The organism is Segatella intestinalis (genome assembly GCF_029348455.1).
GTDB lineage: Bacteria > Bacteroidota > Bacteroidia > Bacteroidales > Bacteroidaceae > Prevotella.
On the sequence record NZ_JARJVV010000019.1, the window covers coordinates 1 to 57,491 of the forward strand.

Sequence of the window (57,491 nt, forward strand, 5' to 3'; positions counted from 1 at the left end):
TTATCAGGTGGTTATTGCGGTGGGGTCCCACCTCTTCCCATTCCGAACAGAGAAGTTAAGCCCACTTGCGCCGATGGTACTGCAATGCAATGCGGGAGAGTAGGTAGCCGCCTCCTTTTATAAGAAACCTCAGTTATCTTTTGATAATTGAGGTTTTTTTTGTATCTTTGCATCCATACTTTGTCACATTTTGATCTTTGATTCGTTCTAATCTTTGGTTCATTCTGTATATGAGTGATGTCCGTTCTTTGGTGTATCTCTTTTGGGGTTTACACCGATCTTTGTGACATTTCAATTTTGAAATTATATATTTGTTATTCATTCTAAGTGATTATGCTTTATTTTTTGAAATCTTCATGGATTTGGCTGAAACGATGTACTCATTGTCGCGGTTTTGGTGTTCAGTCTCCTTCGGCGTATCGGTTTATCCGTTACGTCATAAATGAGCATTATCCTTATTATGCTTATGAAGAATTGAAGGAGCATATGAATATGTTGTCCAAACATCAACATAAGTTGGGGAGGCTGTTCTTTCGTTTAGCTAATTTTTGGCAGCCAGATATCTGTTACTGTGATCAACCTCAGTTTTTGAAGTATGCTCAGGCCGGATCTCATCGTATGAAGTCAGGTGCGATTTCTGAATTCTTGGAAAAAAGTGCAATTCGTTGCGTTCCGAACACGGACCGCATACTGATTTGGGTTGACCTGGAATATGCAGCTGATGTGCTTGATGAATTGTTGACCAAATGCACATCTCAAACCTTGTTGGTAGTTAATGGTATTAACAATAAGAATCGTGCTTTGTGGAAAAAACTTCAGGCTGATGTACATGTCGGTATTACTTACCATCTATATTATTGTGGCATTGTGTTTTTCGATAAGTCCGTTTACAAGCAGCATTATGAGGTGAATTTTTGATTATTGTGGGTAAATATGGATAAAATAATGTAATAATTGCATTATTCTTCTGTTTTATTAAGAAAAAATGCTCCAAATGCTTGCAGATAAAATATATTTTATTACTTTTGCACGCAAATATAAATCTAAAAAAAGACAGCTATGTATTGGACACTTGAATTAGCTTCGAAGCTTGAAGATGCACCATGGCCTGCTACAAAGGAAGAGTTGATAGATTATGCAACTCGTTCGGGTGCGCCTCTGGAGGTTCTGGAGAATTTGCAGGAGATAGAAGATGAGGGTGATGTCTATGAAAGCATTGAGGACATTTGGCCCGATTATCCTTCAAAGGATGACTTCTTATGGAATGACGACGAATATTAAAAAGTCGATGATAGGGCTGCTCATTTTGGGCAGCCTTTATCGTTTGCACTTTGTAGTATCTTGTGTTTCCCGTATATAATATATATTAAATAGGTATATAAGACATGTTGTTACTATAAAAAGGTATTCTATCTTTAGGATGGTTATTATTATTCAGTTTACCTTATAATGATATGTGATAAATCGAATATTGCCTATATACAATAAAAATCGTATTATTTCGTTATTTAATTGTGTTGAAACGTCTCATTATATTATACGTCCTGTTGCTGGGTGTTCTGTCTGTGAATGCTCAGTACGATCCTTCGTTTAGTCATTATTTCGATATGGAGCCTTCTTTTAATCCAGCTTCAGTTGGAAAACAGGCTAAATTGAACGTAACGGGCGCTTATGCCATAGACCTGGCAGGTTATGAACACAACCCACGAACAATGTATGTATCGGCTGACATGCCTTTTTATCTTTTGAAAAACTATCATGGTGTAGGTCTTCAACTGATGAACGATCAGATAGGCCTTTTCACCCATCAGCGCCTGGCAGCCCAATATGCCTTCAAGCGAAGACTTTTTGGTGGAATGTTGAGTGCAGGTATACAGGCAGGTTTTATCTCTGAAAGTTTCGATGGAAGCAAGGTGGATGTAGAGGAAGGCAACGACCCTGCTTTACCGAAGACTAATGTAAATGGAAATTCTGTTGATATTGGTGCAGGTGTTTACTATATGCATGGCGCTTGGTACGTAGGCGTTTCTGCCCAGCACCTCACTTCTCCCAAGATAGAGTTAGGTGAAACCAATGAAATAGACATCTCTCCGGTATATTATTTGACTGGAGGATACAATATTAAGTTGAGAAATCCGTTTTTATCAGTGAAGCCTTCTGCTCTTGTGAAGTATGACGGAGTAGCTTGGCGAGGAGATGTTAGTTGTCGTCTGGTGTATACTCATGAGAAGAAGATGCTCTATGGAGGCGTCTCTTATAGTCCCACCAATTCTGTGACTGGCCTCATAGGTGGCCGTTTTCATGGTGTTGTGTTAGGTTATAGCTATGAGTTCTATACTTCAGCCATCTCACCAGGTAATGGTAGCCACGAACTCTTTGTAGGTTATCAGACCGATATCAATCTTGTTAAAAAAGGAAGAAACAAGCACAAAAGCGTAAGAATATTATAAGCAAACATGAATATGAAGAAATGTATATTATCCCTCTGTTCGGCAGTAGCTCTCTTGGCATTAACTGGATGCTTTGGAGCCAAGTCAGCCTCGGTCTCCGGTAGAGGCGGTGAGGTAGTGGGCGTCGGTGGAAGGAATTTTGCAGAACCAGCACCTTATGGAATGGTAAAAATCAATCGAGGATTCCTGAAGATGGGATTAGAAACAGAAGATTCGCTGTGGGGAGAGAAAACACCTCGCAAGGAAGTTTCTGTAGATGGTTTCTGGATGGATGATACCGAAATCACAAATTCAGAGTACAAGCAGTTTGTATCCTATGTGAGGGATTCTATTCTTCGTACCCGTTTGGCAGATCCCGCCTATGGTGGCGATGAAACCTATATGATTACTGAGGACAAGCAGGGTAATCCTGTAACTCCGCGTGTCAACTGGAAGAAACAACTTCCCAAGAAACCTAACGAAGATGAGCAGCGGGCGATAGAGAGTCTTTATGCTGTCAATCCTGTTACGGGGGAGAAATTGATAGACTGGCGCCAGTTGAACTATAAATATGAGATTTATGACTATACAGCTGCGGCTTTGCGTCGCAACCGTATCAATCCACAGGAGCGAAACCTGAATACAGATATCAATATTGATCCAAACGAGGTGGTGATGATATCCAAGGATACAGCTTATGTGGATGATGAAGGAAAAATCGTCAGTGAAACCATTAACCGTCAGTTGTCGGGTCCTTGGGATTTCCTCAACACCTACATTGTTAATGTATATCCCGATACTACTTGTTGGGTCAATGATTTCAGAAACTCAGACAATGAGACTTATCTGAGAAGCTATTTCAGCAATCCAGCTTATAACGACTATCCCGTAGTAGGTGTTACCTGGGAACAGGCCAATGCCTTCTGTGCATGGCGTACAGATTATCTGCTGAAAGGCTTAGGCCCTGAGGCAAGGTTCGTTCAGCGTTACCGTCTCCCTACTGAGGCAGAATGGGAGTTTGCCGCTCGAGGCAAGGATCAGAACGAGTTTCCCTGGGACAACAAGGATGTAAAGAACGGCGATGGTTGTTTCTATGCCAACTTTAAACCCGATCGTGGTAACTACACCAAGGATGGCAATCTGATAACCAGCAAGGTGGCTATATATTCACCCAATTCCAATGGTTTGTATGATATGGCCGGTAATGTGGCAGAATGGACCAGCACAGTATTTACAGAGGCTGGAGTTGATGCAATGAATGACCTGAATCCTACTCTTGTCTACAATGCAGCCAAGGAAGATCCCTATCGTCTGAAAAAGAAGAGTGTACGCGGAGGGTCATGGAAAGATCCAGAGTCATTTATCCGTTCGGCATGGCGTTCTTGGGAATATCAGAATCAACCACGGTCATATATAGGATTCAGATGTGTGAGAAGTCTTGCTACCACATCGAGTGCTAAACAAAAAACAATAAAAACAAAGAAAAGGAGATAATAGCCATGGGCGAATATAGTAAATTCAATATCGTATACCGTCTGCAAAGATGGATGGACAGTGTGCCTGGTCAGACCTTTCTGAACTATGCTTACAGTTGGGGCGCTTCTGTCGTTATTGCTGGTGCGTTGTTTAAGTTGACCCACCTGCCTGGAGCTAATTTCATGATGTTCCTTGGTATGGGAACCGAGGTCGTGGTATTCTTTCTTTCCGCCTTCGACCGTCCTTTCGACAAGACTGCTGACGGGCGAGATATCCCTACTCATGTGACTGAGGAATATCTTGAGACAGGTAAGGTGACCTATGAAGAAGGACGTGTTGCTTCCTCTCAGGCTTCACCTGTTGGTAATGTTCAGCCTTCTGTCGTTGTCGTAGGCAATCCTCAGGCCTCTTCTTCTGCATCAACTATCAGTATGGAAGTTCCTGAGGTAAGCGATTCTCTCGAGAAGCCTGTTCAGACAGTGGCCTGTGGCAGTGATGATAGCACGCAGCAGTCTGTAGCCAATGGTGTCTGGATAGGAAGTCAGCAGAATACTACTCCCGAGATGGCCGAGGCTCAAAGCAACTATGTGGAAGAGTTGAAAAAGTTGGTAGAGACCTTGGAGAAGGTGAATGAGCAGAGCAACCGACTTACTCGTGACAGCGAGGAGATGGAGAATCTGAACCGTACTCTTACCGGTATCAGTAAGGTTTATGAAATGCAGTTGAAGGGTGCCAGTCAGCAAATTGGCACTATCGACCAGATAAATGAGCAGAGTCGCAAGATGGCTCAGCAGATAGAGCAACTCAACAAGATCTATACTCGTATGATTGAGGCGATGACTGTCAATATGAGGGCAGCCGCACCCCATGTGAGTGAAGATTAAAAAGCATAGAGATACGAACTCTCTCTACGGACGAAGAGGGAGAAAACAAGTGAAATAAGCAAATTAAAGAATGGCAATAAAGAAAAGACCTATATCGCCTCGCCAGAAGATGATCAACCTGATGTATCTCGTCTTGATGGCTATGCTGGCATTGAACATCTCGACCGAGGTGCTCAATGGATTTTCTATAGTAGAGGAGAGTCTGAACCGTACAACAGCCAACTCTTCTGCTGAGAATGCTGCCTTATATAGTAATTTTGCTGATCAGATGAAGCAGAATCCTGCCAAGGTAAAGGCATGGTTTGAGAAGGCGACACAGGTTAAGGAAATGAGCGATTCGCTCTACAACTTTGCCCAGCAGCTGAAGGAAGCCATCGTGCGTGAAGCTGATGGAAGCGATGGAGATGTATTGCATATAGAGAATAAGGATAATCTTGAGGCGGCAGGTATAGTGATGCTGGCTCCTGGTTCTGGTAAGGGTGGCAAATTATATCGTGCCATCAACAGCTATCGTGATCGTATATTGATGATGGTCACCGATGAACATCAGAAGAAAATCATCCAGAGCAATCTTTCTACCCGTGTGCCTAAGGATGCAAAGAATTTGGGCAAGAACTGGCAGGAGTACATGTTTGAGAATATGCCCGTGGCAGCAGCCGTTACTTTGTTGTCTAAGTTGCAGAGCGATGTTCGTTATGCCGAGGGTGAAGTGTTGCATACCTTGGTTTCCAATATCGACATGAAAGATATAAGAGTCAACAAGCTTGACGCCTTTGTTATTCCCGAGAAGACAACTCTTTATCCTGGCGAGCGTTTCAATGCCAACATCGTGATGGCTGCAGTCGATACAACTCAGCAGCCTGAGATCTATGTCAATGGAGTGAGAGTGAACACTGCTCATGGTCAGTATTCGTTCACAGCAGGTGGAGTTGGTGAGCACCAGTTTGGTGGCTATATCCTGATGCAGAATGCCAGAGGCGATGTGATGCGTCGAAACTTCCTGCAGAAGTATACTGTAATTCCTGCACCTAATACTGCCACAGTGGCAGCAGATATGATGAATGTATTGTATGCAGGTTTCAAAAACCCTGTCAGCATCAGTGTGCCAGGAGTTCCTGCCAATGCTGTATCTGCAACCATGACAGGTGGCTCGTTTATATCGAAGGGCAACGGACGTTTTGTGGCAGTACCATCAGCAGTGGGTAAGGACGTGACGATACATGTTACAGCCCGTGACAAGGGGCAGACGAGAACGATGCCTCCATTTGTATTCCATGTAAGGAAACTACCCGATCCAACAGCTTACTTGGCTTTGGGTACCAACCGCTTCCGTGGTGGCGCCTTGTCGAAAGCTTCCCTGATGGGCGCTTCAGGTATTCATGCGGCAATTGATGACGGATTATTGGATATTCCTTTCCGTGTATTGAGTTTTGAGACTGTTTTCTTCGACAATATGGGTAATGCAGTACCTTTGGCTTCGGCTGGAGCCAATTTCTCTGAGCGTCAGCGTGAGGAGTTCCGCAGACTGTCGAGAAACCGTCGTTTCTATATCTCTCACATCAAGGCTGTGGGGCCTGATGGAATTACCCGTAACCTCCCTGCAGCCATGGAGGTGATTGTGAGGTAGAGAAATGCAAAGAGTGAAGAATCTTATTGTTTAGAAATAAAGATATTATAATGAGAAAGATATTTTTGTTATTGATGCTTGCGGGGCTGACAATCGGTGCGAATGCCCAGCCAGAAGCTCGTAGACAGGCACAGCAGAAAGCCAAGCAGCAGTCGAATGCCAACAACATGACGACTCGTGCGCAGATAATGTTCCCTACATCGGCCACCATGGGCGACGATGTGGTATGGAGACGTGATATCTATCGTGAGCTCGACTTAAATGATGATGCCAATGCACCATTGTATTATCCTGTGGAGCCTGTCGGTGGTCAGATGAATCTCTTTACCTATATGTTCAAGCTGATGTTGAGCGGTCGTGTTCGTGCCTACCAGTATCGCTTGGATGGTCATGAGAGTTTCAACTACGAGGATCGTGTTGTGCCTAAGGCCTTCATGGATAATTATCACATCTATTATGAACGAAAGAATGGAGCTTTGACCCTCGATGACAGTGATATTCCTTCTCGTGAGGTAAAGTCTTACTATGTGAAAGAAGCCACATACTACGACCAGCATACCGCCACATTCCATACCAAGGTAATCGCCTTGTGTCCTATTATGACACGTGAAGACGATTTTGGTGATGCCGGAACCAAGTATCCTCTCTTCTGGATGAAGTATTCTGACCTTGCTCCCTATCTCTCCAAGCAGCAGATAATGACGAGCAATCTCAATAATGCTGCCATGATGAGTATAGACGATTATTTTGTCAAGAACCAGTATAAGGGCAAGATATACAAGACGACCAATATGTTGGGTAAAACCTTGGCTCAATATTGTCCTACCGATTCAGCTCTGAGCAAGGAGCAGAAGAAGATAGAGTCAGAACTGGCTGCCTTCGAGAAGAATATCTGGGGCGATCAGGCGCGCAAAGATTCTCTTGACAGTATTGCCAATGCCGACAAGAAAAATGCGAAGGGCGTGAAGGGTGTGAAGAAGAATCGCAGAAGCAGAACTTCTGGTTCTTCGTCTACAGTCAAGACCCGTCGTCAGCGCAGTTCCGGTTCGTCAGGATCCAGTACAGCCCGAGTTTCGGTTCGTCGTCAGCGTCATTAATAATAGGTTTATAATATAAGGTATGAAGAAAGTATTATCATTTATTGTGTTGGCGGTTTCGCTCTTCTTTGCTAATCCTGCTCAGGCACAGATTAAGTTAGGTGTAAAGGGTGGCTTGAATGTCAGCAATTTGAAGCTCAGTAGAGACAACTGGGATGCGGAAAACCGTGCAGGATTTTTCTTTGGTCCTATGGTTAAGGTGACAGTGCCTGTTACAGGCTTAAGTTTTGACGTTGCCGCTTTATATGATCAGAAGGAGGCTAAGGTGAAAGTTGCCGACGATGTTGTGGGCGGAACTTATAATTCAACCACAGTTACACAAAAATTCATTGATATTCCTGTGAATGTCCGTTATGGTTTTGGGCTGAGCAGTCTGGCTAATATCTTCCTTTTTGCAGGTCCGCAGTGGGGAATCAATGTAGGAAATAAGAATTTCAAATGGGATAAATCCACCAGCTATTCCTTGAAAAAGGCAAACTTCAGTGTGAATGTGGGCGCTGGTGTAACTTTGTTGAGCCATCTGCAGGCTTCAGTCAATTACAACATTGAATGCAACAAGTCCGGCAGTATGGATATGGGAGTTTCTGATGCCAATGGTAATCCTGTTGTCGTGAAGGGAAGAAACAACACTTGGCAGATAGCTCTTGGTTATTGGTTCTAAGCATAGGAGATACATATTAAAATATATAAAAGCAGATACCTGATGTTGGGTATCTGCTTTTTTATTGTTACCTTTGCAGGGTATGAAGTATGTCGATGTCATATTGCCCTTGCCGCTACCTGGCATGTTTACCTATTCTGTCCCCGAAGGGATGGAAGGGTGTGTTGTTTTTGGTAAACGGGTGCTTGTGCCATTGGGCAAGAGTAAGAAGTACATTGCCATGGTGGTAAAGGTGCATCAGGAGAAGCCGTCCTTTAAGGTCAAGCCGATAGAGCAGGTGCTGGATGCTACTCCCACACTTCTTGACCGACAGTACAGGTTATGGTCGTGGATATCCAACTATTATATGTCACCTTTGGGCGATGTATATAATGCCGCAATGCCTGCAGGCATGAAGTCTGCAGAGAAGTTCAAACCCAGGATGGAATTGTATGTGGAGCTTACGAGCAAATACCGCAACGAAGCTTCCCTGCATGTGGCTCTTAACATGTTGCAGCGTGCCCTGAAGCAATCTAAAGCCCTTACTACATTTCTCAGCCTTTCCCATTGGGACAGTTTAGAGAACGATACGCCTCGCGAAGGCATCAAGAAGGTCACCAAGGAAGAACTGATGAATGAGGCTCATTGCACTTCTGCCATCGTCAAATCGCTCATCGACCGCGACATCCTCTTTACTTACGAGGAGGAGGTGGGACGACTGAATACCTCAGGTGAGAGTCACTTCGAGCAGATCAAACCACTTTCTATAGCCCAGCAGGAAGCTTACAACCAGATTCTCCTTCAGATGATGAAGAAGAATGTGGTGCTTCTTCATGGCGTGACTTCGAGTGGCAAGACCGAGGTGTATATCCACCTCATCAAGCAGGCTCTTGACAATCACAAGCAGGTGCTTTATCTTCTGCCCGAGATAGCTCTCACGGTACAGATCATGGAACGTCTGCACAAAGTTTTTGGCGATCGTCTTGGCATTTATCATTCCAAGTATAGCGATGCCGAACGAGTGGAGATATGGCAGAAACAGATGTCGGCCCATCCCTATGATGTTATTCTTGGGGCTCGAAGTGCAGTCTTTCTCCCTTTTCAGAATCTCGGACTTGTCATCATCGACGAGGAACACGAAACATCCTTTAAGCAACAAGACCCAGCCCCCCGCTATCATGCCCGCAGTGCTGCTATTGTGTTGGCAGGTATGTATCCCGACTGCAAGGTTCTTTTGGGTACAGCCACACCCTCTATGGAGAGTTATTACAATGCGCAGGAAGGCAAGTTCGGATTGGTGGAACTCAAAACCCGATACAAGGACATACAGTTGCCCGAAATCCAGGTGGTGGATGTAAAGGATTTGCGGCATCGCAAGATGATGACTGGTGCCTACTCTCCTCAACTTTTAGCAGCCATACGCGAGGCTTTGTCGCATGGCGAGCAGGCCATTCTGTTCCAGAACCGTCGTGGTTTTGCACCGATGGTGGAATGTAAGGTGTGCGGATGGGTGCCTAAGTGCAAGAACTGCGATGTGTCGCTTACACTTCATAAGAATATCAACCTGCTCACCTGTCACTATTGCGGATATACTTATCCTGTGCCAGTGGAGTGCCCCAACTGTGGAAGTACAGAACTCATGGGGCGAGGTCTGGGTACCGAGCGCATCGAAGACCAACTGACGGATATCTTTCCAGAGGCTCGTATCGCCCGTATGGATTTGGACACCACCCGTACCCGCAATGCTTACGAGCGGCTGATAGATGATTTCTCGTCGGGTAAGACCAATCTGCTCATTGGCACCCAGATGATCTCCAAGGGACTGGATTTCGACAAGGTGAGTGTGGTGGGCATACTGAATGCCGATTCCATGCTCAATTATCCCGACTTCCGAGCCTACGAGCATGCCTTTATGATGATGGCTCAGGTGAGCGGGAGGGCCGGGAGAAAGGGCAAGCGAGGCAAGGTGATATTGCAGACCAAGTCGCCCACGTTGCCTGTCATCTCGCAGGTGGTTCATAACGATTATACAGGCTTCTACCAAGACTTGTTGGAGGAACGAAGGGCTTTCCATTATCCTCCTTTCTACCATCTTGTCTATGTCTTCCTGAAGCATAAGCACGAGCAGGTATGCCATCAGGCGAGTATGGAGTTGGGACAGACTTTGCGCTCCTGGTTTGGCGACAGGGTCCTTGGACCCGACAAGCCAGCGGTGGCAAAGGTGAAGACCATGAACATCCGTAAGATTGTTATCAAACTCGAGAATGGCATCAATCAGGCAAAGGTGAGAGAATATCTGAGATATGCCCAGGAGCAAATGTCGAAGGACCCTCGCTATGGCGCATTGCAGATTTACTATGATGTCGACCCCATGTAGACTGATATGATGGCAATGATTTTGTCTTTGTATGGAGCCAATGAACATAAAAATAAAAAAGGCTATCCCTTTCAAAAGATTGGGATAGCCTTTTGCGATTGTATGTAGTTATGTTTTTGGAATGTTGCTCTTAGAAGTTGATGTCGAGACCAACTGCGAAGACGTTGTTGTTACGGGTATAGTCAGAAGAGTAGTTCTTGCTTCTGTCTGCTGTGAGCTGTACTGTTTCGGTAGTCTTCTTGTGCTGATAGAATGTGTGGAAGTAAGCCACGTTGAGATCCATCTTCTTGTTGATGTGATAAACACCACCGATGGCAACGGAGTTGGAACTTACAACGAATGACTTGTCATCCATATACTCGTCAGACAAACCATAGTTGGTGTTCTGCCAACCTGTACTCAGAGTGATCTTCTTGTTGACGTCTACCTCTACACCGGCATTATACTCCAGAGTACCACGCTTCAACTCCTTGTTGCGGTTGTTGTAAGATGTGGCATTCTTGTCGTCGAACCAGTGGAAACCTGCGTTTACTCTTACTGCATCTACAGGGCTGTAGCCTACTCCCAAAGCCAAGTAAGCAGGAATGTCGCCAGCAATCTTCTTGCCGTCCTCATATTCACCAATGGCCTTGTCTATCTTTGAGTCAAACTGAGTCTTCAATGCGACCATGGCTCCTTGAATTTTTGGGTTGCTCAGAATAGCGTCTGCAGCAGCCTCTGGCACACCATTAGCGATGTAGGCATTGCGCAGATTGTCGGGCAGGTTGCCGATACTTGGTATCTGATTTACTGATTTGTTCTTCAGACGTATACGGGTCTTGAACTCATACTTAGCAGAGAAGTTCCAACGGCCGGTCTTGTAATCTACGCCGATGATAGGAGTGAAGCCTACGCCACTCTGGTCGCAGCTCAACTCGATATTGGCAGAACTTTCCTTAGCTGGGTTGAGTACCATATAAAGAGGCATTTGTCCTACCTGAATGTTCTCTACATAACCATAGTAATTGGTCAGGGCATAAACACCACGAACACCCAAGAAGGCACTGAAGTTGTCGCTGAACTTGTAAGCAGCACCTGCAGAGAGACCGTAGTAATACTGGCGTCCGTGCATATAGCTGTTGTAGCTGTACTTACCTTCAGTTCCGAAGCACTGGTTGCTTGAGAATATGGCTGGTACACCATAAGCACCTGCCACCTGGTCGACAGCACCTGCCAACTGGCAAGCTGCAATGGCAGTCTCGGCTACAATCTTCTCGAATGATCCCAGTCCGTCGTCGAAGGTACACTTACCGCCACCGCCAGTGAGGGCGAAGCTGGCCTGGAAAGACCATTTGCCCTTGTTGTAGGCATACTGGAAAGAAGGGATAACAGGAGCAAAAGCCGTACCCTTGAAATCACGAGGAGTGATGGGATTGTTTACATTGTTGGTAAACAAAGCATAGTCATTGTTGATAGTACGTGTCTGGAAAGCCAACTGCCAGTTGATGGCGAGATGGTGACCTTCACTCATGAATACAACTCCGGCCGGATTGTAATAAACTCCGTCAATACCGATTGAAGCCTCACGGCTCATCATTCTGTCGAATGCTACGTGCTGGTTTGTGTTTGTGAGCAAACCACCTGCCAATGTAGGTGTTGCACAGGCCATCGCAATGGCAACACAAACTAATTTTAGTTTCTTCATTTTAATAATTTTAAATAAAAACGTCCGCAAAGGTAAGAAGAATGTTCTATTTGGATACGGAAAGGTGTGCTTATTTAAAACATATTAACAGAAAAAGAAGGTTTTGTTGCACAGATTTTAAAATATGTGCAGAGTTTTACTTCTGTTCGGGATAAGAAATAGGGGGACAAAAGTTGGTAACATTACCCAACTTTTGCAAGTAACAACTCAGCACCCCTATAGCCATGTGTTTTTACTTTAATAGCATACAAATTGTTTCCTGTTTGTTATGAATTTGTTCTTAGACAACTATAAAAAGTCCGTTCAAAGCCTTTGAACGCACATTCAAAGCCTTTGAACGGACATTCAGAGCCTTTGAACGGACATTCAAAGCCTTTGAACAGACATTGCAAAGGGCGGAACAGAACTTTTTATAGGCTAAAGAGATCATTTATCTTTTTCGCTACTTTGTATCAAAAAAGATTCTGAAAAAGGTGTTACATTTAAAATATTTTATTTACCTTTGCAGACAGATACCCATTCTGCTCAAACAGAGTTTAAACATACTTTCCTTGTTGTTTATAAATCAATTGTTTCACATTAAAAAGTACGATTATGGTACGACCCTTTGATGTAGAACAGGGCAAAGAGGAAAGCGATAGCTGACTATGTCTGTACACATGTTTCAAAAGAATATAAACTAAAATAATAGAACTATGAGAAATTTTACATTTAAAGGACAGCTTTTAACTGCGGTATTTATGTTGCTTGGCTGTTTATCAATTCAAGCAGCTAATGACGACTTGATTACCAAGCAGATTACAATCAACTTGGACAAGGCTGGTACTTTACCTAACAAGATTGCAAGTAGTGAGATGTATAAAATTACGAATCTGAAGATTATTGGTGAGATAAATGGTACGGATTGGAACATGATTCGTGAGATGGCAGGAAGAGATAATCGGGGATATGGTACAGAAGGAAAGCTTTCTGTATTAGATTTGTCTGAGGCGAAGATTGTAAAAGGTGGGGATAGTTATTATCCTGGTGATAATTGTTATACTTCTAATGATGAAATAGGCGAGAAAGCATTCAAAGACTGTAGCAGATTAACGAGTTTAACCCTTCCTGTTGGTATTACCTCAATAGGCTATGACGCATTCGCATACTGTAGCGGATTAACGAGTTTAACCCTTCCTGCTGGTATTACTTCAATAGGCGAGTACGCATTCTATGGCTGTAGCGGATTAACGAGTTTAAACCTTCCTGCTGGTATTACCGAGATAGGCGAGAGCACATTCTCTGACTGTAGCGGATTAACGAGTTTAACCCTTCCTGCTGGTATTACCTCAATAGGCATTAGCGCATTCGCATACTGTAGCGGATTAACGAGTTTAACCCTTCCTGCTGGTATTACCTCAATAGACAAGTACGCATTCCTGGACTGTAGCGGATTAACGAGTTTAACCCTTCCTGATGGTATTACCTCAATAGGCAGTCGCGCATTCTATGGCTGTAGCGGATTAACGAGTTTAACCCTTCCTGCTGGTATTACCTCAATAGGCGATGACACATTCTATGGCTGTAGCGGATTAACGAGTTTAACCCTTCCTGCTGGTATTACTTCAATAGGCGAGTACGCATTCTCTGGCTGTAGCGGATTAACGAGTTTAACCCTTCCTGCTGGTATTACCTCAATAGACAAGTACGCATTCTCTGGCTGTAGCAGATTAACGAGTTTAACCCTTCCTGCTGGTATTACTTCAATAGGCGAGTTCGCATTCTCTTACTGTAGCGGATTAACGAGTATATATGTATATGCAGAGAAAGTACCAAGAATAGGTCGTTATGCATTCGAAGGTTGTGCTTCCAGGAAATGTACACTTTATGTACCTAAGGGAACTTATGATAATTACAGGCTCTCTGAATTTGGCTACTTTGAGAATATAGTAGAATTCGATGCAACAGGTATCGACAAGACTACAACCTCTACTGATGTTGAGGAGGTATCTCGCTATTCTGCAGATGGTCAGCGATTGGCTGTTCCTGTTAAGGGCTTGAACATCGTGAAGTATAGCGACGGAACTGCGAGGAAGGTTGTTGTGAAGTAAAAAATCTTAATTGATAAATCGATATGAAAAGAGTGAGGGTGCGTCAGCAGTCAATGACGCACCCTCGTTTCTTTTATGCAAAAATATTACTTGTTCAGGTGTGGATAGGAAATCCTGGTGTGGTAGATAGATTTCAGTCGTTCAATGAGTACAGACTTGGCCAAGGCTATGTCGCGGAAGGTGATAGGACACTCCCTGAAGAAACCGCCTGCTACCTGACTATCAATGAGCTTATTGGTCAGTGCGCTGATACTCTCTTCGGTATATTCTTTGAGCGAACGTGATGCCGCCTCCACAGTATCAGCCATCATCAGAATAGCTTGTTCGCGCGTGAAAGGGTTAGGACCAGGATACTGGAACATCTCCTTGTCCACCTGCTCGTCGGGGTGCTCGTTACAATAATTAATATAGAAATACTTGGTGAGTCCTGTGCCGTGGTGGGTAGAGATGAAGTCCTTGATGATGCCTGGCAGATTGAATTTCTCGGCAAGCTTCAGTCCTTCCGTAACGTGGCTGATGATGATTTGTGCGCTCTCCAGGTCGGAGAGTTGGTCGTGAGGATTGACACCAGCTTGGTTTTCGGTAAAGAATACAGGATTGGTCATCTTGCCGATGTCATGATAGAGCGCACCGGTACGTACCAGCAGACTGTTGGCATGAATACGGTTGGCAATTTCGGCAGCCAGGTTTCCCACGGTGATGGAATGCTGGAAGGTGCCAGGAGCTATCTCGCTCAGGTTTCGGAGCAGTCCCTTGTTGGTGTTGGAAAGCTCGAAGAGTGTCACGTTGGAGATGAATCCAAACATCTTCTCGATGAGGTACATCATCGGGTAGGAGAGCAGCAGGAAGATGCCGTTGATGATAAAATAGGTGTACATGCTCGGGTCGATGTTGAACACCTGGTTGTCCTGCATGAGCTGAAGTGCTAAGTAGACGATGCAACTCGAAATGGTGACGAGTATGGCTGTGATGAATATCTGCGACCGCTTGGACAGTTCGCGGAGCGAGTAGATGGCCACCAGTCCCGATGCTAACTGCACGATGATGAACTCGTACTGATACTTTACTGCTGCGGCACAGATAAGAATCATCGTAACATGGGTGATGAATGCCGTTCGGGAATCCATGAACACCCTGACGAAGATAGCAGCCATGGCAAAGGGGATAATATAGACCGAGAAGAAGTTGTGCTTCATCATCATCGACACGAGGATAGGGAAGAGGGTGATCATCGTGTAGAGCATGGTGATGCTTCGTGGCTTCTCGAAGTAGTCTTTGCGGAAGAGCGTGAGGTAGGAGGTGAACATCATGACGAGTATCAGCACGAAGAGAATCTGGCCGATGAAGGTGGTCATGATTTCGTCTTGAGTGGAGCTTCTGCGCTTCATCTCCTTATCGAAAGAGTTGAGCACACGGCAAGTGTAGTCGTTGACGATTTCTCCACGGTCGATGATTTTCTGTCCGCTCATCACCATGCCACTTGCCAAAGGAATGCTGCTCAGCAGATCGTTTTTCTCGGCATCGCTCTTCTCTTTATCGTACACGATATTGGCCTCTATATAGTTGTTGAGGTTGCACCGTGAGAGGATGGCTCGCTGGGCTGCGAGTTTCTCGTTGGCAAAGATGTGCTCGTATGCAGCTATGGTGGAGTAGAAACTGCTCACCTTGAGACTCTTGGCATTTTTACCACTCACGAATCGTATCATGCTGGTGGAGTCCTTGAAGATGTTGTTGTATTCGTTGGTGTTGATGATGCCCATCTGGTATATTTCCTGCATCTGTCTTGCCACGATGCCCACATATTCTTTGGGCAGACCGTTGATGCCCTGCTCGTAGTCGTGCAGGAATCGCTCCACCTGCTTTTTCTCGATAAGCGGGTTGAGACTGTAGTAAGGCTGGAAGTGCTTGAGCAGGGAATCCTGTTCGTGCTTGATGGCCTCGTCTGTTTTGTAGATAGGGAAGTCGAACTTGGCAATGACCGATCCATACATCCATGGCTTTCCTACATCGTAGCGATACATTCTGCCCTCGTTGCGTGGCAGGAACCACACGATGATGGCTACGGTGATACATACGAGTACGGTCTTGGTGGCGAGATTTCGCCAGTAATTCTCTTCTGTGTTGTTGAATATGCTCATTTTATACCACTATTTTTAGATTACTCTGCGAAAATACGAAAAAAAACTGCTAAAATCGCAAAAAAAAGTGTAATTTTGCAGAAAATTTAAAAAATAGCTATTTTCAGACATGACTGATAGAAAAGTAAGAGTGCGTTTTGCCCCCAGTCCTACGGGTGCATTGCACATTGGCGGTGTTCGTACTGCCTTATATAATTATTTGTTTGCTCGCCAGCATGGTGGTGAGCTTGTGTTCCGTATTGAGGATACTGACTCACATCGTTTTGTGCCAGGAGCTGAGGAGTATATCCTGGAGTCATTCAAATGGCTCGGTATCAAGTTTGACGAGGGTGTAAGCTTTGGTGGAGAGCATGGTCCTTACCGCCAGAGTGAGCGTCGCGACATCTATAAGAAATATGTGCAGCAGTTGCTTGATGCGGGTAAGGCTTATATCGCTTTCGATACTCCCGAGGAGCTTGAGGCAAAGCGTGCCGAGATACAGAACTTCCAGTATGATGCTCATACCCGTATGCAGATGCGCAACTCGCTCACTCTTTCCAAGGAGGAGGTTGACCAGCTCATTGCAGACGGCAAGCAGTATACTGTGCGCTTCAAGATTGAGCCCGGTGAGGAGATTCATGTCAACGATATGATACGAGGAGACGTGAAGGTGATGAGTGATATCTTGGACGACAAGGTGCTCTATAAGAGCGCAGACGAGTTGCCAACATATCATCTTGCCAACATCGTGGACGACCATCTGATGGAGATTTCCCACGTGATTCGTGGTGAGGAGTGGCTGCCAAGTGCTCCCTTGCACGTGTTGCTCTATAAGGCATTTGGCTGGGAAGACACTATGCCACGTTTTGCCCATCTTCCTTTGTTGCTCAAGCCAGAGGGTAAGGGTAAACTGAGCAAGCGTGATGGCGACCGTCTGGGTTTCCCTGTGTTCCCATTGGAGTGGCACGATCCCAAGACCGGTGAGGTGTCATCAGGCTATCGCGAGAGTGGTTACTTCCCCGAGGCAGTGGTCAACTTCCTGGCTCTGTTGGGATGGAATCCTGGTACAGAACAGGAAATCTTCTCGCTCGATGAGTTGGTGAAGGCTTTCGATATCTCACGTTGCTCGAAGGCTGGTGCCAAGTTTGACTTCAAAAAGGGTATTTGGTTCAACCATGAGTATATACTGATGAAGAGCGATGACGAAATAGCCAATCTCTTTGCCCCTATCGTTGCCAACAATGGTGTGGAGGAAACGATGGATCGTGTGAAGCAGGTTGTGCACATGATGAAGGACCGTGTGAACTTCGTCTATGAGTTGTGGCCTCTTTGCTCTTTCTTCTTTATTCCACCAACCGAGTACGATGCCAAGACAGCCAAGAAGCGCTGGAAGGAGTATTCGGCTCAGCAGATGACCGAGCTTGCAGAGGTGCTTGAAGGTATCGAAGATTTCTCTATCGAGGGACAGGAGCCTGTCGTGATGAAATGGGTAGAGGACAAGGGCTATAAGCTTGGCGACGTGATGAACGCATTCCGTCTCACACTCGTTGGCGAGGGCAAGGGCCCAGGCATGTTCGACATCTCAGCCTTCCTTGGCAAGGAGGAAACCCTGAAGCGCTTGCGCAAGGCCATCGAAGTGTTAGGATAAAGTGTCAATCAAACTTCCGGTATCATGATTTACAACGTAGTCATTTATTTGGTCCTCTGGGGCATAGCCATTGCGAGCCTTTTCGACCATAAGGTGCGCAAGATGTGGCGTGGCGAGCGTGAAGCATTCAGACTGCTCAAGCAGAAGGTAGACCCTACTGCTCAGTATGTGTGGTTTCATGCAGCCTCGCTCGGCGAGTTCGAGCAGGGGCGTCCCCTCATGGAACGTATTCGCAGGGATTTCCCTCAGTACAAGATATTGCTTACCTTCTATTCGCCATCGGGCTATGAGGTGCGCAAGAACTACGAGGGAGCCGACATTATCTGTTATATGCCGGTGGATACTCGATTGAATGCCATCCGTTTCCTGCGTCTGGTGCGCCCGGTGATGGCTTTCTTCATCAAGTATGAATTCTGGTCAAACTTCCTTCACATTCTGAAGCATCGCAATATTCCTACCTACAGTGTGAGCAGCATCTTCCGCGAGGACCAGGTGTTCTTCAAGTGGTATGGCAGGAGCTATGCCGGAGTATTGAAGTGCTTCACCCGTTTCTTCGTGCAGAACGAGGAAAGCAAGCGCCTGCTCGAAAGTATTGGCATAACTGCTGTCGACGTGGTGGGAGATACTCGTTTTGACCGTGTGCTCCAGATCAAGGAGGCTGCCAAGCAGTTGCCTATATGTGATGCTTTCCGCAAGGGACATGTTGCAGAGGCTTTGGCTGCTGGAGAAATCCCTGCTAAAGAGGACTATAAGGTTTTTGTGGCAGGCAGTTCCTGGCCACCTGATGAGGAGATATTCATTCCGTTCTTCAATGAGCATAAGGACTGGCGTCTGCTGATAGCTCCTCATGTCATAGGCGAGGATCATCTGCGCCAGATTCTTTCTCTGATAAAGGACAAAAAGGTGGTGCGCTACACACAGACCACTCCCGAGGAGGCAGCTCAGGCTGACGTGCTGATCATCGACTGTTTCGGATTGCTGAGCAGCATGTACCATTATGGTGATGTGGCTTATGTAGGTGGAGGCTTCGGTGTTGGTATTCACAACACTTTGGAGGCTGCAGTATGGAATATGCCGGTCATCTTTGGACCTAACAACAAGAAGTTCCAGGAAGCCCAGGGCTTGCTCAAGTCGGGTGGTGGTTTTGAGATTCAAAACTATGAGAGTTTTGAGGGCTTGATGAATTCTATGATGAATGATGAGGCTTTCCTGAAGCAGGCCGGTGACAAGGCTGGTGCTTTCGTAGCGAGTCTTTCGGGTGCTACCGATAAGGTTCTGTCTAAAGTGGAGCTTTAAACTCTTTCACAAGAGCGGTGCTTTTCACAAAGCGGGATGGTTCTTTTTCGCAAAGAATCGAGGTGCTTTTCACAAAGCAGTATTTTTGTAATTACGGTTGCAAAAGTACTGCTTTTTTCTGTAACCACCAAATTTCAGTGTGCGTGAAGGGGCTGTTTTCTGCAAATCTTAGTTTTGTAATGAAGAAAACTAAGATTTACTTCTCGTTATCTTATGACTTGATACCGTACGTTTCATACGGTATCATCTCCTAAGACATGAGGCAGCCGTGCGTTTCATATGGTCGCCTCTCTGTAAGAAAAAAGATGGTATTTGCTGACGCTGACACTGACAGTCCAATTTTCCGCAGGGTAAAAAGGGTAAGGGTAGAAGTTTATATTTATATATATATAATATTATATATATATAAATATAAAAAATAATTAACACTCTTTCACTCTCTTAGATAAGGCTCGGAAAATTGGACTGTCAGCGTCAGCGTCAGCGGTTTGTCTTTTGTTTGTATGATGGAAAGTGCTTGAAGTATGGCGGTAAGTCGTAAAAAATAAATACTTACCACCATATTTTCTTGTTTTATTCAAATAAAAGTCTTATCTTTGTGCCGTCAAAAAGTGGTGTCATACCACGCAAAAGTCATAGTTGATTATAGGAGAAAAAACGTATGAAACAGTTATTAAAATTATCAATCTTACTCTGCTTGTCGCCCCTTGCGTTCTGTGCGTGCGACAAGAATGATGGTGATGATGACAGGGGATGTGTTTACCCAAATCCATCTCAGCCATCGGAGTCTATTTACAATTATACAGGGGAAGTGGAATTTGTAGTGGATGCACCACAAATTAAAGAGAAAATAGAGCAAGACTTGACGGAAAATCCTCCTTTCGGTGGGGCTAAAAAGTATCAAATTCTTGTGAGAAAAGTTTCTTCAGCTCTTGCTGCAACGTATACATTAAATGTGGAGGACACCAAGGATGAGACTTCTTTTTTCAGCTATCGTATGAGTTTGGTGGATCGTGCTGAATGGAAAGAAAATTATAAGTTGTTTCCTGTGGGCTCTGGAATTTCTGGTAGTTGGTATAAGTGGGATATAGTGCCTATTGCCACTGGGGATGGCAAGGCAATCGCAACATACGATGTGTTTATAAAGCAAGATATTCCTGCTTCCTTGGTTGGCAGTAAAATGTATTTTTGTGAGGACCTCACGGAGAAATGTCGCCAGAAGTTCCCTCAAGACGACATCCATGCCGTGGTTCGCCGTTTGGTTCTTTCGTATGTCAAGGGAGGAGATGTTGTCAAGGATTAGTGCTTGTATAACCTCTTTTTATATTATGGCAGGGATGCTTTTTACAGCATCCCTGTCATATACAGCGGCAAATAGGTGATTCCATCTTCAATTTTTAAGTCAGCCGTATGGATGACGTAAGGGGTGGATAGATAATTTCCGTATTTGGCGATACACTTCTTGAGAGAGGTCAACGTGTATCTGTTGGTTGATTTCACTTCGATAGGTGAAATGTTGTGCTTCGTGGTGATAGTGTCCTTGGCTATGAGGAAATCAATCTCCATTCTGTCCTCTGCCTCCTTGCTGTATTTGGAGAAGAAGAATAGGTTATGCCCAGCCGAACGCAACATTTGGGCGACGATGTTCTCTATAACCATGCCACAATTGAACTCCAACTTGTCAGTGAGAAGTTTGTTGTAAAGGCTTTCTGATACGATGGCTTTCTCGTTGAAAGCATGGCTAATGAGCAGCCCTGTGTCAGACATATAACATTTGAGAGTTGTGTCGTCGGTGTTCATGCCCAAACCTATGTTTGGCTCGGTCGTATTGTAAGCCATGTTTACAATCATGGCGTCACTTAACCAAAAGAAAGCGGTTTCATAATCCCTCATTCTTGCCCCTTCGGTCAGTGCCTTCAACATAAATTTCTTCTCATGCTTTTGGAGTTGAGAAGGGATGGTATCGAAAATCTTGGTTACTTTCGATACATGGGTAGATGCATATTTCTGTATGTCATTGCGGTAGAGGGTCAGTATCTGTCGCTTCACATGGTCAACTTTGTTGAAATCTCGTGTTTCCACGAATTTTGCCACGGCTTGTGGCATACCACCGACGATAAGATATTGCCTGAAATAGTTCATTGCCTTGCGGTGCATCATTTGCCCCATCTCGTGCTTTTTCTCAAAGTTCATGCAGATAAGAGGCATGAGTGTTTCATTGCCAAGAGCCCAAAGAAACTCTTCGAAGTCCATAGGATACATGAGAATTTCATCTTCTTCGGATGGAATCATGATGTTTTCCACATTCTTCTTGATAGAGACGAGCGAACCTGTTTCGATGTAATCATACCTTCCGTCTTCTACCAAATATTTGATGGCTGTGCGTGCACGAGGGAAAAGTTGAACCTCATCAAAGATGATGATAGACTCTCGTGGATAAAGTGGGGTGTTGGTATAACTGCTTAGATACATGAAGAATGTATCCAAGTCGTCCAAATAATCTTCGAATAATGCTTTGATGTTGGAACTTACTTTGTTGAAATCCAAAAGAATGTAGCTTTTGTATTCTTTCTGGGCAAATTCTTTCACTATATAGCTCTTGCCGACACGTCGAACACCGTTGATAAGAACTGCACTTTCTCCATGCTGTTCTTCTTTCCATTTTAAGAGTTGTTCATATACTTTTCGTCTCATAATTTCACCTAACTTAGATTATTGTTCGCTCAAAAAACCACCTAACTTAGATTATTATTTGTGAAAATATACACCTAACTTAGATTAATTTTGCTGCAAATATACACCTAACTTAGATTATTACCAAATATTTCGGTGATTTTTAGGCAGAATTAACATCCACAAGGGTCTATTATCGTACTTTTCAAATAACCAAAAAGGATAGCTTCTGTGCTGAGGCTATCCTTCTATATGTTTTTTGTGATTGTCGCTTTACTTGATGATGCGATAATAATCCTCCTTGCGAGGCTTTACGGTGTGGGGGTGAGCCGAAGCATAGCCCAGAGCCAAGGCGCCGATACCCATCAGGCCTTCGGGTAGGTTCCATTCCTTCATGAGTTTCTTGCCTTCCTCGCTGGCAAACATCGCGTCCTCACGGTTTATCCAGCAAGAAGCAAGCCCGATGGAGTGGGCGGCAAGCATCATGTTGCCAAGGATGAGGCTTCCGTCTTTCACGCTGTTCACTTCGTCGCAGGGTGCCAGAACGATGACGATGGTTGGCGCGCCATAGTAGGGATCGCTCTCCACTCCCATCACCTCAGCGTTCATCCTGCGCAGTTGGGCGCATGTTTCCGTGTTCTGTACGGCAACGATAAATGGCTTCTGGGTGCCATGTCCTGTTGCGGCCCAAGTGCCAGCCTCCAATACTGTCTTCAACTCCTCGTCGGTAATTTGGTCTGCCTTGAAGCGGCGAATACTTCTTCTCTCTTTTATAGCTTTTAAAACATCATTTTCCATATTGATTTGATTTTGAAAGAACTTTCTGTTTATATATGTTTCTGTTTCTAACATTATGCAGGGCAACCGCTCAAGTCTTCTTCGTCCATATACTGACTCAGAACACGTGCGATGCGAATCAGTCCCTGCATTAAGGTCTGACGTGGACACGCGATATTGAGGCGCAGGTAACCTTGTCCTGCCTTTCTGCCATACATCGTGCCGCTGTTGACGAATACTTTACCATCGTTCATTAGTTTCTCGTAAGCTTCGTCGCTTGACAGCTCGAATGGCAGTATGTCGAGCCATACAAGGTAGGTTCCCTCCAGTCGGGTAACGCGAACCTGTGGCAACTCTGTATTGAAGAACTCTTTCACTGCCTGGTAATTTTCGTAAAGGTATTGATTGAGTTCGTCGAGCCATTCCTCTCCCTCGTTATAGGCTGCCTGGAGGGCAATCACGCCAAATGGATTGACATCGCAAACCTCGTTGATGTTGATGGATCGGTCGATGCGGCGGCGCAATGATGCATCAGGACAAATAATGTTGGCAATCTGCAGGCCGGCGATATTGAAGGACTTTGATGGAGAATTCAATACCACGCAGTTGTCGCGGCAAGCCTCGTTGATGCTGGCAAAGGGTGTGTACTGATAGCCAGGCATGATAAGCTCGCAGTGTATTTCGTCGGCGATTACCTTTACACCATGCTTTTGGCAGATGTTGCTCATGCGTTCCAGTTCCTCTTTCTTCCATACACGTCCTGCCGGATTGTGAGGGTTGCAGAGCAGGAAGGCTGTCGTCTTCTCGTCGGCGCACTTGCGTTCGAAGTCTTCGAAGTCGATTTCGTAGGTGCAGTTGCCGACACGTTTCAACTCATTTTCTATCACTTCGCAACCGCTGTTTCTGATGCAAGAGAAGAAGCAGTTGTACACTGGGGTTTGTACCAGAACTTTCTCGCCTGGCATACAGATTGCTTTCAGACAGCAAGAGATGGCTGGCACTACGCCTGATGTGTAGAGAATCCAGTCTTTCTGTATGTTCCACTGGTGGCGACGCGAGAACCAGCTGATGATGGCCTCGTAGTAAGAGTCGGGAACAAGGGTGTAACCGAAGATGCCGTGAGCCACACGCTTCTGCAGGGCTTCGATGACGCAAGGGGCAGTCTGGAAATCCATATCCGCCACCCACATGGGTATTACGCCTTCTTCTTTCACCAAGTCCCATTTGTAGGAGTTGGTGCCACGGCGGTCTATAATTTCATCAAAATTGTATTTCATAATTCAGTTTCCTTCCTTTTTACTTTGACTTGTCAATGATTTCGCATGCTTCTTTGGGCGCTTTGGCGAATTCTGTATAGGTGATGCTTCCTATTCCGTCTGCTTCTATTCTGCCCGAGATGGGGTTCTTGATATTGGTAATATCCCCTTTAATGTGTGCATCGATGTTGGAACAGTCCTCAAAGGCACGGTCGCATCCTGGGTCGAAGGTGCAATCCTCCAATGTCACATGGTCCATGTAGCAGAGTGGTTGCTCTCCACTGATATGACAACGCACCAACTTGATGTTCTTGCTGTGCCAGGCAAGGTATTCGCCGTTGAGTTCTGAGTCATAAACCGTCACATTCTCACATTCCCAGAAACTGTCCTTGGTTGTGATATGTGCGTGGTGTACCTCTACGTTGTGGCAGTATTGGAATACATATTTGGAGTCGCTTTCCAAGCCGTCTACAAAGATGTTCTTAGAGAACATGAAAGGGTAGGTGCCATCGTGCAACTTAACGTTTTTCAGTTTCAGACCGTCTACCTTCCAGAAAGTCTCGTCGGCATCATTGATGGATACGTTCTCTAACTCGAGATTCCTCATTTCGCGAAAGAACTTGGGACCGTCAATGGTACAGTCTTTCATCACCATATTGTCTGAATACCAGATGGCGGAACGGCTCTCGGGTGCGAAATAGCAGTTGGTGATAAGTGATCCGTTTACATGCCACCATGGATATTTGCCATAGAACTTGGAGTTGTGGCATTCTATATTGCTGCAACACTTGATGCCCGATTCGCCATCGATAATCGTAATATCTTCCAAACGAACGTCGTGTGCGCCAAAGAGCGGACGCTCGCCTCCGAAAGTCTTGTTTTCTATCTTTTTCATTTTTTTTCTATACCTTATTATATATATGCTATTATCTGTCAGGAAAGAAATCTTTTCCATTTCGGTTGCAAAGTTACAAAAATAATGCCAAAATGTGATTATCATTTTTACGGAAAGATGTAACTTTATTACTTATAAGAGGTGACGGTGACAGAGCCAGTTGGAAAATCCGCATGTATATGCTCTGATATTCTAGAAAATATATTTTGAAGAAATATTTTGCAAAACTCTTGGAAAATAGGAAATGAAAACGTATCTTTGCCTTATCAAAATTAAAAATACAAAAATATGCCAGAGATAAGTCATTTTTATGGGATAGTTATTTATATGTATGTGAGTGAGCATAATCCGCCACATTTCCATGTGTGGTACAATGATTACAAAGCAATTGTTACCATAGAGGAAGGTATCGTCAAAGGTTCGCTTCCCAGAAGAGCCTTGACCCTTGTGTATGAGTGGTTGGACTTGCACAAACGAGAGTTGATGGAGAATTGGGAACTCTTACGAGAGTTCAAGTCTCCTAATAAAATTAAACCTTTGGAATAACATGGATGATATTTTGACGATAAAGAGTGCAAGCTATGTCGGCGATTATAGTATAGTTGCTGAGTTTAGCAATGGTGAGACAAGATTGCTTGATTTTAGCGAACTTGTTACATCGGGTAGGGGTATGCTTAAAATGTTGGCAGATAAAGAGTATTTTCGTCATTTTACCCTTGACCCATTTACGATCGATTGGAATAATGAAATCGGTTTTGAACCAGAATATCTTTATGCGATGAGCAAGCCTCTTCCGAAATATTATGCTGATAATGTAAAGCATGATATGGTGGCGGAAGAAGTACATCGAGGCTAAAAGTGGAGTGTAAAATATAAGTAACTATAAATGCAAAGAAATATGAAGAAGTTATTAACTCTAATGATGGTAGTAATGGTCTCACTAACATCATTCGCTCAAAAAGATGTGACTAAGTTTTTGGGTATTCCTGTAGATGGAACAGTTGCGGCTATGAAGCAGAAACTCATGGCAAAAGGCTTCAGACAGTCGCCATATTATGAAAACCAACTTGAAGGGACTTTCAATGGGGCTGAAGTTTATGTGAATCTTATGGGGAACAATGGTAAAATTTGGCGTGTTTCTGTGGGGGATAAGAATCTAACAGACGAGACGAATGTGAGGATTCGTTTTAATAATCTTGTTCACCAATTTAGTAAAAACAACAAATATGTTGCAGTTAGTGATGTTGAGAGTTATATTATACCAGATGATACAAATATATCTTTTGAAATGTCTGTTCATCGGAAACGTTTTGAAGCGGATTTTTTTCAGGTACCATCTGATTCCATGACTGTTAATGCTGCATTAAATAGTTTGATGAAAACATATACTATAGAGCAATTCAATAATCCTACACCAGAGCAAAAGGAAGATATGGATAGAATAATAGGCGAAGCTACTCAAGAGGTTTTTGAAAAACATCTGGTATGGTTTATGATTAATGAAAATTATGGCAAGTATAGTGTTATGATTCACTACGAAAATGGATATAATCAAGCTAATGGTGAAGACTTGTAAGTTTAGATGATGAAAATGAAGCAACCATACCTTACATATGCAGTTGATAGCAATGGTAAGTTGGTGCATGTTGATGATGTGCCAAAAGGTAAGGCGTGTGGTTGTTTCTGCCCAAATTGCAAGGAGAGGTTATTGGCAAGACAAGGAGAAAAACGCAAACATCATTTTTCGCATCTTTCAGGAACTGAATGCGAACATGCTTATGAGTCAATGTTGCATTTGTTGGCAAAGGAAAAAGTACAAAAGGCATTTTATGAGCAGCTGTCGTTCTATATTGAGTTTGAATATACCTCATATTGTTCAAATGTGAATTGTATATTTAAAAGTGATTTTGGCAAATGTAGTCTAACCTCAAGAAGGCGTTTTGACATCAAAAAATGGTATGATTCTTGTAAACAAGAAAAGGCATATGACAATATAACCAGACGTTCTGATTTAGTGTTCTTTTCCAAGGGGCATCCTAATGTTACGCCTATTTATATTGAATTTTGTGTAACTCATGCAAGTGATGATGCAAAACTCAATAGTGGCAATCGTATTATAGAAACAATTATTGAGACAGAAGAGGATATTAATGCAATAGTAAAAGAAGGTTTGGTTGAAAAACAAGTGCCTATAGATGAATTTGCGTATCGGTTTAGGCAAATAACTGCATTTTATGGTTTTAAAAAGTATGACAATAACAACAATATGAGTTCTGATGTTCCTGTTATACGTTTTGTGCTTTATCAGTCAGGAAAGATATTTTGTACTTATAGTTCTTGTAATTGTAAGGCTCCAAAACGCACTTATCATAATTCTTTATGCGAAATAATCATGTTGAGACAAAATTTTGACACAATACCTGCTGCTTGTGATTTTGCAAAGTATATAGCTTATCAGAAGTTCGGGATAAAAAACTGTGAAATGTGTAGTAATTATGTTCCTGCATGGTCTATAAACGCACGCAATATTTGTAAACTTTATAAACATTTGCAAATCCCTAAATGGCAGTTTGATATGTATGGTGGTTTTGATAGCTCAATTGCAAAGACTTGTAAGTGTTTTTATTTCGATATTCAAGAGCAACAACGGCAATTCTCTTTTCATAAGGATACTTTTTATATAGTGCTATGATTTCAGCATTGTCTCTCTTTCTTTAAACATCAACAAAATGAAAAGGCTGAATGAAAGAGAAACCTCTAATCATTCAGCCTTTTATTTTATCTTATAATCTTTCTACGAGAGAAGAATTACAAGTTTGGATTCATCTCTTTCCACTCATCTACTGCAGGAACGATGCCCAACTCAACGATCTCGTCGCGCATCTTGCAGAGGTGCTCGTAAGACTTGTTCAAGGCAGCGATCTCCTCCGCAGTACCTGTAGGCTCTGTGAAGTGAACACCAGTCTTGTCGATAGTAGTAGGCATTGCCATCATTACGTTCTTGAAGCCGAGTTTATCATGATTTACATAGCAACCTGCAGGCAATGTGAACTTCTCACCACCCATAGCAGCCTCGATCATCTTGACAGCATTGTAGGCAGGACTCTGGAATGAAGAACGGCCACGGAGCTTGATGATGTTAGAACCACCCTGTACTGTGTGGTGCTTGATCTCCTCCCAGCGCTCAGCTGAAAGACCCATCTCTGACAATGGCTTGCCGTCTACCTTTACCTGAGAAGCAAATACAGCCATCTGCTCACCGTGACCACCATAAGTGTGTGCACCTGTTACCTTATCCTGCTGTACACCGAACTCGAGAGCCAAAGCCTGCTGCAAACGAGTAGAGTCAAGGGCTGCGAGAGATGTGAGCTGGTTTGGTTTCAAACCAGAGTGGATAAGTGCAGTGAGGGCTGTTACGTCAGCAGGGTTGAAGATAACAACAACGTGCTCTACGTCTGGGCAGAACTTCTTGATGTTGTCACCGAATTCAGCAGCGATCTTGCAGTTGCCCTTCAAAAGATCCTCACGGGTCATACCTTCCTTACGAGGAGCACCACCAGAAGAAATGATATATTTGGCACCAGTGAAAGCCTCCTCAGGATTTACTGTATAAGTTACGTTAACGCCTGGGAATGCGCACTGCTGGATTTCGTCGAAAACACCATGAACACCTGGCTCATAGATGTCATAAAGACAAATGTTGGGAGTGAGGCCGAGCATCAAAGCGCTCTGTACCATGTTAGAACCAATCATACCGCCGGCACCGACGATCAAAAGCTTGTCATTACTTAAAAATTCCATAACTACAATATATTTTAAATTGTTTATAATTTCTGTTGAAAAGTTTTGACTGAACCTTCAGCGCTCCTTCTGAGTGCTTTTTTCTTTTTCGACCGCAAAATTACTAAAAAGTAATGTAAATCGTGCAATATTTTTCGCTTAAATTTGTGATTAATTCTTAAAATGTTTATCTTTGTAATCTCTATTTAGCAATTAAGGATATGGTAGATGTGATAAAACAAAGATTAGATAGTCTGAGAGAAGTGATGAAGCGTGAAAAATTGGCGGCTTTTATCTTTCCCAGCACTGATGCGCATCAGAGTGAATATGTGGCTCCTCATTGGCAGGGCCGTGAGTGGATATCGGGCTTTAATGGTTCGGCTGGTATTGCTGTAGTTACTCTTACGAAGGCTGCGTTGTGGACGGATTCGCGCTATTTCTTAGCTGCAGAACAGCAGTTGAAAGGCACTGAATATCAACTGATGAAACAGCGGGTGGAAGGTACGCCTACTATAGCTCAGTGGTTGGGAGAGCAGTTGGCTGAGGTTGATTCTCCTGAGGTGGGACTCGATGGAATGGTTAACTCCTATCATGAGACGCAGGCGCTGGTTGCCGAACTTCGCCAGAAGGGAGGTATCACTGTACGTACCAATTTTGATCCGTTAGACATTATCTGGAAAGATCGTCCGTCTATTCCTGATTTTCCTGTTGAGATTCAACCTCTGGAATATGCAGGTGAGACTTTGCGGTCTAAGCTCTTGCGTATTCGTAAGGCTCTTCGTGTGCTGCATGCAGATGGTATGCTCGTGTCGGCTCTCGATGATATAGCCTGGACACTCAACCTTCGTGGTACGGATGTTCATTGTGTGCCGGTCTTTGTGAGTTATTTGCTGATCTCTTCCAATAAGGTTTCTCTTTTTGTGGACGAGCGAAAACTTACACCGCAGGTGACGGCTTATCTTGCCGAGAATGGTGTCTCCCTATATAAATATAATAAGGTGGAAGATGAACTGAGGACTTACTCGGAATATAATATCTTGCTTGATGGTGACGAAACAAGCTATCGGCTGTGGAAGGCTGTGAAATGTCAGGAGATTGTGTCTTCGGCTTCGCCTATTCCTGTTATGAAGGCCGTAAAGAACGAAACCGAGGTGAAGGGATTCCGGCGGGCTATGTTGCGGGATGGAATAGCAATGGTGAAGTTCCTGCGTTGGTTGAAGCCGGCGGTAGAGATGGGTGGACAAACAGAAATGTCTGTTGATCGCAAGTTGACTTCCCTCCGTTCAGAACAACCTCTTTTTCGTGATATTTCCTTCGATACCATTGCCGGTTATCAGGAACATGGTGCCATCGTTCATTATGAAGCCACACCGCAGACGGATGCTCAGCTTCGTCCTGAAGGGATGATTCTTATCGATTCTGGTGCCCAATATCAAGACGGAACCACAGATATAACCCGAACGATAGCTCTTGGACCTGTGAGCGAGAAGATGAAACGCATCTATACACTCGTTCTCAAAGCTCATATACAGATAGAACTTGTTAAGTTCCCTGATGGCGCCTCGGGTACACAGCTTGATGCAGTGGGGCGCAGATGCCTTTGGCGTGAAGGCCTTAACTATTTGCATGGAACCGGTCATGGTGTGGGTTCTTACTTGAGCGTGCATGAAGGTCCTCATCAGATACGTATGGAATGGAAGCCTACACCTTTGAGAGCAGGAATGACCATTACTGATGAACCTGGCATCTATCTGGCAGGAGAGTTTGGCGTTCGTATAGAGAACACTCTGCTTGTTACAAATTACGTGCAGACAGATTTTGGAAAATTCCTACAGATGGAGCCTCTTACTCTTTGCCCTATAGACACTGCTCCTATAGAAATGGAGTTGATGACGCCCGAAGAGAAGATGTGGCTTAATGATTATCATAGAATGGTGTTTGAAAAATTGTCACCTTGGCTCGAAGAAGATGATAAAAACTGGCTTAAGGAAGCCACAAAGCCACTAAAATGAACAATTTAGAACAAAAAAACGTGTAAAATCTTGGTAGTTTGATAAATAAAGCGTAATTTTGCACCCGCAAATTGTGGCGCTATGCCCTTTTAGCAAAGAAACAACATAAGTTTAACATAATAAATTAAAAGCAAAACAAAATGATTATTGTACCAGTTAAAGACGGTGAGAACATCGAGAGAGCTCTCAAGAAGTTTAAGAGAAAGTTCGAAAAGACAGGCATTGTTAAGGAGCTCCGTGCTCGTCAGCAGTATGACAAGCCTTCTGTTTTGAAGCGTCTCAAGATGGAACACGCCATCTACGTACAGCAGTTGCGCGCAAACGAGGAATAATAGTAAAAAAAACTCAAAAAATTTGGTAGTTCAAATTAATTTTCGTATTTTCGTTGCCGATAAAGGTAATGAGTAACGTAAAATGACTGTCAAAGAATTCCTTGATTACCTGTCGCAGGAGCTTAATAGGTCTCCGAGGACGGTAATAAGTTATGCTGAAGACCTGTATGCATTTGAGGCATACTTCTTGGATAAAGATGAAGGATTGACGTGGGAGACCATAGATACCGACATTATCCGAGACTGGATGGAAAGCATGGTAGATAAAGGAAATTCCCCCAGTTCAGTGGCTCGCCGTCTTAGTGCGGTGAAAGGCTTTTTTAAGTTTGCTCTGGCAAGGGAATTTATCTCCTCTGATCCTGCTCATGCCATTCGAAGCCCTAAACGCAGCAGGCCTCTCCCGCAGTTCTTGAAAGAGAATGAGATTAATGACTTGCTCGATAAGCAGGCTTGGGGAGATGACTTTAAGGGGCTTCGGGACCGTTTGATAATCATGATGCTCTACGAAACAGGAGTTCGCTTAGCGGAACTTGTAGACATGGATGATGAGGCGGTGAACTTGACGGGGCAATTCATAAAGGTGACAGGAAAAGGCGACAAGCAGCGCGTTATTCCCTTTGGCAACGAGTTGAAATCCATGATAGAAAACTATGTGGAAGAGCGAAACAGGACTGTAAGTCGTAAGACGGCGGCACTGTTGGTATCGGAAACAGGTTTACGCATCAAACCTGATTTGGTGCAGCGCATCGTAAAGGAAAACCTTGCAAGGTTCTGCTCGTTGAAAAAGAAAAGCCCACATGTGTTAAGGCATACGTTTGCAACAGCTATGCTAAACCATGGGGCAGATATTGAGAGTTTAAAGCAATTGCTTGGTCATTCGCGGCTCTCCACAACGGAGATTTATACGCATACGACCTTTGAGCAGTTGAAGCGAGTTTATACAGAAGCCCATCCCAGGGCATAACCTTTTAAAAAATGGAGGTCACTATGGAAATTAAGATTCAGTCGATTCATTTCGATGCTACCGAGAAGTTACAGGCGTTTATCGAAAAGAAAGTCGCCAAGTTAGAGAAAACTTATGAAGATATACAGAAAGTAGAGGTGCAATTAAAGGTCGTGAAACCAGCCACAGCAATGAATAAGGAAGTTCAGCTGGAGGTCGCAGTGCCAGGATCTAAACTCTTTGTCGAAAAAGTATGCGACACTTTTGAGGAAGGAATAGATCTGACAGTGGATGCAATGAAGGTTCAGTTGACCAAATTTAAAGAAAAAATGCGCAATCACTAAAAAAATAACGAAAAGTTTTGGTGGTTCCAAAAAATAGTCGTATCTTTGCAGCCGTTTTACAACAGCTTCCTTTTTAAGCCTTAAAATGGCTGCAAGGATTTGCCTCTTTAGCTCAGTTGGCCAGAGCACGTGATTTGTAATCTCGGGGTCGTTGGTTCGAATCCGACAAGAGGCTCAAGAAAGAAAATAAGGGTGGTTACCAGAGTGGCCAAATGGGGCAGACTGTAAATCTGCTGGCTATGCCTTCGGTGGTTCGAATCCATCACCACCCACTTTTTCTTAACTTGCGGAAATAGCTCAGTTGATAGAGCACTAGCCTTCCAAGCTGGGGGTCGCGGGTTTGAGCCCCGTTTTCCGCTCAATTTATTAACTTGCTGTAATAGCTCAGTGGTAGAGCACTTCCTTGGTAAGGAAGAGGTCCTGAGTTCAACTCTCAGTTACAGCTCTATCGTTCTAAGAAGATAGTAGAATGGTAGAGGAACAGATTATTCATTTATATAAATAAAAAGAAAAGCTATGGCTAAAGAAGAATTCGTGCGTACCAAACCGCATGTTAACATTGGTACAATTGGTCATGTTGACCATGGTAAGACTACTCTGACCGCTGCCATCTCTAAGGTATTGAACGAGAAGCTCGGTACATCTGAGGCAGTTAAGTCTTTCGATCAGATCGATAATGCTCCTGAAGAGAAAGAGCGTGGTATCACTATCAACTCAGCTCACATTGAGTATGAAACAGCAAAGCGTCATTATGCACACGTAGACTGTCCTGGTCACGCTGACTATGTAAAGAACATGGTTACTGGTGCTGCTCAGATGGATGGTGCTATCTTGGTTTGTGCTGCTACTGATGGTCCTATGCCACAGACACGTGAGCACGTACTTCTTGCACGTCAGGTAAACGTACCTCGTTTGGTTGTTTTCTTGAATAAGTGTGATATGGTTGACGATGAGGAGATGCTTGAGCTCGTTGAGATGGAGCTTCATGAGATCCTCGAGCAGTATGGTTACGAGGAGGATACTCCAATCGTACGTGGTTCTGCTCTCGGTGCTTTGAACGGCGTTGAAAAGTGGGTTAAGTCTGTAGAGACTTTGATGGACACTGTTGACGAGTGGATTCAGGAGCCTGAGCGTGAGGTTGACAAGCCTTTCTTGATGCCTGTTGAGGACGTATTCTCAATCACTGGTCGTGGTACTGTTGCTACAGGTCGTATTGAGACTGGTCGTTGCAAGGTAGGTGACGAGGTTCAGTTGCTCGGTCTTGGTGAGGATAAGAAGTCTGTAATCACTGGTGTTGAGATGTTCCGTAAGGTTCTCGCTGAGGGTGAGGCAGGTGATAACGTAGGTTTGCTCCTCCGTGGTATTGATAAGGCAGAGGTTAAGCGTGGTATGGTAGTAGTGCACCCAGGTGCTATTACTCCTCACGATCACTTCAAAGCTTCTATCTACGTATTGAAGAAGGAAGAGGGTGGCCGTCACACTCCATTCGGTAACAAATATCGTCCTCAGTTCTATCTCCGTACTATGGACTGTACAGGTGAGATCAAGCTTCCAGAGGGAGTTGAGATGGTAATGCCTGGTGATAACGTAGAGATTGAGGTAGAGTTGATCTACAAGGTTGCTTTGAACGAGGGTCTTCGTTTCGCTATCCGTGAGGGTGGTCGTACAGTAGGTTCTGGTCAGATTACAGCAATTCTCGACGACGTTAAGTAATAAAGTAAATACGTAATTTACTATATATGTCCCCGCTACTGCGGTGGCGGGGACTTTTTACGGGTTTAGCTCAGTTGGTAGAGCACTGGTCTCCAAAACCAGGTGTCGGGGGTTCGAGCCCTCCAACCCGTGCTAATTAGAAGATAATATGAATAAGATAGTAAATTATTGCAAGACATGTTATAATGAACTTGCGCATAAGACTACTTGGCCTACACGTGCCGAACTTACCCATAGTGCAATGGTTGTATTATCTGCTTCCCTTGTCATTGCATTGGTGGTGTTCGCAATGGATTCTATCTTTAAAGCGTTAATGGGAGTAGTTTATCCAGGTTAATTTTTAAGGAAATGGCAGACACAGGAAATAAGTGGTATGTGCTCAAAGCCGTTAGTGGTAAAGAAGCTAAGGTGAAAGAATACATCGAGGCTGAGATGAAGCACAATGATTTACTTGCAGCTAATGTTTCTCAGGTGTTGATTCCTGTTGAGAAGCATGCAACTGTACGTAATGGTAAGAGAGTCGTTAAAGATAAAGTGGCTCTCCCAGGTTATGTCTTTGTGGAAGCTAAACTGAAGGGTGATGTAGCTCATACGTTACGTTTTTGCCCTAATGTTTTGGGTTTCCTTGGAGGTTTGGATGATCCTACACCAGTACCTCAGTCTGACATAAATCGTATGTTGGGCACTGCCGAAGAAACTGAATTTGAGGAGAATCTTGATACTCCTTATGCAGTGGATGAGACAGTTAAGGTTACAGATGGTCCATTTAGTGGTTTCAGTGGTGTTATCGAGGAAGTAAATGCCGAGAAGCACAAGCTGAAGGTGATGGTTAAGATCTTCGGACGTAAGACTCCGTTAGAGCTTGGTTTTATGCAAGTAGAAAAGGAATAATGTATTGTTACGAGTACATTGCCTTTTATAAAGTTTCAATTTTTAAATATTAACAAAGAAATGGCTAAAGAAGTTGCTGGATTAATCAAATTACAGATTAAAGGTGGCGCTGCAAATCCTTCACCTCCAGTAGGACCTGCACTGGGTTCTAAAGGTATTAACATTATGGGATTCTGCAAGGAATTCAACGCCCGTACCCAGGATAAAGCAGGTAAAGTATTGCCAGTTGTTATCACATACTACACTGACAAGTCATTCGATTTCATCATCAAGACTCCTCCTGCTGCTGTTCAGTTGAAGGAAGCTGCTAAAATTAAGAGTGGCTCATCTCAGCCTAACCGTCAGAAGGTAGCAAGTCTTACTTGGGATCAGGTGAAGACTATCGCTGAGGACAAAATGAAGGACTTGAATTGCTTTACTGTAGAATCAGCTATGAAGCTCATTGCTGGTACTGCAAGAAGTATGGGTATAACTGTAAAAGGGGACTTCCCTGGTAAATAATTTATAACTTCAATTAGAAAAATGAGTAAACTGACAAAAAATCAAAAATCAGTAGCTGATAAGGTTGAAGCAGGGAAGGCATACACATTGAAAGAGGCTGCAGAGTTGGTTAAGGAAATTACCACAACCAAATTTGATGCATCTCTGGATATTGATGTACGCTTGGGTGTAGACCCACGTAAGGCTAACCAGATGGTTCGTGGCGTTGTTTCATTGCCAAACGGAACTGGTAAGGTTACCCGTGTGCTTGCGCTCTGTACTCCTGATCAGGAAGCTGCTGCTAAGGAAGCAGGTGCTGATTATGTTGGTCTTGACGAATACGTTGAAAAGATCAAGGGTGGATGGACAGATATTGATGTCATCATCACTATGCCTTCTTGCATGGGTAAGATTGGTCCTTTGGGTCGCGTGCTTGGTCCTCGTGGCTTGATGCCTAACCCTAAGAGTGGCACTGTAACTATGGACGTTGCTAAGGCAGTAAAGGAAGTTAAGCAAGGTAAGATTGACTTTAAGGTTGATAAGGCTGGTATTATCCACACATCAATCGGTAAGGTAGGCATGACAGCTGAGCAGATCTACGGAAATGCTAAGGAGTTTATTGCAACCGTTATCAAGTTGAAGCCTGCTGCTGCTAAAGGTACATATATCAAGAGTATCTTTATTTCAAGCACTATGAGTAAGGGTATCAAGATTGATCCTAAATCAGTTGAATAACTCTAAAAGTTTTGTAAAATGAAGAAAGAAATTAAAGATACCATTATCACCGAACTTGGACAGAAGCTTAAGGAGTATCCTCACTTCTATCTTGTAGACGTTACAGGATTGAATGCTGAGAAGACCAGCAATCTTCGTCGTAAGTGCTTCAAGAGTGAAATCAAGATGGTTGTTGTTAAGAACAACTTGCTTCACAAGGCGTTCGAGGCTTCTGACATCGATTTCTCTGAGTTGTACGGAAGTTTGAAGGGTAATACAGCTGTGTTGTTCACTAACACTGCTAATGTACCAGCTAAAATGCTGAAAGAGTATGACAAGGAAGGTATCCCAGCTTTGAAGGCTGCTTATGCAGAAGAAAGCTTCTATGTAGGTGCCGATAAACTTGGCGAACTTGCAGCACTCAAGAGCAAGAATGAGGTTATCGCAGAAATTGTGGCTTTGCTTCAGTCTCCAGCGAAGAACGTTGTATCTGCTCTTCAATCAGGAAGCAACACTATCCATGGTGTGCTTAAGACATTGGGCGAGCGTCCTGAGTAATCTCACAATGTTATTAAATTAATTAGTATAAACAAAATTTAAATTAGAATAAAAATGGCAGATATTAAAGCTATTGCAGAAGAGTTAGTAAATCTTACTGTTAAGGAAGTTAATGAGTTGGCAACAGTCCTCAAGGACGAGTATGGTATTGAGCCTGCTGCTGCAGCTGTAGCTGTAGCTGCTGGTCCTGCTGCTGGTGGTGCAGCTGCAGCTGAGGAGAAGTCTTCTTTCGACGTTGTCCTCGCTGAGGTTGGTGCTACAAAGCTCCAGGTTGTAAAGGCCGTTAAGGAGGCTTGTGGTCTCGGTTTGAAGGAGGCTAAGGATCTCGTAGACGGTGCTCCTTCTACAATCAAGGAAGGCGTTGCTAAGGACGAGGCTGAGAACTTGAAGAAGGCTATCGAGGCAGCTGGTGCTAAGGTAGAGCTCAAGTAATTTAGAGTTTACATCTCTTAATATATGGTTAGGATTCTCCCAGTAGGCGAGTCCTAACCTTTTTGTGTCTTTTATTATTTTGATAAACCATTTAATAACTTCTAATGGCTACAAAAATTGTTGATAACAGAGTAAATTTTGCCAGCGTTCATAATCCGTACCCATATCCGGATTTCCTCGATGTGCAGTTAAAGTCTTTCAAGGACTTCTTACAGTTGGATACTCCGCCTGAGGAACGCAAGAATGACGGTTTGTATAAGGTGTTCTCTGAGAACTTCCCTATCACCGATACTCGTAATAATTTCGTTCTTGAGTTCTTGGATTACTATATTGACCCTCCACGCTATTCTATTGATGAGTGCTTGGAGAGAGGTCTTACGTATAGTGTACCTTTGAAGGCTAAGATGAAACTTTACTGTACAGACCCAGATCATGAGGATTTCGGTACTTTCATCCAGGATGTATTCTTGGGTACTATTCCTTACATGACAGAGAACGGTACTTTCGTCATCAATGGTGCTGAGCGTGTTGTTGTATCGCAGTTACATCGTTCACCTGGTGTGTTCTTCGGTCAGGGCGTTCATGCCAATGGTACTGTGCTTTATTCTGCGCGTATAATCCCATTCAAGGGTAGTTGGATAGAGTTTGCTACAGATATCAACAATGTGATGTATGCTTACATCGACCGTAAGAAGAAGTTGCCTGTAACGACCTTGCTCCGTGCTATTGGTTATGAGCAGGATAAGGACATTCTTCAGATTTTCGACCTTGCTGAGGAGGTAAAGGTCAATAAGAAAAACATGAAGGCTGCCATAGGTCGTAAGTTGGCTGCTCGTGTATTGAAGAGTTGGAATGAGGACTTCGTTGATGAGGATACCGGCGAGGTGGTTTCTATCGAACGTAATGAGGTGATCATGGAGCGTGAGACAGAACTTACTGCTGAGAATATCGATGAAATCTGTGATAGTGGAGCTTCTACTGTGCTGTTGCATAAGGACGAGGAGGCTGCCAATAAGTTCACTATCATCTTCAATACTTTGGCCAAGGATCCAAGTAACTCAGAGAAGGAAGCTGTTACTTATATCTATCGCCAGTTGCGCAATGCTGATCCTGCCGATGATGCAAGTGCTCGTGAGGTGTTCCAGAACCTCTTTTTCTCTGATAAGAGATATGACTTGGGTGAGGTAGGCCGTTATCGTATTAATAAGAAATTAGGTCTCGATACAGATATGGACGTTCGTGTTTTGACAAAGGACGACATTATCGAGATTATCAAATATTTGATTCAGCTGGTTAACTCCAATGCTACGGTTGACGATATTGACCACTTGTCAAATCGTCGTGTACGCACTGTAGGTGAACAGTTGGCTAACCAGTTCTCTATTGGTTTGGCTCGTATGAGCCGTACTATCCGTGAACGTATGAACGTTCGCGACAATGAGGTGTTTACCCCTACCGATTTGATCAACGCAAAGACTATCTCAAGTGTTATCAACTCTTTCTTCGGTACCAACCCATTGTCTCAGTTTATGGACCAGACCAACCCTCTGGCAGAGGTTACACATAAGCGTCGTCTCTCAGCATTGGGTCCTGGCGGTTTGTCACGTGAGCGTGCGGGTTTTGAGGTTCGTGACGTTCACTATACTCATTATGGTCGTCTTTGTCCTATTGAGAGTCCTGAAGGTCCTAACATCGGTTTGATTTCTTCACTCTGTATGTATGCTAAGATTAATGACCTTGGATTTATCATCACTCCTTATCGTAAGGTAACAGACTGTAAGGTGGATATGGACAACAAGGATGTGGTATATCTCACTGCTGAGGATGAGGAGAATAAGATTATCGGTCAGGGAAATGCTCCTTTGACGGAAGAGGGTACATTCATCCGTGATGTTGTAAAATGTCGTCAGGATGCTGATTATCCAGTTGTAGAGCCTTCTGAGGTTGACTTTGTTGATGTGTCTCCCCAGCAGATTGCCTCTGTTTCTGCTGGTCTGATTCCTTTCTTGGAGCATGATGATGGTCACCGTGCGCTGATGGGATGTAACATGATGCGTCAGGCTGTTCCATTGCTTCACAACGATGCTCCTATAGTAGGAACAGGTTTGGAGAAGCAGGTATGTGAGGATTCTCGTACCATGGTTACTGCTGAGGGTGAGGGTGTTATCGAATATGTAGATGCTACTACTATCCGTATCCTTTACGATCGTACAGAGGAAGAGGAATTTGTAAGCTTCGAGCCAGCTTTGAAGGAGTATCGCATTCCAAAGTTCCGCCGTACCAATCAGAATATGACTATCGACCTCCGTCCTATCTGTAATAAGGGACAGCGTGTCAAGAAGGGTGATATCCTGACAGAGGGTTATGCAACCGAGAATGGAGAGTTGGCATTGGGCCGCAACCTGCTTGTAGCTTATATTCCTTGGAAGGGTTACAACTATGAGGATGCTGTCGTTATCTCAGAGCGTATGGTTCGCGAGGATGTGCTTACTTCTGTACACGTAGACGAGTATTCACTTGATGTTCGTGAGACCAAGCGTGGTATGGAGGAGTTTACCAGCGATATTCCTAACGTTAGCGAGGAAGCTACAAAGGATTTGGATGATAATGGTATCGTACGTGTTGGTGCTCGTATTGAGCCAGGTGATATCATGATTGGTAAGATTTCTCCTAAGGGTGAGAGCGATCCTTCTCCTGAAGAGAAGTTGCTCCGTGCTATCTTTGGTGACAAGGCAGGCGATGTGAAGGATTCTTCATTGAAGGCTAACCCATCACTAAGTGGTGTTGTTATTGACAAGAAACTCTTCTCTCGTGCTATTAAAACTCGAGAGTCAAAGAAGCAGGACAAGATTATTCTTGCCAAGATTGACGAGGAATACGAGGCAAAGAACGATGACTTGAAAGATATCCTTGTTGACAAGTTGCTCACATTGACCGAGGGTAAGGTTTCTCAGGGTGTGAAGGATTATACTGGTGCTGAAATCATCACCAAGGGCAGCAAGTTTACTACTGCTGCGCTGAAGAACCTGGAATATGATGGCGTTCAGTCAAACAACTGGACTGATGACGATCATACCAATGGTTTGATTCAGACTTTGATTATGAACTATATCCGCAAGTACAAGCAGCTTGATGCAGAACTGAAGCGTCGCAAGTTTGCAATTACTATTGGTGATGAACTTCCTTCTGGTATTCTTCAGATGGCTAAGGTTTACATTGCCAAGAAGCGTAAGATTCAGGTAGGTGATAAACTTGCAGGTCGTCACGGTAATAAGGGTATTGTGTCTAAGGTTGTGCGCACAGAGGATATGCCATTTATGGAAGATGGACGTCCCGTTGATATGGTGTTGAATCCATTGGGTGTGCCTTCTCGTATGAACTTGGGTCAGATCTTTGAGTGTATTCTTGGTGCTGCCGGTAAGAAGTTGGGTGTTAAGTTTGCTACTCCTATCTTCGATGGTGCTAAGCTTGATGATCTCTCAGTATGGACAGACAAGGCTGGCTTGCCACGTTTCTGCTCTACATATCTTTACGATGGTGAGACTGGTGAGCAGTTCGACCAGCCTGCTACTGTTGGTATGACTTACTTCTTGAAGTTGGGTCATATGGTAGAGGACAAGATGCACGCTCGTTCTATCGGTCCTTACTCTCTCATCACACAGCAGCCACTTGGTGGTAAAGCCCAGTTTGGTGGTCAGCGATTTGGAGAGATGGAGGTTTGGGCCATCGAGGCATTCGGCGCAAGCCACGTACTGCAGGAGATTCTGACTATCAAGTCGGATGATGTTGTAGGTCGTAGCAAGGCATATGAGGCTATCGTTAAGGGCGACCCAATGCCAACTCCTGGTATTCCTGAGTCTCTCAACGTATTGCTCCATGAGCTTCGTGGTCTTGGTCTGAGCATCAAACTTGATTAATTTTGAGAACCCCTAATTTAGATATAGAAACATGGCTTTCAAAAAAGATACAAAGGTAAAGAATAATTTTACGAAGATTACCATCGGTCTTGCCTCTCCTGAGGAGATCCTGGAAAATTCGTATGGTGAGGTTACAAAGCCCGAAACCATTAATTATCGTACATATAAGCCCGAACGTGACGGACTTTTCTGCGAGCGCATCTTTGGTCCTACCAAGGACTATGAGTGTGCTTGCGGTAAGTATAAGCGTATCCGTTACAAGGGTATCGTCTGTGACCGATGTGGTGTTGAGGTGACCGAGAAGAAGGTCCGTCGTGAACGTTCTGGTCATATTGAACTGGTTGTGCCAGTGGCTCACATCTGGTATTTCCGTTCATTGCCTAACAAAATTGGCTATCTCTTAGGTATGCCTACCAAGAAACTTGATGCTGTCATTTACTACGAGAAGTATGTTGTAGTACAGCCAGGTGCGCTGGCTGGCAGAAAGGATGCTGATGGTTTGGAATTGAATGGTTCTCATACTCTCGACCTTCTTACAGAGGATGAGTATATCGATATCATCGACAATCAGTTGAGCCCAGATAACGACCGTCTTCCTGATGAGGATCCAAACAAGTTTATTGCAAAGATGGGTGCTGAGGCTATTTATCAGTTGCTGCAGAACTTGGATCTCGACTCTCTGTCATACGAGTTACGCGACCGTGCTAGCAACGATTCAAGCCAGCAGCGTAAGACTGAGGCTTTGAAGCGTCTTCAAGTTGTAGAGGGCTTCCGTGCCAGCAAGGGTATCAACCGTCCTGAGTGGATGGTTATGAAGATCATCCCTGTAACTCCTCCTGAACTCCGTCCATTGGTACCTCTGGATGGAGGTCGTTTTGCCACTTCAGATCTCAATGACCTCTATCGCCGTGTTATAATTCGTAACAACCGTTTGAAGCGATTGGTGGAAATCAAGGCTCCAGAGGTAATCCTCCGTAATGAGAAGCGTATGCTGCAGGAGGCTGTTGACAGTTTGTTCGACAACTCTCGCAAGAGCTCTGCTGTGAAGAGCGAAAGCAACCGCCCATTGAAATCACTTTCTGACTCATTGAAGGGTAAGCAGGGTCGTTTCCGTCAGAACTTGCTGGGTAAGCGTGTTGACTATTCTGCTCGATCGGTAATCGTTGTAGGTCCTGAGTTGAAGATGGGTGAATGTGGTCTTCCTAAGTTGATGGCTGCCGAGCTTTATAAGCCATTCATTATCCGCAAGCTCATTGAACGTGGTATTGTGAAGACTGTAAAGAGCGCCAAGAAGATTGTTGATCGTCGTGAGCCAGTAATCTGGGATATTCTCGAGAATGTGATGAAGGGTCATCCTGTTATGCTTAACCGTGCTCCTACTCTTCACCGTCTTGGTATCCAGGCTTTCCAGCCTAAGATGATCGAAGGTAAGGCTATTCAGTTGCACCCATTGGCATGTACAGCCTTCAACGCTGACTTCGATGGTGACCAGATGGCTGTTCACCTTCCTTTGAGCAATGAGGCTGTTCTCGAGGCACAGATTTTGATGCTTCAGAGTCATAACATCCTGAACCCAGCCAATGGCGCTCCTATCACCGTTCCTTCACAGGATATGGTGCTCGGTCTTTATTACATCACCAAGATTCGTCCAGGAGCCAAGGGTGAGGGCTTGTCTTTCTATGGTCCTGAAGAGGCTTTGATTGCACGCAATGAGGGACGTTGCGACTTGCACGCGCCTGTAAAGGTTATTGTCAACGACCTCGTAGATGGCAAGTTGCAGAAGCGTATGGTTGAGACATCTGTAGGTCGTGTTATTGTAAACCAGATTATTCCAGAGGAAGTAGGCTTCTTCAATGATGTTATTTCAAAGAAGACTTTGCGCGGACTTATTTCTGATGTAATCAAGGCTGTCGGTATGGCACAGGCCTGCGAGTTCCTCGATGGTATCAAGAACCTCGGTTATCGTATGGCTTACGTTGCCGGTCTTTCGTTCAACCTTGGTGATATCATTATTCCACCAGAGAAGGAAGAAATCGTGGCTAAGGGTCATAAGGAGATTGAGGAAATCACCAATAACTATAATATGGGTTTCATTACCGATAAGGAGCGTTACAACCAGGTTATCGATACCTGGACTCATGTAAACACCAACCTCGGTAATGTGCTGATGAAGGAAATGACCGAGGCTGATCAGGGATTCAACGCTGTGTATATGATGCTTGACTCTGGAGCCCGTGGTTCTAAAGACCAGATTAAGCAGTTGTCTGGTATGCGTGGTTTGATGGCTAAGCCTCAGAAGGCAGGTGCTGAAGGTGCTCAAATTATTGAGAACCCAATTCTGTCTAACTTCAAGGAGGGTATGTCTGTGTTGGAGTACTTCATTTCTTCACACGGTGCCCGTAAGGGTCTTGCTGATACCGCTATGAAGACTGCCGATGCTGGTTACCTGACACGTCGTCTTGTCGATGTGTCCCATGATGTGATTATTTCTGAGGAGGACTGTGGTACCTTGCGTGGTTTGGTTTGTACAGCCTTGAAGAACGGTGACGAGGTGATTTCTACTTTGTATGAGCGTATCCTCGGTCGTGTATCTGTACATGATGTTATTCATCCTACAACTGGCGAGTTGATTGTACGTGCCGGTGAGGAGATAACAGAGGCTAAGGCCAAAGCTATCGAAGATTCTCCTATTGAGAGTGTTGAGATTCGCTCGGTACTTACCTGCGAGAGCAAGAAGGGTGTCTGCATGAAGTGTTATGGTCGTAATTTGGCTACTGCCCGCATGGTACAGTTGGGTGAGGCTGTAGGTGTCATCGCAGCTCAAGCTATTGGTGAGCCAGGTACACAGCTTACTCTTCGTACATTCCACGCCGGTGGTATTGCTTCTAACGCGGCTGCCAATGCCAAGATAGAGGCTAAGAACAAATCACGAATCGAGTTCGATGAGTTGAGCACAGTTCCATTTGTAGAAGAAGACGAGGAAGGCAATGACGTAAAGTGCGAGATGGTAGTAAGCCACTTGGCAGAAATCCGATTTGTCGATCCTAATACAAATATCGTTCTTTCAACATTGAACGTTCCTTATGGTTCTTCACTCTATCACAAGGAAGGTGAGGTCGTTGATAAGGGCACTGTTATTGCCAAGTGGGACCCATTCAATGCCGTTATCGTAAGCCAGTATGCTGGTACATTGAAGTTCAATGACGTTCAGGAGGGTGTTACCTACCGTGCTGAGACTGATGAAACCACCGGTCTTACCGAGAAGATTATCACCGACTCCAAGAATAAGACCATGGTTCCTTCTTGTGATGTTGTTGATGCTAACGGACAGGTATTGGGTACATACAACTTCCCAGTGGGTGGACACGTAGCCGTAGAAGATGGTCAGACTATCAAGACGGGTGAGACCTTGGTGAAGATTCCACGTGCCGTAGGTGGTGCTGGTGATATCACTGGTGGTCTTCCACGTGTAACTGAGTTGTTTGAGGCTCGTAACCCATCAAACCCTGCTGTTGTTTCTGAAATCGACGGTGAGATTACCATGGGTAAGGTAAAGCGTGGTAACCGTGAGATTATTGTTACATCCAAGACTGGCGACCAGAAAAAGTATCTCGTATCTCTTTCTAAGCAGATTCTGGTTCAGGAGCATGATGCCGTTCGTGCTGGTACACCTCTTTCTGATGGTGTCGTGACTCCAGGCGATATTCTTGCTATCAAGGGCCCTACTGCCGTACAGGAGTACATTGTCAACCAGGTTCAGGACGTTTATCGTCTTCAGGGTGTGGCTATTAACGACAAGCATTTTGAGATCATCGTTCGTCAGATGATGCGTAAGGTTCGTATTGATGATCCGGGTGATACTACATTCTTGGAGCAAGAATTGGTAGATAAACTCGATTTTGCCGAGGAGAATGATCGTATCTGGGGCAAGAAGGTTGTTACCGACGCTGGTGACAGTGAGAATCTCAAACCTGGCCAGATTATTACAGCTCGCAGACTGCGTGATGAGAATTCAGGTCTGAAGCGTCGTGATATGAAGTTGGTTCAGGTCCGTGACGCTGTAGCTGCAACATCTACTCAGATACTCCAGGGTATTACTCGTGCTGCTTTGGGTACTAAGAGCTTCATGAGTGCCGCTTCATTCCAGGAAACTACCAAGGTCTTGAATGAGGCTGCTATCCGTGGTAAGGTGGACTACCTTGAGGGTATGAAGGAGAATGTGATTTGTGGTCACTTGATTCCAGCTGGTACAGGCCTTCGTCAGTGGGAGAAGATTATTGTTGGCTCTAAGGAAGAATATGAGCGCATGCAGGCTAATCGCAAGAACGTGCTTGATTATTCAGACTCCGGCATGGGAGAGTAATCTTAGTATTTGATAAAATAAAAGGGATATGTCAGTAATGGCATATCCCTTTTTGTATCTATATAATTGTAGATAAAAATAGTTTTTTTCTAAAGTAGCATTGTAACCTTTGTTATCATGTCAAGGTGAATGTATCGCGTTTTCCTTGCCTGTCATATTCCGTAGTAATAGCTATTGGGTGGCAAAGTTACAATATGCATTTCTCACATGTGTCGAAGAGTGTTGTAGAATGTCGTTAACTTCATGACTCAACGAAGCGCTTTGTTGCACCTTAACGAAGCGCTTCCTTAGCACCTAATGAAGCGCTTTCTTAACACTTAATGAAGCGCTTTCTTAACACTTAATGAAGCGCTTCGTTAGACTACAATAAATACTTCGTTGGATTTTATGCTTGCGCTTCCTTTTGGAAGCATGTTTTTTTTGCAGGCACAAAGGATTTATTATGCACATATAGTTATGATTTCTGCTATTTTATAGTTGTTCTTTATATATAATATGTTTGCGCGCATGCGGACGTACATTATAATAAATGTGACAATCACGATATTTTGAAGTCGTTTATACGGGAGTGAAATTGCTGTTATTTGATGTGTATTTATTAAAAGCTGCAAAAAAGTTGCAGTTCTCAGATTTTTTATGTAAGTTTGCAACGTCAATAAAATTAATAACCTTATAAACTTAAAGAATTATGGAAGATAATAACAAGAACAATCAGAATCAGTTTCAGATGGGAATCAACCCCGAGGTAGCAGAAGGAATTTACTCAAACCTTGCGCTCATTACCCATTCCAGTTCGGACTTTATCCTCGATTTCGCCTGCGCACTCCCTGGAATGCCACAGCCGCAAATAAAGAGTCGCGTCATTATGGCACCTGAGCATGCCAAGCGTTTGTTGCAGGCTTTGCAGAGCAACATATACAATTATGAGCAGACATTTGGCAAGATCAAGATGCCTAATGAGCCAGAGCGTACAATCGCTCCATTCAATACTCCTAAGGGTGAAGCATAATTTGAAACAGAGATAATTAAAGGAGTTATGGCGTGTTCTATAGAAGTATGCAAATGAATGTGACGGTAATTAGTCCTTCGTTTCGTTTCCAAGCACACATCTGCCTTAACTCCTTTGATACCTTTAAGTTCTGAACCATTGAAAGTTTACCTCTTTTTTAGTTCAACTTCGTCTTTCTATTTGGTAAGTTGTATGTCATGAAATACTAAAAAGGCTTCTAAAAAACGCAACAAATAGTTATATAAAGTTAAATGTCGCGATTTTGAAAAGCTTCCTTTTTAATTAGTTAGGTGTTTTGCGAGAAAAGTCGTATCTTTGCACCCCGAAAACGGCCAGAAATATTTGGGACGTTATGGATTTGACAATAACAAAACAAAAATAATAAATTAAAAAGTAAAATTATGCCTACTATTTCACAATTGGTAAGAAAAGGCAGACGAGTTCTCGTAGACAAGAGCAAGTCACCAGCTTTGGATTCATGTCCTCAGCGTCGTGGTGTTTGTGTCCGTGTTTACACAACAACTCCAAAGAAGCCTAATTCGGCAATGCGTAAGGTTGCCCGTGTTCGTTTGACAAACTCTAAGGAGGTTAACTCTTACATCCCAGGAGAGGGTCACAACTTGCAGGAGCACTCAATCGTATTGGTTCGTGGTGGTCGTGTTAAGGACCTCCCTGGTGTACGTTATCACATCGTTCGTGGTACTCTTGATACCGCAGGTGTAGCAAACCGCACACAGCGTCGTTCTAAGTACGGAGCTAAGCGTCCAAAGGCAAAGAAGTAATCTTTGTAAAGCCGTAAACCAAAGACTCACGACCGGAGAAGGTCGAGAGTTGAGGAAACAAAAACAAAATTTTTATTTCAAACGTTTTGCTGGAGAAGTAACAGGTTGAGTAAATACTCGGGTGCGAGTGTTGAAGAGACAATGAACAGCCCCATGCAGAATTTAATTTTTTTCTTTTAAAAAATGAGAAAAGCAAAACCAAAGAAGAGAGTGATCCTTCCAGATCCAGTCTTCAATGACCAAAAGGTCTCTAAATTCGTGAATCATTTGATGTATGACGGTAAGAAGAATACATCTTATGAGATTTTCTACAATGCACTTGATACCGTTAAGGCTAAGATGTCTAACGAGGAGAAGTCTGCCCTTGAGATTTGGAAGCAGGCCCTCGATAACATCACTCCACAGGTTGAGGTTAAGAGCCGTCGTATCGGTGGTGCTACCTTCCAGGTTCCTACAGAAATTCGTCCTGATCGCAAGGAGAGCATCTCTATGAAGAACCTTATTGCTTTCGCTCGTAAGCGTGGTGGTAAGACAATGGCAGACAAGTTGGCTGCTGAGATTATGGATGCTTACAACAATCAGGGTGGCGCATACAAGCGTAAGGAAGATATGCACCGCATGGCTGAGGCTAACCGTGCATTTGCTCACTTTAGATTCTAATTTAATAAATAGGTAAAAAGAAAATGGCAAATCGCGATTTACATTTGACACGTAATATCGGTATTATGGCTCACATCGATGCCGGTAAAACAACAACATCAGAGCGTATCTTGTTCTACACTGGTAAAACTCACAAGATTGGTGAGGTGCACGATGGTGCAGCTACCATGGACTGGATGGCTCAGGAGCAGGAACGTGGTATTACTATTACCTCTGCTGCTACAACTTGTAACTGGAACTATCTTGGCAAGTCATACAAGATTAACTTGATCGATACTCCGGGACACGTTGACTTTACCGCTGAGGTAGAGCGTTCTCTCCGCGTACTTGATGGTGCTGTTGCTACATATTCTGCAGCTGATGGTGTTCAGCCACAGTCTGAGACTGTATGGCGCCAGGCTGATAAGTATAATGTACCTCGTATTGGTTATGTAAACAAGATGGACCGTTCTGGTGCAAACTTCTTCGAGACAGTACAGCAGATGAAGGATATCTTGGGTGCTAATCCAATTGCTATTCAGATTCCTATTGGTGCAGAGGAAAACTTCAAGGGTGTAGTAGACCTCATCAAGATGAAGGCTATCCTTTGGCACGATGAAACTATGGGTGCTGAGTATGACGTAGAGGAAATTCCTGCTGACTTGGCTGACGAAGCTGCTGAGTGGCGTGATAAGTTGCTCGAGGGTGCTGCCAACTTTGATGACGAAGTAATGGAGCTTTATCTCGATGGTCAGGATATTCCTGAGGAGAAGATTCTCGCAGCTATCCGTAAGGGCTGCTGTGCTATGGAGTGCTGCCCAATGTTGCTTGGTTCTTCATACAAGAATAAGGGTGTTCAGCCTTTGCTCGACTATGTATGTGCATTCCTGCCTTCACCAATGGATACTCCTAATATCGTTGGTACCAACCCTGATACTGAGGAGGAAGAGGATCGTAAGCCTTCTGAGGATGAGCCAACATCAGCTCTTGCATTTAAGATCGCTACTGATCCATTCATGGGCCGCTTGGTATTCTTCCGTGTTTACTCAGGTAAGGTTGTTGCTGGTTCTTATGTTTACAACCCACGTTCTGGCAAGCGCGAGCGTATCAGCCGTCTGTTCCAGATGAACTCTAAGCAGGAGATTCCAATGGAGTCTATCGATGCTGGTGATATCGGTGCAGGTGTAGGTTTCAAGGATATCCGTACAGGTGATACACTCTGTGATGAGGATCACCCAATTGTATTGGAGTCTATGACATTCCCTGATACTGTGATTTCTATCGCAGTTGAGCCTAAGAGCCAGGCTGATATCGCTAAGATGGATAACGGTCTCGCTAAGTTGGCTGAAGAGGACCCAACCTTTACCGTACGTACTGACGAGCAGAGTGGTCAGACAATCATCTCTGGTATGGGTGAGCTCCACTTGGATATCATCATCGACCGTCTGAAGCGTGAGTTCAAGGTTGAGTGTAACCAGGGTAAGCCACAGGTTAACTATAAGGAGGCTATCACTAAGTTCGCTCAGAGCCGTGAGACTTACAAGAAGCAGTCTGGTGGTCGCGGTAAGTTCGCTTGTATTGATGTAACAATTGGTCCTAAGGACGAGGATTACAAGGAGGGCGACTTGCAGTTTATTAACGAGGTGAAGGGTGGTAACATTCCTAAGGAATTCATTCCATCAGTACAGAAGGGTTTTGCTGATTGTTTGTCTAATGGTGTTCTCGGTGGCTTCCCAATGACTGGTCTGAAGGTAACTTTGACCGATGGTAGTTTCCACCCAGTAGACTCTGATCAGTTGTCATTCGAGCTCGTTGCTCACCAGGCATTCAAGGTTCTCTGTCCTAAGGCTGGTCCTGTCCTGATGGAGCCTATCATGAAGGTTGAGGTTGTTACTCCAGAGGAGAACATGGGTGATGTTATCGGCGACTTGAACAAGCGTCGTGGTCTCGTTCAGGGTATGGAGGAAGGCCGCAGCGGTGCACGTATCGTTAAGGCAATGGTTCCATTGGCAGAGATGTTCGGTTATGTGACAGCTTTGCGTACCATCACTTCTGGTCGTGCTACAAGCTCAATGGAGTATGATCACCATGCACCTCTCTCTTCAACAATTGCTAAGGCTGTGTTGGAAGAGGTTAAGGGTCACGCAGAACTCCTGTAATAAAGAAACAAATAGGTAAGATGAGGCGCTGCTTAGCGAATGACTCTTAAGCAGCGTACCTCTTCTTCCATTAGACTAAATCAATTCATATATTAATAACTTAATTTTAACAATGAGTCAGAAAATCAGAATTAAGCTGAAGTCCTACGACCACCAGTTGGTTGACAAGTCAGCTGAGAAGATTGTGAAGGCTGTTAAGGCTACAGGCGCTATCGTCAGCGGTCCTATTCCATTGCCAACACACAAGCGTATTTTTACTGTAAACCGCAGTACTTTCGTTAACAAGAAGTCTCGCGAGCAGTTCCAGCTCTCAGATTTCAAGCGTCTTATCGACATCTATAGCTCAACAGCTAAGACTGTAGATGCATTGATGAAGCTTGAGTTGCCAAGTGGTGTAGAAGTAGAAATCAAAGTCTAATTATTTAAAAGTAAATTGAAATGCCAGGATTAATTGGAAAAAAAATCGGAATGACATCCGTTTTCAGTGCCGACGGTAAGAATATTCCGTGCACTGTTATCGAAGTAGGTCCTTGTGTTGTAACCCAGGTAAAGACTTTAGAGAAAGACGGTTACAAGGCTTATCAGTTAGGTTTCGGCGAGGCTAAGGAGAATCGTACATCTCAGCCTATGATGGGAATCTTCAAGAAGGCAGGCACAACACCTAAGAAGTACTTGGCCGAGTTCAAGTTTGATGAGGAGTACAACCTCGGTGACACCATTACAGTTGATATCTTCAACGACTGCAAGTTTGTTGATGTAATCGGTACATCTAAGGGTAAAGGCTTCCAGGGCGTTGTAAAGCGTCACGGATTCGGTGGTGTAGGTCAGTCTACTCACGGTCAGGATGACCGCGCTCGTAAACCGGGTTCTATCGGTGCATGTTCTTATCCTGCAAAGGTATTCAAGGGTATGCGCATGGGCGGCCAAATGGGAGGTGACAGAGTTACTACTCAGAACCTTCAGGTGTTAAAGGTAATTCCAGAGCAGAACCTCCTCGTAGTAAAGGGTTCGTTCGCTGGATGCAAAGGTTCAACTGTTTTAATTGAGAAATAATGGAAGTTAGCGTATTAGATATCAAAGGTCAGGAGACCGGCCGCAAGGTAGCTCTTAATGAGGCTGTTTTCGGTATTGAGCCTAACGATCACGTTCTCTATCTCGACGTAAAGCAGTATCTCGCTAACCAGCGTCAGGGTACAGCTAAGTCAAAGGAGAGAAGCGAAATGAGCGGCTCTACTCGTAAGCTTGGTCGTCAGAAAGGTGGCGGCGGTGCTCGTCGTGGTGACATCAACTCACCAGTACTCGTAGGTGGTGCTCGTGTTTTCGGTCCTAAGCCACGCGACTATCGCTTCAAACTTAATAAAAAAGTAAAGATTCTTGCTCGTAAGTCAGCCCTTTCTTACAAGGCTCAGGAGAATAGCATCGTATTGCTTGAAGACTTCTCTTTTGAGGCTCCAAAGACTAAAGAGTTCTTAAGTATTCTTAAGAATCTTGAAATTGAAGGCAAGAAGGTGCTCTTCGTTTTGCCAGAATCAAATAAAAACGTATATTTGTCCGCTCGTAACTTGCAGCGTGCTGAGGTTATCCTTGCATCAAATGTCAATTCGTATAAAGTTTTGAATGCTGATGTTGTAGTGATTACTGAAAAATCGCTCGAGACTATCGACCAAATCTTAACAAAGTAAAAAGGAGATATTAGAATATGGCATTTATTATCAAACCATTGGTTACTGAGAAGATGACCAAGATTACAGACAAGCAGCCTAACCGCTATGGCTTCGTTGTTCGTCCTGAGGCTAATAAGCTCGAGATTAAGAAGGAAATCGAAGGTCTGTATAATGTTACAGTAGTTGATGTGAACACAATTCGTTATGCCGGCAAGCGTTCTGCACGTTACACAAAGGCAGGTCTTGTTAAGGGTCAGAAGAATGCGTTCAAGAAGGCAATCGTTACTCTGAAAGAGGGCGAAACAATTGATTTTTACAGCAATATTTAATATAAGAAATGGCAGTACGTAAATTAAAACCCGTTACTCCGGGTCAAAGACACAAAGTTATTGGCACGTTCGAGGATATTACTGCATCCGTGCCAGAGAAGTCTCTCGTTTACGGTAAGCGTCATACCGGTGGTCGAAACAACACCGGTAAGATGACCGTTCGCTACATTGGTGGTGGCCATAAGCAGAAGTATCGTCTTATCGACTTCAAACGTGAGAAGGATGGTGTTCCAGCAGTTGTAAAGACGATCGAGTACGATCCTAATCGTTCAGCTCGCATCGCATTGCTTTACTATGCTGATGGTGAAAAACGTTACATTATTGCTCCTAACGGACTCCAGGTAGGCGCTACATTGATGTCAGGTGCTGACGCAGCTCCTGAGGTAGGTAACGCACTTCCTTTGGCAAACATTCCTGTAGGTACAGTGATTCACAACATTGAGTTGCGTCCAGGTCAGGGTGCTTTGTTGGTTCGTTCGGCTGGTAATTTTGCTCAGTTGACTTCTCGTGAGGGCAGTTATTGTGTAATTAAGCTCCCTTCTGGCGAGTTGCGCCAGATTTTGAGTGCTTGTAAAGCTACTATTGGTAGTGTAGGTAACTCTGACCACGCACTTGAGCAGTCTGGTAAGGCTGGTCGTTCACGCTGGTTGGGTCGTCGTCCTCACAACCGTGGTGTTGTTATGAACCCTGTTGATCACCCAATGGGTGGTGGTGAAGGTCGCCAGAGTGGTGGTCATCCACGTTCACGCAAGGGCTTGTATGCTAAGGGTCTCAAGACTCGCGCACCTAAGAAGCTTTCTAACAAGTATATTATTGAAAGAGCTAACAAAAAATAAAGAGTAAATTATGAGTCGTTCACTTAAAAAAGGTCCATACATCAACGTTTCTCTCGAGAAGAAAATTCTCGCTATGAACGAGAGTGGAAAGAAGAATGTTGTTAAGACATGGGCTCGAGCTTCAATGATATCTCCTGATTTCGTAGGACATACTGTTGCAGTTCATAACGGTAACAAATTTATCCCTGTTTATGTTACAGAGAATATGGTAGGCCACAAGCTTGGAGAGTTCGCTCCAACACGTCGCTTTGGCGGTCACTCTGGTAACAGAAAGTAATCGGGGTTAAACCAATTAAAATTTAAGTAAATAATGGGAGCAAGAAAACATATCGCGGCTGAAAAATTGAAAGAAGCCCGTAAAAACTTGTACTTCGCTAAATTGGTTGGCGTTCCTTCTTCTCCACGCAAGATGCGCTACGTTGTAGATATGATTCGTGGTATGGAAGTTAATCGCGCCCTCGGAGTACTTCGCTTCTCTAAGAAGCAAGCATCTGCTGACGTTGAGAAATTACTTCGTTCAGCTATCGCAAACTGGGAAGCTAAGAATGATCGCAAGGCTGAAGACGGTGAGCTTTATATTAGCAAGGTCTTCGTTGACGAAGGCGTTACAATGAAACGTATGAGACCTGCACCACAGGGTCGTGGTTATAGAATCCGTAAGCGTTCTAACCATGTAACTCTTTTTGTAGATGCAAAAACTAATGATGAAAAATAATAAGTAGAATGGGACAGAAAGTTAATCCGATTAGTAACCGACTTGGTATTATCCGTGGTTGGGATTCAAATTGGTTCGGTGGTAAGAACTTCGGTGACAACCTCGTTGAGGATCAGAAAATCCGTAAGTATCTTAACGAGCGTCTTGCAAAGGCAAGTGTTTCTCGTATCGTTATCGAACGTACATTGAAGCTTGTTACCATTACTATTTGCACAGCCCGTCCAGGTTTTGTCATTGGTAAAGGTGGTCAGGATGTAGATAAGTTGAAGGAAGAGTTGAAGAAGCTTTACAAGAAAGATATTCAGATCAACATCTTCGAGGTTAAGAAGCCTGAACTTGATGCTACTATCGTAGGTAAGAATATCGCAAGCCAGATTGAGCACATGATTGCTTATCGTCGTGCTATCAAGATGGCTGTTGCCAACACAATGCGTGCTGGTGCCGAGGGTATCAAGGTGCAGATTACAGGTCGTCTGAATGGTGCAGAAATGGCACGTAAGGAAATGTATAAAGAGGGTCGTACTCCTCTTCACACATTCCGCGCAGACATCGATTATTGCCAGTGCGAGGCTCTTACTAAGGTAGGTTTGCTTGGCATCAAGGTATGGATTTGCCGTGGTGAGGTTTATGGTAAGGCTGACCTTACACCTAACTTCGCTCAGGACAACAAGGGCAACAACCGTAATAACGGTCGCTCTAACCGCGGCGGTAATCGTAAGAGAAACAATAACCGTTAAATTAGAAAGCTATCATGTTACAGCCAAAAAGAGTAAAATATAGAAGACCTCAAGATGGTCGCGGCAACAAAGGCAACGCCCACAGAGGTACACAATTGGCATTCGGTTCTTTCGGTATCAAGACTCTTGAGCCAAAGTGGATCGATAGCCGTCAGATTGAGGCTGCTCGTGTGGCAGTAAACCGCTACATGAACCGCCAAGGTCAGGTCTGGATTCGTATCTTCCCTGATAAGCCTATCACTCGTAAGCCTGCTGATGTGCGTATGGGTAAAGGTAAGGGTGATCCAGCTGGATGGGTTGCACCTGTTACACCAGGTCGTATCCTCTTTGAAGTAGAAGGTGTAAGTTTCGACATTGCTAAGGAGGCTCTTCGTCTCGCAGCTCAGAAACTTCCTGTAAAAACAAAATTTGTTGTTAGACGTGATTTCGATAAAAACGCTTAATTATGAAGATTAAAGAAGTAAAGGAACTCGAAACCAAGGAATTGGTAGAGAAATTGGAGAATGCTGTTGCAGCTTACAATCAGAAGAAGCTCAACCATAACATCACTCCTCTTGAGAATCCATCAGAGATTAAGGTTGCTCGTCGTGATATCGCACGTATGAAAACAGAACTTCGTCAGAGAGAACTTAACAAATAATAATGGTCCAGATGGAAACAAGAAATTTAAGAAAAGTAAGACAGGGTGTTGTCATCAGCAACAAAATGGATAAAACCATTGTTATTGCAGCTAAGTTCAAGGAGATGCACCCAATTTATGGTAAGTTTGTCCAGAAGACAAAGAAGTACCATGCACATGACGAGAAGAATGAGGCTAACGTAGGTGATACTGTTATGATCATGGAGACTCGTCCTCTGTCTAAGACAAAGAGATGGAGATTAGTACAAATCGTAGAAAAAGCTAAGTAATTATGATACAAGCAGAATCAAGACTTAATGTATGTGACAACAGCGGTGCTCGTGAGGCTCTTTGCATTCGTGTCCTCGGTGGTACAGGCCGTCGTTACGCAAGTGTTGGTGACGTGATTGTAGTTTCAGTCAAGAACGTCATTCCATCAAGTGATTTGAAGAAGGGTGCAGTATCAAAGGCTTTGATTGTTCGCACAAAGAAGGAGATTCGTCGTGCAGATGGTTCTTACATCCGTTTCGACGATAATGCTTGTGTACTGCTCAACAATGCTGGTGAGCTTCGTGGTAGCCGTATCTTTGGCCCTGTTGCTCGTGAGCTTCGTGCAGTAAATATGAAAGTCGTTTCTTTGGCACCTGAGGTTCTTTAATATTTTAAAATTAATAGTAATGAGTAAGTTACACATAAAGAAAGACGATAAGGTTATCGTTATTGCTGGTGCCGACAAGGGCAAGACTGGTAAGGTGCTCAAGGTCCTCGTTGATGACAATCGTGCCATCGTAGAGGGCGTACATATGGTGTCAAAGAGCACTAAGCCATCTGCTAAGAATCCTCAGGGAGGCATCATTAAGCAAGAGGCTCCTATTCATATCTCAAATTTGAGCTTGATTGATCCTAAGAGTGGCAAGGCTACTCGTGTGGCTATCAAGCACGAGGGTAAAAACGTTGTTCGCATCGCTAAAAAGTCAGGGGAGGAAATCAAGTAATGGATACAGCACAGTTAAAGAAAGTTTATAAGGAGACTATCGCTCCTTCTTTGCAGAAGCAGTTCAACTATGCCTCTGCTATGCAGATTCCAGCTCTCAAGAAGATTGTTATCAACCAGGGACTTGGTGATGCTACACAGGACAAGAAGATTGTTGATGTAGCAATCAATGAGATTACTGCTATCACAGGTCAGAAGGCAGTTGCCACATATTCAAAGAAGGATATCGCCAACTTCAAACTTCGTAAGAAGATGCCTATCGGTGTAATGGTTACATTGCGTCGTGAGCGCATGTACGAGTTCCTTGAGAAGCTCGTTCGCGTTTCTCTGCCTCGTATCCGTGACTTCAAGGGTATTGAAAGCAAGTTTGATGGCCGTGGTAACTACACTTTGGGTATCACAGAGCAGATCATCTTCCCAGAGATTAACATTGATGAGATCGATCGTATCCAGGGTATGAACATCACTTTCGTTACATCAGCCAAGACTGACGAGGAAGGTTTTGCTCTCCTTAAGGCATTCGGTCTTCCATTCAAGAACGCAAACAAAGATTAAGAGATATGGCAAAAGAATCAATGAAAGCTCGCGAGGTTAAGCGTGCAAAGCTTGTAGCTCGTTACGCTGAAAAGCGCGCAGCACTGAAAAAGATTATTGCAACTTCTAATGATCCAGCCGAAGCATACGAGGCAGCTCGTAAGCTTCAGGCTATCCCTAAGAATGCAAACCCAATCCGTCTTCACAATCGTTGCAAGATTACTGGTCGTCCAAAGGGTTATATCCGTCAGTTTGGACTCTCTCGTATTCAGTTCCGTGAGATGGCTTCTGCTGGTTTGATTCCTGGTGTTAAGAAGGCAAGTTGGTAATCAATTATCAGACCCAAGAAAATTATTTTTTTAATATTGTCGGGGTAGTCCCGATTAATTAAATTTTTATATTTTATGACAGATCCAATAGCAGATTATCTGACAAGACTCAGAAACGCAATCATGGCTCATCACCGTGTTGTTGAAGTTCCTGCGTCTAACTTGAAGAAAGAGATCACAAAGATCCTCTTCGAGAAAGGTTACATCCTCAATTACAAGTTCATCGAGGATGGTCCACAGGGTACTATCAAAGTTGCTTTGAAGTACAATCCTACAACTAAGCAAAACGCTATCAAGTCTTTGAAGCGTGTGTCTACACCAGGTCTTCGTAAGTACACTGGTTACAAGGACATGCCGAGAGTAATTAACGGATTAGGTATTGCAATCTTATCTACATCCAAAGGTGTAATGACAGACAAAGAGGCTGCTGACCTTAAGATCGGTGGTGAGGTTCTTTGCTATATTTATTAATTTGGAGGATTTAATATGTCAAGAATAGGTAAATTGCCAATTAGTATTCCTGCTGGTGTTACTGTTAACTTTGATGCTAATACAAATGTTGTTACAGTAAAGGGTCCTAAGGGTGAACTTTCACAGAAGATAGATCCTTCTATCAAGTTCAACAACCAGGACGGTCAGATAGTTTTCGAAATTGATGAGAACAGTCCAGTTAATCCTAAGCAGAAGCAAGCTTTCCATG

The 57,491-nt window shown here is 44.0% G+C and carries 58 protein-coding genes, 5 tRNA genes and 1 rRNA gene (1 of these 64 running past the window's edge); 57 read left to right on the plus strand and 7 right to left on the minus strand.

What is annotated here, in order from left to right; translation table 11 throughout:
• The first annotated feature begins 3 nt into the window (after positions 1-3).
• The 10 genes from rrf (at position 4) to priA (ending at position 10,530) form a co-directional block, all read left to right on the plus strand.
• A 5S ribosomal RNA gene (gene rrf, locus P3T48_RS12105) occupies positions 4-116 on the plus strand.
• Between the two features lie 217 nt (positions 117-333).
• Complete coding sequence (locus P3T48_RS12110; RefSeq protein WP_276506862.1) at positions 334-918, plus strand: hypothetical protein; 585 nt, start codon at positions 334-336, stop codon at positions 916-918.
• Positions 919-1,059: 141 nt separating this feature from the next.
• A complete protein-coding gene (locus tag P3T48_RS12115; protein WP_006848869.1) occupies positions 1,060-1,281 on the plus strand; it encodes a DUF2795 domain-containing protein in 222 nt (73 codons plus the stop codon).
• Positions 1,282-1,514: 233 nt separating this feature from the next.
• Positions 1,515-2,450, plus strand: coding sequence for a PorP/SprF family type IX secretion system membrane protein (locus tag P3T48_RS12120; RefSeq protein WP_276506864.1), 936 nt, complete (start codon positions 1,515-1,517; stop codon positions 2,448-2,450).
• A 12-nt stretch (positions 2,451-2,462) separates the two neighbouring features.
• A complete protein-coding gene (gene porK, locus P3T48_RS12125; RefSeq protein WP_276506865.1) occupies positions 2,463-3,923 on the plus strand; it encodes a T9SS ring complex lipoprotein PorK/GldK in 1,461 nt (486 codons plus the stop codon).
• A 5-nt stretch (positions 3,924-3,928) separates the two neighbouring features.
• A complete protein-coding gene (gene porL, locus P3T48_RS12130; protein WP_276506866.1) occupies positions 3,929-4,789 on the plus strand; it encodes a type IX secretion system motor protein PorL/GldL in 861 nt (286 codons plus the stop codon).
• A 70-nt stretch (positions 4,790-4,859) separates the two neighbouring features.
• Positions 4,860-6,416, plus strand: a complete 1,557-nt coding sequence (gene porM / locus P3T48_RS12135; protein ID WP_276506867.1) for a type IX secretion system motor protein PorM/GldM — start codon at positions 4,860-4,862, stop codon at positions 6,414-6,416.
• Positions 6,417-6,466: 50 nt separating this feature from the next.
• A complete protein-coding gene (gene porN / locus P3T48_RS12140) occupies positions 6,467-7,513 on the plus strand; it encodes a type IX secretion system ring subunit PorN/GldN (RefSeq protein ID WP_158462816.1) in 1,047 nt (348 codons plus the stop codon).
• Between the two features lie 22 nt (positions 7,514-7,535).
• Entirely contained in the window at positions 7,536-8,174 is a 639-nt protein-coding gene (locus P3T48_RS12145; protein ID WP_276506868.1) for a porin family protein, read from the plus strand.
• A gap of 82 nt (positions 8,175-8,256) precedes the next feature.
• Positions 8,257-10,530, plus strand: a complete 2,274-nt coding sequence (gene priA / locus P3T48_RS12150; RefSeq protein WP_276506869.1) for a replication restart helicase PriA — start codon at positions 8,257-8,259, stop codon at positions 10,528-10,530.
• Positions 10,531-10,660: 130 nt separating this feature from the next.
• Here the strand turns inward: priA and P3T48_RS12155 are convergent, their stop codons facing one another.
• Positions 10,661-12,214 carry an OmpP1/FadL family transporter gene (locus P3T48_RS12155; RefSeq protein WP_276506870.1) on the minus strand — a complete coding sequence of 518 codons (1,554 nt, stop codon included), beginning with the start codon at positions 12,212-12,214 and terminating at the stop codon, positions 10,661-10,663.
• A gap of 695 nt (positions 12,215-12,909) precedes the next feature.
• On the opposite strand from P3T48_RS12155, the gene P3T48_RS12160 reads away from it, so the two are divergent.
• Positions 12,910-14,304: a leucine-rich repeat domain-containing protein gene (locus P3T48_RS12160; RefSeq protein ID WP_276506871.1), complete on the plus strand. Its 1,395-nt coding sequence runs from the start codon at positions 12,910-12,912 to the stop codon at positions 14,302-14,304.
• Between the two features lie 86 nt (positions 14,305-14,390).
• Here P3T48_RS12160 and P3T48_RS12165 read toward each other — a convergent pair whose 3' ends face one another.
• Entirely contained in the window at positions 14,391-16,442 is a 2,052-nt protein-coding gene (locus tag P3T48_RS12165; RefSeq protein WP_276506872.1) for an HD family phosphohydrolase, read from the minus strand.
• 109 nt (positions 16,443-16,551) lie between these two features.
• Here P3T48_RS12165 and gltX point away from each other — a divergent pair, with 109 nt between their 5' ends.
• The 3 genes from gltX (at position 16,552) to P3T48_RS12180 (ending at position 20,668) form a co-directional block, all read left to right on the plus strand.
• Positions 16,552-18,069, plus strand: a complete 1,518-nt coding sequence (gltX, locus tag P3T48_RS12170; protein ID WP_217759105.1) for a glutamate--tRNA ligase — start codon at positions 16,552-16,554, stop codon at positions 18,067-18,069.
• Between the two features lie 27 nt (positions 18,070-18,096).
• Complete coding sequence (locus tag P3T48_RS12175) at positions 18,097-19,365, plus strand: 3-deoxy-D-manno-octulosonic acid transferase (protein WP_276506891.1); 1,269 nt, start codon at positions 18,097-18,099, stop codon at positions 19,363-19,365.
• A 661-nt stretch (positions 19,366-20,026) separates the two neighbouring features.
• A complete protein-coding gene (locus tag P3T48_RS12180; RefSeq protein WP_276506873.1) occupies positions 20,027-20,668 on the plus strand; it encodes a hypothetical protein in 642 nt (213 codons plus the stop codon).
• A gap of 41 nt (positions 20,669-20,709) precedes the next feature.
• Here P3T48_RS12180 and P3T48_RS12185 read toward each other — a convergent pair whose 3' ends face one another.
• From P3T48_RS12185 to P3T48_RS12200, 4 genes are all read right to left on the minus strand, one after another.
• Positions 20,710-22,059: an ATP-binding protein gene (locus P3T48_RS12185; protein ID WP_276506874.1), complete on the minus strand. Its 1,350-nt coding sequence runs from the start codon at positions 22,057-22,059 to the stop codon at positions 20,710-20,712.
• 252 nt (positions 22,060-22,311) lie between these two features.
• A complete protein-coding gene (locus tag P3T48_RS12190; protein ID WP_276506875.1) occupies positions 22,312-22,836 on the minus strand; it encodes a nitroreductase family protein in 525 nt (174 codons plus the stop codon).
• 53 nt (positions 22,837-22,889) lie between these two features.
• On the minus strand, positions 22,890-24,092 hold the full coding sequence (locus P3T48_RS12195) for a MalY/PatB family protein (RefSeq protein ID WP_443217196.1): 1,203 nt from the start codon (positions 24,090-24,092) through the stop codon (positions 22,890-22,892).
• Positions 24,093-24,111: 19 nt separating this feature from the next.
• A complete protein-coding gene (locus P3T48_RS12200) occupies positions 24,112-24,966 on the minus strand; it encodes a DUF3737 family protein (protein WP_276506876.1) in 855 nt (284 codons plus the stop codon).
• Positions 24,967-25,254: 288 nt separating this feature from the next.
• Here P3T48_RS12200 and P3T48_RS12205 point away from each other — a divergent pair, with 288 nt between their 5' ends.
• From P3T48_RS12205 to P3T48_RS12220, 4 genes are read left to right on the plus strand one after another with little or no spacing between them, the layout of a single operon-like run.
• Positions 25,255-25,512, plus strand: a complete 258-nt coding sequence (locus tag P3T48_RS12205; RefSeq protein WP_276506877.1) for a DUF4160 domain-containing protein — start codon at positions 25,255-25,257, stop codon at positions 25,510-25,512.
• A gap of 1 nt (position 25,513) precedes the next feature.
• Positions 25,514-25,822 (plus strand): DUF2442 domain-containing protein, encoded by a 309-nt coding sequence (locus P3T48_RS12210; RefSeq protein ID WP_158463340.1) that lies wholly within the window; start codon positions 25,514-25,516, stop codon positions 25,820-25,822.
• 42 nt (positions 25,823-25,864) lie between these two features.
• Positions 25,865-26,542, plus strand: a complete 678-nt coding sequence (locus P3T48_RS12215) for a hypothetical protein (protein WP_276506878.1) — start codon at positions 25,865-25,867, stop codon at positions 26,540-26,542.
• 6 nt (positions 26,543-26,548) lie between these two features.
• Positions 26,549-27,658 carry a competence protein CoiA family protein gene (locus P3T48_RS12220; RefSeq protein ID WP_276506879.1) on the plus strand — a complete coding sequence of 370 codons (1,110 nt, stop codon included), beginning with the start codon at positions 26,549-26,551 and terminating at the stop codon, positions 27,656-27,658.
• Between the two features lie 116 nt (positions 27,659-27,774).
• Here P3T48_RS12220 and P3T48_RS12225 read toward each other — a convergent pair whose 3' ends face one another.
• Positions 27,775-28,767 (minus strand): malate dehydrogenase, encoded by a 993-nt coding sequence (locus P3T48_RS12225; RefSeq protein ID WP_158463339.1) that lies wholly within the window; start codon positions 28,765-28,767, stop codon positions 27,775-27,777.
• 200 nt (positions 28,768-28,967) lie between these two features.
• Here P3T48_RS12225 and P3T48_RS12230 point away from each other — a divergent pair, with 200 nt between their 5' ends.
• The 39 genes from P3T48_RS12230 to rplF all read left to right on the plus strand — a co-directional run.
• Entirely contained in the window at positions 28,968-30,758 is a 1,791-nt protein-coding gene (locus P3T48_RS12230) for an aminopeptidase P family protein (protein WP_276506880.1), read from the plus strand.
• A 140-nt stretch (positions 30,759-30,898) separates the two neighbouring features.
• Complete coding sequence (gene rpsU / locus P3T48_RS12235; RefSeq protein WP_022251326.1) at positions 30,899-31,090, plus strand: 30S ribosomal protein S21; 192 nt, start codon at positions 30,899-30,901, stop codon at positions 31,088-31,090.
• Positions 31,091-31,172: 82 nt separating this feature from the next.
• Positions 31,173-32,054, plus strand: coding sequence for a tyrosine-type recombinase/integrase (locus P3T48_RS12240; protein WP_276506881.1), 882 nt, complete (start codon positions 31,173-31,175; stop codon positions 32,052-32,054).
• A gap of 23 nt (positions 32,055-32,077) precedes the next feature.
• Complete coding sequence (gene hpf / locus P3T48_RS12245) at positions 32,078-32,377, plus strand: ribosome hibernation-promoting factor, HPF/YfiA family (protein WP_022251328.1); 300 nt, start codon at positions 32,078-32,080, stop codon at positions 32,375-32,377.
• A gap of 101 nt (positions 32,378-32,478) precedes the next feature.
• A tRNA-Thr gene (locus P3T48_RS12250) sits at positions 32,479-32,552 on the plus strand.
• A 15-nt stretch (positions 32,553-32,567) separates the two neighbouring features.
• Positions 32,568-32,649 (plus strand) — tRNA-Tyr (locus P3T48_RS12255).
• 14 nt (positions 32,650-32,663) lie between these two features.
• Positions 32,664-32,736: transfer RNA gene (locus P3T48_RS12260), tRNA-Gly, on the plus strand.
• A gap of 14 nt (positions 32,737-32,750) precedes the next feature.
• Positions 32,751-32,822, plus strand: a tRNA-Thr gene (locus P3T48_RS12265).
• A gap of 71 nt (positions 32,823-32,893) precedes the next feature.
• The gene (gene tuf / locus P3T48_RS12270) at positions 32,894-34,090 is read left to right on the plus strand and encodes an elongation factor Tu (RefSeq protein WP_158463336.1); all 1,197 of its coding nucleotides are present in this window, start codon (positions 32,894-32,896) and stop codon (positions 34,088-34,090) included.
• Positions 34,091-34,149: 59 nt separating this feature from the next.
• Positions 34,150-34,222: transfer RNA gene (locus P3T48_RS12275), tRNA-Trp, on the plus strand.
• 16 nt (positions 34,223-34,238) lie between these two features.
• Positions 34,239-34,427: a preprotein translocase subunit SecE gene (gene secE, locus P3T48_RS12280; protein WP_158463335.1), complete on the plus strand. Its 189-nt coding sequence runs from the start codon at positions 34,239-34,241 to the stop codon at positions 34,425-34,427.
• A gap of 11 nt (positions 34,428-34,438) precedes the next feature.
• Positions 34,439-34,981 carry a transcription termination/antitermination protein NusG gene (gene nusG / locus P3T48_RS12285; protein ID WP_022252585.1) on the plus strand — a complete coding sequence of 181 codons (543 nt, stop codon included), beginning with the start codon at positions 34,439-34,441 and terminating at the stop codon, positions 34,979-34,981.
• A gap of 60 nt (positions 34,982-35,041) precedes the next feature.
• Entirely contained in the window at positions 35,042-35,482 is a 441-nt protein-coding gene (gene rplK, locus P3T48_RS12290) for a 50S ribosomal protein L11 (RefSeq protein WP_158463334.1), read from the plus strand.
• A gap of 21 nt (positions 35,483-35,503) precedes the next feature.
• Positions 35,504-36,196, plus strand: a complete 693-nt coding sequence (gene rplA, locus P3T48_RS12295) for a 50S ribosomal protein L1 (RefSeq protein ID WP_158463333.1) — start codon at positions 35,504-35,506, stop codon at positions 36,194-36,196.
• An 18-nt stretch (positions 36,197-36,214) separates the two neighbouring features.
• Positions 36,215-36,733, plus strand: coding sequence for a 50S ribosomal protein L10 (rplJ, locus tag P3T48_RS12300; RefSeq protein WP_276506882.1), 519 nt, complete (start codon positions 36,215-36,217; stop codon positions 36,731-36,733).
• A gap of 54 nt (positions 36,734-36,787) precedes the next feature.
• On the plus strand, positions 36,788-37,165 hold the full coding sequence (rplL, locus tag P3T48_RS12305; RefSeq protein ID WP_158463331.1) for a 50S ribosomal protein L7/L12: 378 nt from the start codon (positions 36,788-36,790) through the stop codon (positions 37,163-37,165).
• 104 nt (positions 37,166-37,269) lie between these two features.
• Positions 37,270-41,082: a DNA-directed RNA polymerase subunit beta gene (gene rpoB, locus P3T48_RS12310; protein ID WP_276506883.1), complete on the plus strand. Its 3,813-nt coding sequence runs from the start codon at positions 37,270-37,272 to the stop codon at positions 41,080-41,082.
• Between the two features lie 31 nt (positions 41,083-41,113).
• Positions 41,114-45,445: a DNA-directed RNA polymerase subunit beta' gene (gene rpoC, locus P3T48_RS12315; protein ID WP_158463329.1), complete on the plus strand. Its 4,332-nt coding sequence runs from the start codon at positions 41,114-41,116 to the stop codon at positions 45,443-45,445.
• A gap of 688 nt (positions 45,446-46,133) precedes the next feature.
• Complete coding sequence (locus tag P3T48_RS12320) at positions 46,134-46,454, plus strand: DUF3467 domain-containing protein (protein WP_022252579.1); 321 nt, start codon at positions 46,134-46,136, stop codon at positions 46,452-46,454.
• 401 nt (positions 46,455-46,855) lie between these two features.
• The gene (gene rpsL, locus P3T48_RS12325) at positions 46,856-47,236 is read left to right on the plus strand and encodes a 30S ribosomal protein S12 (RefSeq protein WP_006848839.1); all 381 of its coding nucleotides are present in this window, start codon (positions 46,856-46,858) and stop codon (positions 47,234-47,236) included.
• A 183-nt stretch (positions 47,237-47,419) separates the two neighbouring features.
• On the plus strand, positions 47,420-47,896 hold the full coding sequence (gene rpsG, locus P3T48_RS12330) for a 30S ribosomal protein S7 (protein WP_158463328.1): 477 nt from the start codon (positions 47,420-47,422) through the stop codon (positions 47,894-47,896).
• Between the two features lie 23 nt (positions 47,897-47,919).
• On the plus strand, positions 47,920-50,034 hold the full coding sequence (gene fusA / locus P3T48_RS12335; RefSeq protein WP_158463327.1) for an elongation factor G: 2,115 nt from the start codon (positions 47,920-47,922) through the stop codon (positions 50,032-50,034).
• A gap of 112 nt (positions 50,035-50,146) precedes the next feature.
• Positions 50,147-50,452: a 30S ribosomal protein S10 gene (rpsJ, locus tag P3T48_RS12340; protein WP_006283658.1), complete on the plus strand. Its 306-nt coding sequence runs from the start codon at positions 50,147-50,149 to the stop codon at positions 50,450-50,452.
• A 20-nt stretch (positions 50,453-50,472) separates the two neighbouring features.
• The gene (gene rplC / locus P3T48_RS12345) at positions 50,473-51,087 is read left to right on the plus strand and encodes a 50S ribosomal protein L3 (RefSeq protein WP_276506884.1); all 615 of its coding nucleotides are present in this window, start codon (positions 50,473-50,475) and stop codon (positions 51,085-51,087) included.
• Positions 51,087-51,716, plus strand: coding sequence for a 50S ribosomal protein L4 (rplD, locus tag P3T48_RS12350; RefSeq protein WP_217757576.1), 630 nt, complete (start codon positions 51,087-51,089; stop codon positions 51,714-51,716). The genes rplC and rplD overlap by 1 nt, the downstream gene beginning before the upstream one ends.
• A gap of 17 nt (positions 51,717-51,733) precedes the next feature.
• Positions 51,734-52,027 carry a 50S ribosomal protein L23 gene (gene rplW, locus P3T48_RS12355; RefSeq protein WP_158463324.1) on the plus strand — a complete coding sequence of 98 codons (294 nt, stop codon included), beginning with the start codon at positions 51,734-51,736 and terminating at the stop codon, positions 52,025-52,027.
• A gap of 8 nt (positions 52,028-52,035) precedes the next feature.
• Complete coding sequence (gene rplB, locus P3T48_RS12360) at positions 52,036-52,863, plus strand: 50S ribosomal protein L2 (RefSeq protein ID WP_158463323.1); 828 nt, start codon at positions 52,036-52,038, stop codon at positions 52,861-52,863.
• A gap of 10 nt (positions 52,864-52,873) precedes the next feature.
• A complete protein-coding gene (gene rpsS / locus P3T48_RS12365) occupies positions 52,874-53,140 on the plus strand; it encodes a 30S ribosomal protein S19 (protein ID WP_006848832.1) in 267 nt (88 codons plus the stop codon).
• Between the two features lie 33 nt (positions 53,141-53,173).
• Entirely contained in the window at positions 53,174-53,578 is a 405-nt protein-coding gene (gene rplV, locus P3T48_RS12370; protein ID WP_022252006.1) for a 50S ribosomal protein L22, read from the plus strand.
• Positions 53,579-53,586: 8 nt separating this feature from the next.
• Complete coding sequence (rpsC, locus tag P3T48_RS12375) at positions 53,587-54,315, plus strand: 30S ribosomal protein S3 (protein WP_022252007.1); 729 nt, start codon at positions 53,587-53,589, stop codon at positions 54,313-54,315.
• Between the two features lie 14 nt (positions 54,316-54,329).
• On the plus strand, positions 54,330-54,758 hold the full coding sequence (gene rplP / locus P3T48_RS12380) for a 50S ribosomal protein L16 (RefSeq protein WP_022252008.1): 429 nt from the start codon (positions 54,330-54,332) through the stop codon (positions 54,756-54,758).
• 2 nt (positions 54,759-54,760) lie between these two features.
• Complete coding sequence (gene rpmC / locus P3T48_RS12385; RefSeq protein WP_022252009.1) at positions 54,761-54,955, plus strand: 50S ribosomal protein L29; 195 nt, start codon at positions 54,761-54,763, stop codon at positions 54,953-54,955.
• A gap of 2 nt (positions 54,956-54,957) precedes the next feature.
• Positions 54,958-55,224 (plus strand): 30S ribosomal protein S17, encoded by a 267-nt coding sequence (gene rpsQ, locus P3T48_RS12390; protein WP_158463322.1) that lies wholly within the window; start codon positions 54,958-54,960, stop codon positions 55,222-55,224.
• A 2-nt stretch (positions 55,225-55,226) separates the two neighbouring features.
• Positions 55,227-55,592: a 50S ribosomal protein L14 gene (rplN, locus tag P3T48_RS12395; protein WP_022252011.1), complete on the plus strand. Its 366-nt coding sequence runs from the start codon at positions 55,227-55,229 to the stop codon at positions 55,590-55,592.
• 19 nt (positions 55,593-55,611) lie between these two features.
• Positions 55,612-55,929, plus strand: coding sequence for a 50S ribosomal protein L24 (rplX, locus tag P3T48_RS12400; protein WP_022252012.1), 318 nt, complete (start codon positions 55,612-55,614; stop codon positions 55,927-55,929).
• Entirely contained in the window at positions 55,929-56,483 is a 555-nt protein-coding gene (rplE, locus tag P3T48_RS12405; protein WP_022252013.1) for a 50S ribosomal protein L5, read from the plus strand. Before rplX ends, rplE begins: the two co-directional genes overlap by 1 nt.
• A 5-nt stretch (positions 56,484-56,488) precedes the next feature.
• Positions 56,489-56,791: a 30S ribosomal protein S14 gene (gene rpsN / locus P3T48_RS12410; protein ID WP_158463321.1), complete on the plus strand. Its 303-nt coding sequence runs from the start codon at positions 56,489-56,491 to the stop codon at positions 56,789-56,791.
• A gap of 75 nt (positions 56,792-56,866) precedes the next feature.
• On the plus strand, positions 56,867-57,262 hold the full coding sequence (rpsH, locus tag P3T48_RS12415) for a 30S ribosomal protein S8 (RefSeq protein WP_022252015.1): 396 nt from the start codon (positions 56,867-56,869) through the stop codon (positions 57,260-57,262).
• Between the two features lie 15 nt (positions 57,263-57,277).
• A protein-coding gene (rplF, locus tag P3T48_RS12420; protein WP_276506885.1) for a 50S ribosomal protein L6 crosses the window boundary here: on the plus strand, positions 57,278-57,491 show its 5' portion. 359 nt of this gene lie beyond the right edge of the window; 214 of the gene's 573 nt are visible here — the first part of the coding sequence; the start codon lies at positions 57,278-57,280; the stop codon falls past the right edge of the window.

Coding starts and splice junctions, on each gene's coding strand:
- P3T48_RS12180 (WP_276506873.1), top strand. CDS start 20,027: ATGAAACAGTTATTAAAATTATCAATCTTACTCTGCTTGTCGCCCCTT.
- P3T48_RS12225 (WP_158463339.1), bottom strand. CDS start 28,767: ATGGAATTTTTAAGTAATGACAAGCTTTTGATCGTCGGTGCCGGCGGT.
- rplE (WP_022252013.1), top strand. CDS start 55,929: ATGGATACAGCACAGTTAAAGAAAGTTTATAAGGAGACTATCGCTCCT.
- rplX (WP_022252012.1), top strand. CDS start 55,612: ATGAGTAAGTTACACATAAAGAAAGACGATAAGGTTATCGTTATTGCT.
- rpmC (WP_022252009.1), top strand. CDS start 54,761: ATGAAGATTAAAGAAGTAAAGGAACTCGAAACCAAGGAATTGGTAGAG.
- P3T48_RS12145 (WP_276506868.1), top strand. CDS start 7,536: ATGAAGAAAGTATTATCATTTATTGTGTTGGCGGTTTCGCTCTTCTTT.
- rpoB (WP_276506883.1), top strand. CDS start 37,270: ATGGCTACAAAAATTGTTGATAACAGAGTAAATTTTGCCAGCGTTCAT.
- P3T48_RS12240 (WP_276506881.1), top strand. CDS start 31,173: ATGACTGTCAAAGAATTCCTTGATTACCTGTCGCAGGAGCTTAATAGG.
- rplW (WP_158463324.1), top strand. CDS start 51,734: ATGGCATTTATTATCAAACCATTGGTTACTGAGAAGATGACCAAGATT.
- rplK (WP_158463334.1), top strand. CDS start 35,042: ATGGCTAAAGAAGTTGCTGGATTAATCAAATTACAGATTAAAGGTGGC.
- P3T48_RS12215 (WP_276506878.1), top strand. CDS start 25,865: ATGAAGAAGTTATTAACTCTAATGATGGTAGTAATGGTCTCACTAACA.
- rplB (WP_158463323.1), top strand. CDS start 52,036: ATGGCAGTACGTAAATTAAAACCCGTTACTCCGGGTCAAAGACACAAA.
- rplD (WP_217757576.1), top strand. CDS start 51,087: ATGGAAGTTAGCGTATTAGATATCAAAGGTCAGGAGACCGGCCGCAAG.
- rpsH (WP_022252015.1), top strand. CDS start 56,867: ATGACAGATCCAATAGCAGATTATCTGACAAGACTCAGAAACGCAATC.
- rpsJ (WP_006283658.1), top strand. CDS start 50,147: ATGAGTCAGAAAATCAGAATTAAGCTGAAGTCCTACGACCACCAGTTG.
- fusA (WP_158463327.1), top strand. CDS start 47,920: ATGGCAAATCGCGATTTACATTTGACACGTAATATCGGTATTATGGCT.
- P3T48_RS12185 (WP_276506874.1), bottom strand. CDS start 22,059: ATGAGACGAAAAGTATATGAACAACTCTTAAAATGGAAAGAAGAACAG.
- rplP (WP_022252008.1), top strand. CDS start 54,330: ATGTTACAGCCAAAAAGAGTAAAATATAGAAGACCTCAAGATGGTCGC.
- rpsC (WP_022252007.1), top strand. CDS start 53,587: ATGGGACAGAAAGTTAATCCGATTAGTAACCGACTTGGTATTATCCGT.
- rplJ (WP_276506882.1), top strand. CDS start 36,215: ATGAAGAAAGAAATTAAAGATACCATTATCACCGAACTTGGACAGAAG.
- rpsU (WP_022251326.1), top strand. CDS start 30,899: ATGATTATTGTACCAGTTAAAGACGGTGAGAACATCGAGAGAGCTCTC.
- rpsS (WP_006848832.1), top strand. CDS start 52,874: ATGAGTCGTTCACTTAAAAAAGGTCCATACATCAACGTTTCTCTCGAG.
- secE (WP_158463335.1), top strand. CDS start 34,239: ATGAATAAGATAGTAAATTATTGCAAGACATGTTATAATGAACTTGCG.
- P3T48_RS12230 (WP_276506880.1), top strand. CDS start 28,968: ATGGTAGATGTGATAAAACAAAGATTAGATAGTCTGAGAGAAGTGATG.
- rpoC (WP_158463329.1), top strand. CDS start 41,114: ATGGCTTTCAAAAAAGATACAAAGGTAAAGAATAATTTTACGAAGATT.
- rpsL (WP_006848839.1), top strand. CDS start 46,856: ATGCCTACTATTTCACAATTGGTAAGAAAAGGCAGACGAGTTCTCGTA.
- P3T48_RS12195 (WP_443217196.1), bottom strand. CDS start 24,092: ATGAAATACAATTTTGATGAAATTATAGACCGCCGTGGCACCAACTCC.
- rpsQ (WP_158463322.1), top strand. CDS start 54,958: ATGGTCCAGATGGAAACAAGAAATTTAAGAAAAGTAAGACAGGGTGTT.
- priA (WP_276506869.1), top strand. CDS start 8,257: ATGAAGTATGTCGATGTCATATTGCCCTTGCCGCTACCTGGCATGTTT.
- P3T48_RS12200 (WP_276506876.1), bottom strand. CDS start 24,966: ATGAAAAAGATAGAAAACAAGACTTTCGGAGGCGAGCGTCCGCTCTTT.
- gltX (WP_217759105.1), top strand. CDS start 16,552: ATGACTGATAGAAAAGTAAGAGTGCGTTTTGCCCCCAGTCCTACGGGT.
- P3T48_RS12205 (WP_276506877.1), top strand. CDS start 25,255: ATGCCAGAGATAAGTCATTTTTATGGGATAGTTATTTATATGTATGTG.
- rpsG (WP_158463328.1), top strand. CDS start 47,420: ATGAGAAAAGCAAAACCAAAGAAGAGAGTGATCCTTCCAGATCCAGTC.
- rplV (WP_022252006.1), top strand. CDS start 53,174: ATGGGAGCAAGAAAACATATCGCGGCTGAAAAATTGAAAGAAGCCCGT.
- P3T48_RS12320 (WP_022252579.1), top strand. CDS start 46,134: ATGGAAGATAATAACAAGAACAATCAGAATCAGTTTCAGATGGGAATC.
- P3T48_RS12115 (WP_006848869.1), top strand. CDS start 1,060: ATGTATTGGACACTTGAATTAGCTTCGAAGCTTGAAGATGCACCATGG.
- P3T48_RS12190 (WP_276506875.1), bottom strand. CDS start 22,836: ATGGAAAATGATGTTTTAAAAGCTATAAAAGAGAGAAGAAGTATTCGC.
- rpsN (WP_158463321.1), top strand. CDS start 56,489: ATGGCAAAAGAATCAATGAAAGCTCGCGAGGTTAAGCGTGCAAAGCTT.
- P3T48_RS12210 (WP_158463340.1), top strand. CDS start 25,514: ATGGATGATATTTTGACGATAAAGAGTGCAAGCTATGTCGGCGATTAT.
- porL (WP_276506866.1), top strand. CDS start 3,929: ATGGGCGAATATAGTAAATTCAATATCGTATACCGTCTGCAAAGATGG.
- P3T48_RS12155 (WP_276506870.1), bottom strand. CDS start 12,214: ATGAAGAAACTAAAATTAGTTTGTGTTGCCATTGCGATGGCCTGTGCA.
- tuf (WP_158463336.1), top strand. CDS start 32,894: ATGGCTAAAGAAGAATTCGTGCGTACCAAACCGCATGTTAACATTGGT.
- rplN (WP_022252011.1), top strand. CDS start 55,227: ATGATACAAGCAGAATCAAGACTTAATGTATGTGACAACAGCGGTGCT.
- rplL (WP_158463331.1), top strand. CDS start 36,788: ATGGCAGATATTAAAGCTATTGCAGAAGAGTTAGTAAATCTTACTGTT.
- P3T48_RS12160 (WP_276506871.1), top strand. CDS start 12,910: ATGAGAAATTTTACATTTAAAGGACAGCTTTTAACTGCGGTATTTATG.
- porN (WP_158462816.1), top strand. CDS start 6,467: ATGAGAAAGATATTTTTGTTATTGATGCTTGCGGGGCTGACAATCGGT.
- rplA (WP_158463333.1), top strand. CDS start 35,504: ATGAGTAAACTGACAAAAAATCAAAAATCAGTAGCTGATAAGGTTGAA.
- rplC (WP_276506884.1), top strand. CDS start 50,473: ATGCCAGGATTAATTGGAAAAAAAATCGGAATGACATCCGTTTTCAGT.
- porK (WP_276506865.1), top strand. CDS start 2,463: ATGAAGAAATGTATATTATCCCTCTGTTCGGCAGTAGCTCTCTTGGCA.
- porM (WP_276506867.1), top strand. CDS start 4,860: ATGGCAATAAAGAAAAGACCTATATCGCCTCGCCAGAAGATGATCAAC.
- nusG (WP_022252585.1), top strand. CDS start 34,439: ATGGCAGACACAGGAAATAAGTGGTATGTGCTCAAAGCCGTTAGTGGT.
- P3T48_RS12110 (WP_276506862.1), top strand. CDS start 334: ATGCTTTATTTTTTGAAATCTTCATGGATTTGGCTGAAACGATGTACT.
- P3T48_RS12220 (WP_276506879.1), top strand. CDS start 26,549: ATGATGAAAATGAAGCAACCATACCTTACATATGCAGTTGATAGCAAT.
- P3T48_RS12165 (WP_276506872.1), bottom strand. CDS start 16,442: ATGAGCATATTCAACAACACAGAAGAGAATTACTGGCGAAATCTCGCC.
- hpf (WP_022251328.1), top strand. CDS start 32,078: ATGGAAATTAAGATTCAGTCGATTCATTTCGATGCTACCGAGAAGTTA.